The sequence below is a fragment of the Streptomyces sp. NPDC101165 genome (assembly GCF_044768135.1).
GTDB lineage: Bacteria > Actinomycetota > Actinomycetes > Streptomycetales > Streptomycetaceae > Streptomyces.
Window position 1 is genome coordinate 55,101 of sequence record NZ_JBIWPG010000025.1, and the last position, 56,175, is coordinate 111,275.

Genomic DNA, 56,175 nt, shown 5'->3' on the forward strand with positions numbered 1-56,175 from the left:
CGGACCCGACGAACTGCTCGCCGCCTTCCGCGAGATGCACGCCCGGCTGGGTGCTTCCTCCTACTCCGTGGAGGCCATGGCGGATCTGACCGACGGCATCGAGCTGATCGTCGGCGTCAACCGGGACCCGCGCTTCGGCCCGGTCGCCATGGTCGGCCTGGGCGGAGTGCTGGCCGAGGCCCTGCACGACGTCGTCTTCACCCTGGCCCCCGTACCCGCCGACCGCGCCCTGAGCCTGCTGCGCGGACTGCGCACCGCCACCCTGCTCGACGGCGTGCGCGGCCGCCCGCCCGTCGACGTCGCCGCGGCCGCGGCGGCCGTCGAGACGATCACGGCGTTCGCCGCCGCCCACCCGGAGATCGCCGAGATCGAGGTCAACCCCCTGCTCGTCGGCCCCCAAGGAGTCCTCGCCCTGGACTCCCGAGCCGTACTCGCCTGACCGGCACCACCCGACCCGCCCCCGCACGCCGTCCCGCCGACCGAAGAGGCACCCATGGACATGCGCTACACCCCCGAACAGGCAGACCTGAAGCGCCGCGCCGCCGAGTACGCGCGCCTGCTCATGCGCTACGAGGACCAGTCCGAGCAGGCCGGCGGACCCCTGCCGCAGGAGCTCGTCACCGAACTGACCCGCGCCGCCATGGACGCGGGCGTCTACGCCATCAACATGCCCGCCGAGTGGGGCGGCGCCGGCCTCAGCCTCCTCGACCAGGTCATCGTCGAGGAGGAGTTCGGCAAGGTCACCAACTGCCTCTGGGACATCCCCTGGCGGCCCGCCAACGTCCTGGCGTACGGCGACGAGCGGCAGCGCGAGAAGTACCTGCTGCCGGTGATCCGCGCGGAGAAGTTCGACGCGTTCGCCGTCACCGAGCCGGGCGCGGGCTCGGACCCGTCCGCCGGCACCTCCACGGCCACCCGCACCGACGGCGGCTGGCTGCTCAACGGGGAGAAGTGGTTCGTCACCTGCGGCGACATCGCCGACTTCCTGCTGGTGCAGGCGGACGCCGGCCCGGAGCGGCAGCCCACGCTGTTCTTCGTGGACAAGGCCGCGCCCGGAGTCGAGATGACCAGGGTCCCGCGCTTCATGCACTCCGCGGTCAACGGCCACCCCGAGTTCACCTTCACCGACGTCTTCGTGGCCGACGAGGACGTGCTCGGCGGCGTCGGCAACGGCTACGAGCTGACGAAGGAATGGTTCACCGACGAACGCCTGATGATCGCGGCCCGCACGGTCGGTGCGGCCGAGCGCGCCCTGCAACTCGCCCGTGACTGGGCGGTGGAGCGGGAGCAGTTCGGGGCGCCGATCGCGTCGTACCAGCTGATCCAGGGCATGCTCGCCGACTGCGCCGTCGACATCGCCGTCAACCGTGCCTACACGCATCAGGTCGCCTGGGAAGCCGACCAGCCGCACACCGACCGCAAGACGCTGCACGCCAAGGCCTCCACCGCCAAACTCGCCGCCAGCGAGGCCGCCGGCCGGGTCGCCGACCGCTGTCTGCAGATCTTCGGCGGCCGCGGCTACGACCGCTCGTACGCCGTCGAGCGCATGTACCGCGAGCTGCGCGTCGACCGGATCTGGGAGGGCACCTCCGAGATCCAGCGCCTCATCATCGCCAACGAGCTGATCAAGCGCGGCACCCGCGCCCTGGCCCTGCCCACGCACTGAAACCGCCCACCCCCGATCACCCCACAGCGAGGACTTCCATGGACTTCCGCCTCACCCCGCGCCAGGCACAGCTGAAGGCCGACGCGCGCGCCCTCACCGACGTCATCGCCGCCTACGAGCTCCAGTGCGAGGAGGACAACGGCCTCGCCGCGAGCGCCCACGCCAAGATCCGCGACGCGGTCCTCGATGCCGGACTGCAGGCCGTGAACATGCCGGCCGAGTGGGGCGGCGCCGGACTCACCATCGCCGAGCAGGTCACCGTGCAGGAGGAACTGGGCCGGCTCACCGGCGCCCTGTGGGACATGGTGTGGCGCCCCGCCAACGCCCTCAGGTTCTGCACCCCGGAGCAGCGTGAGCGCTTCCTCGTCCCGGTGATCAAGGGGGAGCGGCGCGACTGCTACGCCGTCACCGAGCCCGGCGCGGGTTCGGACCCGCAGAACCTGGCCACCACGGCCACGAAGAACGACCACGGCTGGGTGCTGAACGGCGAGAAGTGGTTCGTGACCGTCGGCGACCACGCCGACTTCATGATCGTGCTCGCCGCGGCGGGCCCGGACCGCGCTCCCACCCTGTTCCTCGTCGACAAGGACACCCCCGGCATCGAGATGACGAGGGTGCCCCGCTTCATGCACACCTTCGTCTACGAGCACCCCGAGTTCACCTTCACCGACGTCCAGGTGGGCGAGGACGCCGTGCTCGGCGGCATCGGCGAGGGCTACGACATCACCCGCTCCTGGTTCACCGAGGAGCGCCTGATGATCGCGGCCCGCACGACGGGCGCCGCCGAGCGGGCCCTGGAGCTGTCCCGTGACTGGGCGGTGGAGCGGGAGCAGTTCGGGGCGCCGATCGCGTCGTACCAGCTGATCCAGGGCATGCTCGCCGACTGCGCCGTCGACATCGCCGTCAACCGCGCCTACACGCACCAGGTCGCCTGGGAGATCGACCAGGCCTCGGCCGAGGACCGCAAGACGCTGCACGCCAAGGCGGCCATCGCCAAGCTCGCGGCGAGCGAGGCCTCGGGCCGTGTGATCGACCGCTGCCTGCAGATCCACGGCGGCCGTGGGTACGACCGCTCGTACGCCGTCGAGCGGCTCTACCGCGAGCTGCGCGTGGACCGGATCTGGGAGGGCACCTCCGAGATCCAGCGCCTGATCATCGCCAACGAACTCGTCAGGCGCGGCACGGGGGTTCTGGACCTGCCCCTCGCCTGACACCCGTACGCCGCAACAGATCGGAGAGGAAGACGGATGACCGAGATCGAGCGAGTGGGAGTCGTCGGCTGCGGCCTGATGGGCGCCGGCATAGCCGAGGTCTGCGCCCGCGCCGACGTGCCGGTGACGATCGTGGAACGCGACACGCAGGCGGCCCGTGCGGGCCTGCTGCGTATCACCCGCTCGCTCGACCGGGCCGTCGCACACGGCAGGCTGGACGCCGAACGACGCGCGGCCGCCGCGGACCTGATCACCGTGGTCGACCAGATCGAAGCCCTGCACGACCACGACCTGGTGATCGAGGCGGTGCCGGAGGACGAGGGCCTCAAACTCGACGTCTTCACCCGCCTCGACTCCGTGATCACCGGCGAGCACACCATCCTCGCCACCAACACCTCCTCCATCCCGGTCATCCGGCTCGCCACCGCGACCACCCGCCCCGACCGCGTCGTCGGTGTGCACTTCTTCAACCCCGTACCGGTCCTGCGTCTCGTCGAGCTCGTCCCGTCGCTGCTGACCTCACCCACCACCACGGCACGGGCCGAGGACTTCGTGACCGGCAGGCTCGGCAAGGAGGTCGTCCGGACCCGGGACAAGGCCGGATTCGTCGTCAACGCGCTGCTCGTCCCCTACCTCCTCGCGGCCGTCCGCATGCTGGAGTCGGGCAGTGCGACGGCCGAGGACATCGACCGCGGGATGGTCCTCGGCTGTGCGCACCCGCTCGGCCCGCTGGCCCTGACGGACCTGATCGGCCTGGACACCACCCGCGCCATCGCCGAATCCCTGTACGCCGAGTTCCGCGAGCCGCAGTACTCACCCCCACCGCTGCTCTCCCGAATGGTGGAGGCCGGCCTGCTGGGACGGAAGTCCGGGCGGGGCTTCCACGTGTACGAAGAACAACATCGTGAGGCTGTGACCCCGGCGAGGCCGCGGTGAGGGAAAATGGTCACGGCGTACGACCACCGAACGAGGGGAGCCGCAGGGTGTCCACGAAGGTGCGCACGGCAGACACACGCGAGCGCATCCTGGCCGCGGCGTGTGAGGTCATCGCCGAGATCGGCTTCGAGAAGATCCGTATGCGCATGGTCGCCGAGCGCGCCGGTGTGTCCACGGCGCTGCTGCACTACCACTTCGACACGCGCGAGAAGCTGTTCACCGAGGCGATGACCCACTCCTTCGCCAACACCGCCCTCGACGTCGACCGCGACGCGGACACGGCGCCGGCGGCCGTCATCCTGGCCCGCATCCTGCGCAACCTGCTGCCGACCGATCCCGAACTGCGCCAGGACTGGCGGCTGTGGCAGGAACTGTGGGCCCGGGCCCTGCGCGACGAGACCACCCGGACCTTCGCCGTCGACCTGTACGCGCAGCTGCACACCTGGGTGGCCGACGCGGTACGACGCGGCATCGAGTCCGGCGAGTTCACACCGACCGACGTGGACGAGCTCAGCACACTCGTCCTGTCCCTGAGCGACGGCTACGGCATCCGCCTGATGCTCCGCGACCCGACGGTCACCCTGGACAGCGCCCTCACGGCCATCTGGCGCCAGGTGTCCACGGCGCTGGGTCTGCCGGACTCGGTGCCGGTGGACTGACCCCCCACAGCTCGGGCACCCGGCCCCCGCCGGTGTGCATCTGGGTCGCCAGCGTCCGCAGCGCGGCGGCGAACGCCACCGGGCCGCGGAGGAACTCCATGTGGATGCCGGGAAATTCGGTCCAGGGCGCCCCGATCCGACGAGCGATCTCGACGGAGGGCCGCGCGTAGTACAGGCCGCGGTCCTCAGCACCGGCGCCGAGCACGATCGGGAAGGGCGCCGCTCTCAGCGCGGCCTCGTCGGGCCGGAACGCGGCGAAGCCCGACCACTCGGATCCGAAGAGATGGTCCTGGTTGGTGAGGAACCGCTGCCACAGGTCGTCCGGCCAGCGATATGTCCCCTCGCCGCGCACCGTCTGCGCGAAACGGCGGCCCGCCGCCGGGCCGCCGCCCTCGGCGTAGAGCGCGGCCAGCTCCGCGAAGAAGCCGCGCGCCGGATCGCCGGCGGGCAGGACGTTCACCGCGGGCGGCTCGTGCGCGATCAGACCCGACACCACCTCGGGACACGACGCGGCCAGCGTGAGCCCGATGATCGCGCCACCGCTGTTGCCGAACACCAGCGCCCGACCGCCGGCCAGACCCTCGACCAGCTCCCGGGCGTCGGCCGCCTGCTGCGCCAGCCGCATCGGCGTGCCGTTCCGTCCGGTGCTGCGGGAGTTGCCGCGCCGGTCGTAGGTGATCACCGTGAACGCGTCCGCCAGCTCGTCGGCGACGGCGCCGTAGTACCCGGCATCGCCGCCTGCCCCGCTGATGAGCAGCAGCGCCGGCCCGCCGCCGCGGATCTCGTAGTACAGCTCGGCGTGGTCGACCTCGAACATGCCGCTGCGCATCCATGCACTCCGTTCTCGACGAGGTGATGCCGCCGGTACCGGTCGGGTGCCGCTGGTACCGGTCAGATGTCAGTGTGTCCGAGACGACCGTTCTCGAGGTGTAGCGGACCGCGAGAACGTCATCGTGCCGCGCCTTGTCGTCCGCGGCACGACGGCTCCGCCCGGCATGGTCTCGGCGAGCGCCCCGCCGGCGCTGCGCTTACTGCAGTGCCGGGTGCGACGTCTCCCGGCGGGTCCAGGGTTCCTGGTCCACACCGACCCCGTCCGTCGTCATCCCCGCGAAGAGCCCCAAGGCCCCCGAGACCACACCCAACAGCAGGCCGGCCCAGTGCGGGACGACATCCAGCAGGAACGGGACGGCGAGGAGGGCACCGACCGCCGCGACGCGCAGGTGCGAGGCGTGCACCTTGGGGAAGTACCGAGAGGGCCGGGGAAGCGGTGCGACAGCGAGCGTGGTGTCGGTCCGGCAGACCGGTGCGGCACCGGCGCGCAGGTAGGGCGCGTGGTCGTCCTCCGGCGTCACGCCCCAGACCACATGGCCGGAGTCGGAGACGAAGGCGGCGGGGACGATGCGCTCCTTGTTCGTGCCCGCGATGTCCCGCCACCGGGTCGGCCAGCACAGCCAGCCGCTGTGGCCTCCGAGTTGAGCGGCGGCATGGGTGAGGTGCTTCTCGCTGACGGTGATGCTGTGGCCTACGTGTGTGGTCTGGAGCCGGACGACTTGTCTCACCCCGGTGTCGTCCTCGGGCACCAGCTCGATGCGGTAGGTGCTTTTGACGCCGATCCGGCCGACACCCTTCCCTGTCGGGTACCGGTAGGTCTCCCGCACGGGGGTACCGAACCGGACCCGGACCGCGTGCACGCTGCCCGCGGCGGCGTCCTCCCTGAGCATGCGCTGTGCGCGATCGAGGTAGCTCTGGAGCAGGGAGAGATTGCACAGGGACAGCACGGCACCGAGGACGAAGGTGAGCAAGCAGTACACGGCAGGGAGAGCTGAGCCCGGCCCGCTGTAGAAGGCGCTGTTGGCTGCCACGAAGGGCGCCCAGACGGTGAGGTAGGCCGTGGCGATGAGCCCCCAGTCCCGGCGCACCGCTCCCAGCTTGCCGGGGATCGTCTCCCGGTGAGGAGCGGCCACCGGCAGCGGCTTCACGAGGGGAGCCGACCGAACGGCCAGCAGCCAGCCCACGACGAACACCGCCGCCAGAGCCAGCGGCACGAGAACGTCCGGGCGTGGGCCGTCGGCGTACTCCTGGATCGAGGCCGTGCCCCATGCGACGGCTGCCGACAGCAGGGCCGCCGCACCCAGAGTCCTGGCGAGCGGCGTCGAACGGTGCTGCATGCGGTCTCCCCCTGACCGTGGCGTGAAGATCTTGTGCGCGGCAAGGAGATTACGCTCTGGTGATCAGCTTCCGGAAGGGTCGTGGCCGGCACGGCGGTTGTCGCCGAGGCCCGCACAACCGATGCCGCAATCGACGACGGCCGAGGGGCAGTTCAGTTCTGACAGGCGCATCCGGCGGCGCTCTTGGCCTCGCTGACGGTGACGGACGGGTCGGTCGCCTGCTCGGCCGGGGTGCAGCAGGAGGTGACGCCGCAGCAGGAGTGGTCCGTCGCAGACGCTGTGGCGGTGTCCGGGCCGGCGGTGGTGGGCTTGGTGGCGCGGACGATGGCGGAGTGCATGCCGTCGGCGACCGGGTGGGTCGGGGTGATCTCGATGTCCGTGAAGCCCGCCGCCTCCAGGCCCGCCCGGTATTCGGTGAGGGACAGGGCTCCGGCGATGCAGCCGACGTGGTCGCCGCGCTCGGCCCGCTGTTCGGCGGTGAGGGTGTCGTCGGCGACGACGTCGGAAACGCCGATCCGGCCGCCGGGCTTGAGCACGCGGAAGGTCTCGGCGAAGACGGCGGGCTTGTCGATCGACAGGTTGATCACGCAGTTGGAGATCACCACGTCGATGGTGTTCGCCGGCAGCGGGATCGCCTCGATCGTGCCCTTGAGGAACTCGACGTTCCGCGCGCCCGCCTTTGCGGCGTTGGCGAGGGCCAGGGCGAGCATCTCCTCGGTCATGTCCAGCCCGTACACCTTGCCGGCCGGGCCGACGCGGCGGGCGGAGAGCAGGACATCGATGCCGCCGCCGGAACCGAGGTCCAGGACGCGTTCTCCTTCGCGCAGCTCGGCCACGGCGGTGGGGTTGCCGCAGCCGAGGGAGGCGGCGACGGCCCCGGCCGGCAGAGCATCGCGCTCGTCCGCCGCGTACAGGGCCGAGCCGAAGTTCTCGTCGACCTCGACCGGATCGGTTCCGCAACAGGCGGTGCCGCCCTCGGTGACCTTCACGGCTGCCGAGGCGTACCGCCGGCGGACGGCTTCACGCAGGTCGGTGGACTGCTCGCTCATGTTCACTCCCAGGTGACGGGCCATGGCACGGGCCCGGAACGGCCTGTATTGACGTTCATTGATCCAACCTTGCGCCTTGAATCGAAAAACGTCAACATAGAGGCATGTCGAAACAAGAGCTTCAGGTGATCGATCAGGACGCTGCCTGCTGCCCGGGGCTGTCCACCGCACCGCTGGACGAGGACCGGGCGGCCGAGCTGGCGAAGGTCTTCAAGGCTCTGGGTGATCCGGTCCGGCTGCGCCTGATGTCGATGATCGCCTCGCGCGGAACGGGGGGCGAGGTCTGTGTGTGTGAACTGACCCCCGCCTTCGACCTGTCACAGCCGACGATCTCTCACCACCTCAAGCTCCTGCGGCAGGCCGGGCTCATCGACTGCGAGCGGCGCGGCACCTGGGTCTACTACTGGGTGCTGCCCGGTGTGCTGGACCGGCTCGCCGAATTCCTGACCACCTCGCAGACCGCTGGAGCCGACGCGTGAACATCTCCCGCCGTCGCCGTGTCGCGGCCGAGGCGATCGGAACCGCTCTGCTGGTTGCGGTGGTGGTCGGCTCCGGCATCCAGGCGACCGAGCTGTCGCGCGACGTCGGCGTACAACTGCTCGCCAACTCCCTGGCCACCGTCTTCGGCCTGGGCGTGCTCGTCCTGCTGCTAGGTCCGGTCTCCGGTGCCCTCTTCAATCCGGCCGTCACCCTCGCCGCCTGGTACACCGGCCGTCGCACCCCGGACGGCCTCACCCTGCGGGACGTTGCCGCGTATGTGCCCGCCCAGATCGCGGGCGCGATCGGCGGGGCGATCCTGGCCGACGCGATGTTCGGCGAGCCACTGGTGAAGTTCTCCACGCATGACCGCTCCGCAGGACACTTGTGGCTGGGCGAGGTGGTCGCCACGACCGGGCTGATCCTGCTGATCTTCGGCCTCGACCGGCTCGGCCGCGCCGCGCTTGCCCCCGCTGCGGTGGCTTCCTACATCGGGGCCGCCTACTGGTTCACCTCCTCCACGTCGTTCGCGAACCCGGCGGTGACCATCGGCCGGGCCTTCACCGACACCTTCGCCGGCATCGCGCCCGCCTCCGTCGCCCCCTTCATCGCCGCTCAAGTGCTCGGAATCCTGCTGGGACTTGGGACCGTGGCGGCGGTCTACGGCCGCCCCGCCCCCGCGGCGGACGAGGTCGTCGTCCCGCACGGCGAGCCCGAACCCGCCGCCTGACCGATCCGTACTCAGAGAAAGATCCTGCTCATGAGCACTGCCGCCCCGCGCCCGTCCGTGCTGTTCGTCTGCGTCCACAATGCAGGCCGCTCCCAGATGGCCGCCGCCTTCCTCACCCACCTCGCCGGCGACCGAGTCGAGGTCCGCTCGGCCGGCTCCGCTCCCGCCGAGACGGTCAATCCTGCGGTCGTGCAGGCGATGAACGAGGTCGGCATCGACATCTCCGCCGAGACCCCGAAGATCCTCACCACGGAGGCGGTCCAGGCCTCGGACGTCGTCATCACCATGGGCTGCGGCGACACCTGCCCCGTCTTCCCCGGCAAGCGCTACCTCGACTGGAAGCTCGACGACCCGGCGGGACAGGGCGTCGAGGCCGTCCGGCCGATCCGGGACGGGATCAGGACCCTGGTCGAAGACCTGATCACCGAAATCGCGCCCGCCTGAACGACGAGGTGGGCGGCGGGGACGCGGGCGAACCCGTCCGCGGGCGACGTGCGGGTCGTTGTGCCGAGGGCGGGTTCCTCGTGGGCATGCACGGCTTGACCTTCGAGTCGGGTTGAAGCTTTACGGTCGGCGCTGTGACGACCTACCGCATCTCGCAGCTTGCCGAACGCTCCGGTGTTCCGGCGACGACGCTGCGCTTCTACGAGAGTTCCGGGCTGCTGCCGGCCGGGCGGACCGCGTCCGGGTACCGGGTCTACGGCGAGGAGGCGGTAGACCGGCTGGCGTTCATCTCCTCGGCGAAGCTGCTGGGGCTGGCGCTGGAGGAGATCCGCGAGCTCCTGGACGTCCGGGAAGAAGGCGCCTGTGCCTCGGTGCGCGCCCGGATGCTGCGGCTGATCGCCGACCGGATCGCGGAGACCGACGGCCGGATCGCAGAGCTGCGCGCCTTCTCCGCTCACCTGGCGGGTGTCCGTACCACGCTGTCGGGTCCGGCGCCCAAGGGTGTGTGCGGGCCCGACTGCGGCTGCACCACGACCGGCACGGGCCCGGTCGGGCCCGTGCCGGTGACGCTCTCCCCGACCCGCCCGACAGCGGGCCCGGCGCCGGAGCATGAGGCGTGGCGGGATGTGCCGGTCGCCTGCACTCTGGAGGACGCCGAGCTCGGCGAGCGCACCGAGCAGTGGCGCACGCTCATCGGGCAGGCCGGCCGACACGAGGAGATCGACGACGGACTGTGGTTGTCCTTCCCGCCGGACGCCGAATTCGCCGGCCGGATCGCGGCGCTCGCCGCCGCCGAGCAGCGCTGCTGCGCCTTCTTCGACTTCACCCTGCACCTGACCCCCGACGCCCTCCAGCTGACCGTTCGCGCGCCGGAGCATGCCGCCGGGATGCTGGCCGAACTCTTCGGAGCGCCCGCATGACCACGACCCCGTCCTCCCGTCCCTCCCGGCCCTGGGGCATGTTCGGGACCGGAGCGGCTGCGCTGGCCGCGTGCGCGGTGTGCTGCGCGGGCCCGCTCCTGGCCGTGCTCGGCGGGGTGGGGGCCGCCTCCGCGATCGGTGCCGTGTGGGTGCCCGCCCTCGCTGTGCCGGCCGTCGCCGCCGTCGCCGGGATCTTCGTCTTGCGCCGCCGTCGTCGTCGGGCAGCCGCCTGCCGCACAGCTCCCGCCCGTGTTGATCTCGGCATGCCGACCCTCGGCTCGGCCACAGCCCCACCGACGTCGCCGCCGTCACCCCGTTCCACGCGGCCTCCCTTGTGGTCACGGCCTGCGCAGGTAAGGGCATGGCGCGCCTGTTGTGCCTGGACACCCGGGTGGGACGGACCATCGTGTCCGCCGGTGCGTCCACAGCCCGCAGCAGCACAGGACCCCTCGTGTCGGCTTGGCTCGGAAATCGAACATGTGGCCTAATTGAAGGCATGGAGCACGTCCCCTTCCCGCCCGACCTCCTGCAGCTCCAGGCGGACTGGCACCGCACTTACGCAGCACTGGCCGCGCCGGACCCGGTGCACCCCACCGCCCTGCGCCGCCGCTTGCTGGCACTGTCCGGGCGGCTGCTGTGGCACCCCTACTGGTCCGGCCCGGCCGGAACCCCGGCGGCACGGGTCGAGCTGCGCCGCCGGGCTCGCGCCCTGGAGCCGCTGCCGTGACGCACCTGGTCCGCCTCCAGTTCGTGACCGGCGGCCCGACGGTCACGGGGGAGTGGGCCGACGGGGCGACCGCCCGCCGCACCTGGCGCGACTGGGTCGGGCTGTACGGCAGCGACGAGAAGGTCGTCATCCGGCTCGCCGAGGACGCGGACGACGGCGAGCGGGTGCTGATGGCGTGGGAGCGGGGGCACGCGGTCGAGGCGAGTTCGGACGAGCCCGCCGCGACGGAGGGATCGGGGTTACCGGGGTGGTGGCGGCCCCAGCAAATGGCTTATGGCGGGGCTGAGTTGCAGTACTCCGCCAGGTGACCGCAGGCCGCCCCGGCCCCCCCCGGTCCATGATCCAGCCCCCTCACCGGAAGGCGGTCCCCATGCCCGTGCCGAGCCTGCTGGCGGTCTTCGCTCATCCGGATGACGAGTCGTTGTCCGCCGGGGGCGTGCTCGCCCGCCACGCGGCCACGGGTGCGCGGGTCGGCGTGGTCACGGCGACCTGGGCGGCCGACACCCCGCGCGCCGCGGAGTTGGCCGATGCGCTGCGCATCCTCGGGGTCGGCGCACCGCGCATGCTCGGGTACGCCGATGCGCGCGTGCCTCAGTCGGCCCCGGGCGGTGCGCGGTTCTGCGATGCGCCGCTGGACGAGGCGGTGGGGCGGTTGGTGGCACACATCCGGGACTTCCGCCCGGACATCATGGTCACCCACGACGCGTACGGCGGTCTGACCGGCCATCCGGACCATGTGCACACGCACCGGGTGGCCATGCTCGCGGCCCAGGCGGCCGGACTTGAGCAGCTCCACCCCGATGCGGGTGCCCCTTGGCAGCCGCGTGCCCTCTATCTGGCCACGCACCCGCACTCCGCCGTGCCCGCGCTGAGGGACGTGGTCGGTGTGCACAAGGCCCTGTACAGCGTTCCGGACGAACGGGTCACCGCGACCGTCGACGTCGGCCCCTGGATGGAACAGAAGATCGCCGCCGTACTGGCCCATCGCACCGAGGTGGAACGGGGAGCCGTTCCCGGCCTGATCGCCGGCCTTCCCCAGGAGGCTCGGGAACGGCTCTTCTCCACCGAGTGGTACATCCGCCACACCCTCGCCTGCGCGTCGGTCGCCCAGACGGAACTGACCGCCTGAGTCATGTACGGGGTGACCCTGGTGATTCGTGTAATCCATAACGATCTTGGCCGAAACCTTGCGTTATTCCTGGCCGCCTCTAGCCTCCCGACATGGCTTTTCTTTCAAGTCGCCGCAAACGGGCACGCCTCGCCCCGGAACTCGACGACCAGGACCTGGGCAGGCTGCTGAAGTCCCTGCTGGCGATCACGAGGACCGGAACGATCGCGACGACGGACCTGTGCGCGGCGCAGATCTCCCGTCTCCTGGACCAGGAGCCGGGAGACTGGGACCGCCAGACGCACCGCCTGGGCACCCTGGCGGACTTCCTGGCCGACTCGCATCTGCCGCGGTCCTGGGCCACGCGCGAGCCACACAACGCGAGCGCGCTCGTGCTGCACGCGTGGACCCTGCTGGCCCGCGCGCGCTCGCAGGGGCGCCCGGAGGACACGGGCGACGCCACGGATGCCTGTCTCCGTGCCGCCGACATCGTCCCTGAGGACCCCACGCCCTGGGTGGTGCTCCTGGGGCTGGGCCGCCTGCAACGCTGGGAGCAGCCCCAGGTGTTCGGCGTGTGGAACGAGGTACTCGCGCGTGATCGCTGGAACCGTGAGGCCTACCTGAGCATGCTCGGCTATCTCACCCCGGAGGAAGCGGGTTCCCGCATCCAGGTCCTGGACTTCGTGGACGCCCTGTGCGCCCGCATGCCGGCCAACGCACCCTGCGCGGTCACGGAACTCACCGCCCAGGTCCTGCAGTACCAGTCCGTCCTCGGTCGGGGCGGATTCGAAGCACTGGTGGCGCGGAACCACTGGTCCCAGGCGATGGCCGCCCAGGCACTCGACCGCGTGGCCCGGACCTGGGTGCAGCCGGGATTCCTGCGCCATGCCAAGTCTCTGGCCGACCTCAACGTCCTGGCCTACGCGCTGATGGCCGCCGACCGGCGCCACGAGGCCCGTCCGGTGTTCGAGGCCATCGGCGGCGCCGTCACCGGGTGGCCCTGGCAGGCCGGCGGCGACGCTCTGACGGAGTTCGACCAGGCACAGCGGAGGGCCACCGCCGGGCAGTGATCCGACGCCCGCCGCACCGCCAAGTCCCCGGCGTTGCAACCCGACCGCCGGTGGGACCGCACCGTGGCACGATGGTGGTGAGCATCACCTACTGAGGGGGTGTGGGGCATGGCCACATCCGAAAGGGCACCTGCCTCAGGAACCCACCACCCGGGGCTGCGGCGCGAGATCGGCTTCATCGGGCTCATCTGGGCCTCGGAGGGGTCCATCATCGGATCCGGGTGGCTGTTCGGTGCTCAGACGGCACTGGCGGCGGCCGGACCCGCGGCGATCATCTCCTGGGGCATCGGCGGCCTCGCCATCCTGATCCTGGCGCTGGTGCACGCCGAACTCGGCGGCATGTATCCGGTCTCCGGCGGTACCGCCCGCTTCCCGCACTACGCCTTCGGCGGGGCCGCCGGCGCCTCCTTCGGCTGGTTCTCCTGGCTGCAGGCGGCCACCGTGGCACCCATCGAGGTGCTGGCGATGATCACGTACGCCCAGCACTATTCCTGGGCGAGCGGCTGGGAGAAGATCCAGGGCGGCGAACACGTCCTGACCCCGACCGGCATCGCCGTCGCCGTCGGTCTGATGGCGGTCATCACGGCCATCAACTTCCTGAGCATCCGTCTGCTGGCCCGCACCAACAGCGCGGCCACCTGGTGGAAAGTCGGCGTCCCGCTCCTGACGATCTTCGTGCTGGCCGTCGCCCAGTTCCACACCAGCAACTTCACCGCGGCCGACGGATTCAACCCCTACGGGGCCAAGGGCATCCTGTCCGCCGTCTCCACCAGCGGCATCATCTTCGCGCTGCTGGGCTTCGAGCAGGCGGACCAGCTCGCCGGCGAGAGCGCCAACCCCAAGCGCGACATCCCGCGGGCCGTGATCGGATCCATCGTCCTCGGCATCATCATCTACATCCTGCTGCAGGTGACCTTCCTCGCCGCTCTGCCCGCGTCCCAGATCGGCAGCCACTGGGCCACCTCCGCGTTCACCGCCCTGAGCGGACCGTTCGCCCAGGTCGCCACGCTCATCGGCCTGGGCTGGCTGGCGACGATCCTCTACCTGGACGCCGTGGTCTCGCCCGCGGGAACCGGTCTGATCTACATCACCGGCTCCTCCCGGGTCTCGTACGGCCTCAGCCGCAACGGCTACGTGCCCACCGTGTTCGAGGCCACCAACCGGCGGGGTGTCCCGTGGGTCGGCCTGATCACCGCGTTCGTGATCGGCTGCATCTGCTTCCTGCCCTTCCCGAGTTGGCGCTCCCTGGTCGGGCTGATCACCAGCGCCAGCGTGCTCATGTACGCCGGTGCCCCGCTGTCCTTCGGCGTGTTCCGCAACCGTCTGCCGGACGCCCACCGCCCCTACCGGCTGCCCGGCGGCGGCTGGATGTCGCCGCTGGCCTTCGTCGTGGCCAACCTGCTGATCCTGTGGTCCGGGTGGGACACCGACTGGAAGCTCGGCGTCGCCATCCTCATCGGCTACGTCATCCTGATCGCCAACCGCGTGTTCAAGATGAACCCGATCACGCCCCAGCTCGACCTGCACGCCGCGCAGTGGCTGCCCGTCTACCTCGTCGGCATGGGCCTCATCGTCTACCTCAGCGACTTCGGGCCCCTCAAGCACCCCTGGTTCCCGCTGTGGTGGGACATCGGCGTCGTCGCCGCGTTCAGCCTCCTCATCTACTACTGGGCCCTGGCGGTCGCCCTGCCGACCGAGAAGATCCAGCACATGGTCGACCAGGTCGTCGTCCCGGAGGAGGAGACCATCCTCTGACCGTCCGCCACAGAAGGCTGCGGCGGTCCGCCGCCGCACGCGTCAAGCCCGTCCGTGTGCCTCCTGCGAGCGGCGCGACAGCGAGTCCATGACCACCGCGGCGAACAGCACCCCGCCCGTGATCACGAGCTGGGCGGCGGTGGGGGTGTCCGTGAGCGCCATGCCCGACGCGATCGACTGGATGACCAGGATGCCGAGCACCGCGGACCACGTCGTACCGCGCCCTCCGAACAGGCTGGTGCCGCCGATCACGGCGGCCGCGATGGCGTTGAGCAGCAGCACCCCCGAGCCCGAACCCTGGCTCACCGAGGTGATGCGCGAGGCCAGGAACAGGCCGCCCAGCGCGGCCATGGTGCCGGAGATCGCGAGCACCGCGGTCTGTACCCGCACCACGCTGAGGCTGGCCCGGCGGGCCGCTTCGACCCCGCCGCCCAGGGCGTAGACCTGCCGTCCGTAGTGCGTGCGCCGGAGCAGGATGTCGAGGCCGGCCACCACCACGAGGAAGATCAGGAGGGCGAGCGGCAGACCCTGGAACTGGTTGAGCACGTAGGCGGCAGCGAAGGCGATCACCGCGAGTACCGCCGTGCGTACCGCGATGCCACGGAGTGAGCGGTACGGCATGCCGACGGCCTTGCGGCGCCGCCGGTCCAGGTGGAACCCGAGGAAGACCATGGCCGTGCCGACGGCCGCCAGGCCGTAGGCGGCGGCGTGGTTGGTGAAGTAGTAGCTGGTCAGCTTGGCGACGAGTCCGTTCTCGTCGAGGTTGACGGTGCCGCTCGTCCCGAGGACGGCGAGCATGACGCCGTTCCAGGTCAGCAGCCCGGCGAGGGTGACGACGAACGCAGGGACCCGGATCTTGGCGAAGGAGAAGCCCTGGATGGTTCCCGCCAGGGTCCCGGAGAGCAGCGCGATGATGAGCGCCAGCCATTCCGGCACGCCCTGGTTCACGTTCAGCACGGCGAAGACCGCCGCCGCGAGTCCGCTGATCGAGCCGACCGACAGGTCGAGTTCACCGAGGAGCAGCACGAAGACGATGCCGACCGCGATCAGCCCCGTACCCACGATGTCCACGCTGAGATTGGACAGGTTCCGGGGGGAGAGGAAGTTCTGGTTGAGGGACTGGAAGATGATCCAGACCACGACGAGGACGAGGATGACGGGGAGCGAGCCCAGTTCGCCGGCGCGCAGCTTGTGGCGGACGACGGCGGTCCCGCGCTCCAGGGCCCGCGTGACCGCCCGCATGGGGTGCGGCCGGGCGGCCTCGGCGGTGGCTGCGGAGGATTCGGCTCGCGTGTGGTCCGCCATGTCGTGCATCCCTTTCACCACCCCGACTCCTGGTGAGCCATCCGGCGGGGCACGTTTTCCGTGGCACCGGTGATGGAGGAGATGATCTGCTCCTGAGACGCGGTGTTCACGTCGTAGAACCCGTTGTTGCGGCCCAGCCGCAGCACGGCGGCCCGGTCCGCGAGGGCCTTGACGTCTCCCAGGTTGTGGCTGATGAGCAGCACACCCAGGCCGCGGTCGCGCAGCCGGTCGACGAGGTCCAGGACCTCGGCGGTCTGCTCGATCCCCAGCGCCGCCGTCGGTTCGTCGAGGAGCAGGACCCGCGGCTCACCGAGGAGGGAGCGCGCGATGGCGACGGTCTGCCGCTGGCCGCTGGACAGGGAGACGACGGGGCCACGCAGATCGGGGATGCCCCGGGTCAGCCGCTCCAGCAGGCGTCTGCTGCGGCGTTCCATCTCCACCTCGTCGAGGAACCCGAACCTGCGGATCTCCCGGCCGAGGAAGAGATTGCCGACGACGTCGAGGTTCCCGCACAGAGCCAGGTCCTGGTAGACGGTGGCGATGCCGAGGGCGCGGGCGTCATGGGGACGCCTGATGTGGACGGGGCGGCCCTCCCACTCGATGGTGCCCTTGTCCGCGGGGGCGACGCCGGAGATCACTTTGACCAGAGTGGACTTGCCGGCCCCGTTGTCGCCCATGAGCGCGAGGACCTGGCCGGCGTGGATCTCCAGCTCGATGTCCGTCAGGACATCGACGACACCGAAGCGCTTGCACACGCCGTGCAGCGCCAGCAGCGGGGGAGCCGGCACGAGAACCATCTCCTTCCCGGGACACGGCCGCGGTCGGGGAACCGCGCTGTCAGGTCAGTCCGGCCTTCTCGCAGGCGGCCGCGAGCCGGGGGGTGCAGATCTGCCGGACCGAGTACACGCCGTCCTTCACCAGGGTGTTCTTGATGTTGGAGGCGATCACGGACACCGGGTTGAGCATGACGGCCGGCACCTCTGTCCCGCCGCGGGTCCTCACCTTGGTCGTGGCGACCCCGTCGAGGCTCTCACCGCGGGCCGCGGCCACGGCCATGGCGGCGGCGGAGGAGGCTTCGGGCCTGAACGACTTGTAGACCGTCTCGTACTGATCACCGCTGACGATGCGCCGCACGGCGGCGAGTTCGGCGTCCTGGCCGGTGACAGGGGGCAGTGGACGGACCTTGTTCGCCTTGAGCGCGGAGATGCTCCCGCCGGCGAGGCCGTCGTTGGCGGCGTAGACCCCCTGGATGTTCTCGGCGCCGAGTGCGGCGATGGCGCCGCTCATGTTCATGTTGGCTGCCTCCGGCCGCCACTGGAGCGTGTCGTACGACTTGCCGATCTTCACCTTCCCTCTGAGCACGGAGAGGGCGCCCTCCTTGAACGCCACCGCGTTGGGGTCGGCGAGATCGCCGTTCATCATGACGATCTGGCCACCGTGCGCCTTGTCGCCCATGGCCTGCAACAGCGCGCGGCCCTGGAGCCTGCCCACCTCCTTCCCGTCGAAGGAGACGTATCCGGATATCGGGCCCTCGGCGAGCCGGTCGTAGGCGATGACCGGGATGCCCGCATCGTGCGCCTTCTGGACCGTGGGCCGCATCGACCTGGCGTCCACGGGCACGAGCAGGATGGCGTCGACTTTCTCGGTGATCATCGAGTCCATCTGTTCCTGCTGGATGGCCACGTCGTTCTTGGCGTTGGCGTGCTCGATCACGCAGTCGTGGCACAGGTCCTTGATCGTCTTCTCGAGCAGGGGCCTGTCCTGGGTCTCCCAACGAGCGGTGGTGGAGTCCGGCAGCAGCACACCGATCCTCGGCGAGTTCCCCCCGGCGGAGGCGTTACCGGCCTCCGTGCCGCAGGCCGCGACGGCGACCATCGCCGAGACAACGGCCATCGCCATGGCCGCGTTCCCCATGAAGGTCTTCATCGGAGAGACCTCTCTGAACGGGCTGGCCGGGAGGACGACCACGTCGTCAGTGTGACACCGGCCGCAGTGATCTGCGAACCAGGCCGCCACACGGCCGATCTGTCCAGTTGGTCCGTATATGCGATTCTGGTCTAAGGCCCTCATCACACCCTGTCGGCACCTCGGCCTGGACGGGAGGTGGGTGCGGACATGCCTCAGGACGGCAGTGCCCGGGCCGGTGTCGCACAGCTGCGGGCATCCGACGCCGACCCTGCCGGTACCGGCCCGCCGCCGGTGCCCGAGGCCGCCGCGACTGTGCGCGTACTGACGTTCGCCGGAGCGGCGCTGGCGGCGGTCTACGTGCTCGGTGCCGGGACGGAAGAGCTGCGACTGGTGGAGACCGCCGGTCGGGCCGCCTCCGAGTACGGGCTGCCCGAGCGCCTGACCCTGTCCGGTGGCTCACCCGCGGCCCAGGCCTTCCGCACCGGCCGACCCCTGTGGCTGAATCCCACGGCACTCGCCTCCTTCACCGAGGGCGGCCCGATACCGTCGCGCGCGCAGACGTCGCTGGGCGCACTGCCGCTGCGCGCGGAGGGCCGGCGTCTGGGCTGCCTCGTCGCCGTGGGCACGTGCGCGGACGGCTTCGAGCCCGAGCAGCAGCGCTTCCTGGAGGGGTACGCCGACGCGGTCGCCGGCCTGCTCCAGGCGACCGGGGGCACCACGCCGTCGCTGCCGCTGGGTCCCGCACTGCGGCAGCTGCGCGTGGGCTCGTTCGCCCTGGTCCCGGACACCGGCCTGGTCGATGCGGACGAGACCCTCCTCGATCTGGTCGGAATCACGCCGGACGAGTTCGACGGCAAGGCGGACACCCTGCTCGCGCACACCCTCCCGGAGGACATGCACGCCCTGATGTCGGTCCTGGAGCCGTCCGCCCATGCGCTCGGCGGCCGCGTGCTGGAGTTCCGGGTCCGCCGCCCCACCGGCGAGATGCGCTGGCTGAGCCTGAGCTGCCGGGTGCTCCCCGGCAGCGACGACCGGCCCGACCAGGTGCTGGGTGTGGTGACGGCGACCTCGGTCCTGCCCCGGAGCACCGACGACGTCTCCAGGATCCAGTGGCTGACCGCCGCACTCGACGACGCCACCACGGTCGCCGACGTCAGCCAGGTGGTGGTCACCGCGCTCCGCGAGCCGCTCGGCGCCGACCGGGTCGCGCTCGCCGAGCTGCAGGACGACCGGCTCATGGTCACCGTGCTCGACCCGCCGGAGCCCGCCGCCTGGCCCGAGGCATGGCGCTCCGAGTGGCGTTCGCAGTGGCCCGACGCACCCGTCAGCGCGCTGCCCACCCTGCGGCTGGCGCTGCGGGACGGACGGATGGACCTGTGGCCCGCCGGCACAGCCCTCGAACCCGGACTCAACGGCATCGGTCCCGGAGGTCTCGCCGTCCTGCCCCTGCCCGCCAAGGGCCGCCCCGCCGGCCTGTGCCTGATCGGCTGGGACCGGCCGCACGAGTTCGCCCCCGAGGAACGCTCCCTGCTGACCGCCACCGCGGCGCTGGTCGGTCAGGCCCTCAAGCGTGCCCACGCACACGACGCCGAGCAGGAACTCGCCACGATGCTGCAGCGCAGCCTGCTGCCCCGGCGCCTGCCCGAACTGTCCGGAGGGGCCGCCGTCGCCCGCTATCTGCCGGCCCGGCGCGGGTTGCAGGTGGGCGGTGACTGGTACGACGTCATCGCCCTCTCCGAGGACCGGGTGGCACTGGTCATCGGAGACGTGCAGGGACACAGCGCCGGCGCGGCGACGATCATGGGGCAGATGCGCACCGCGGTCAGGGCGTACGCGGTGGAGGGCCACCCGCCCGACGTGGTCGTCTCCCACGCCAACCGACTCCTCGTCGGCATGGAGACCGACCTGTTCGCCACCTGCTGCTACGCCGAACTGGACATGGAGCAGGGCAACACCCTGTTCGTCCGCGCCGGACATCTCGCACCGCTGGTACGGCATCCCGACGGCAGCACCGAGGAGGTGCAGGTCGAGGGCGCGCTCCCGCTGGGCATCGCCGCGGAGGCGGAGTTCCCCATGACGTCGGTCGCACTGGCCCCCGGCACGCTGCTCGCCCTGGTCACCGACGGTCTGGTCGAGGCCGCCGACCTGCCCCTGGACGAGGGCATGGAGCGCACACGCGTCGCGCTCGCCGCCGCCGACCCGTCGGACCCGGGCCGGGTGGCCGACGAACTGCTCGGTGACATCGGCCGCCGGGAGGACGACGTGGCGCTGTTGCTGCTGCGCTACGACGGTATGAAGACCCGGCCGATACGGGCCGGTTGGGCGGTGTGGCGGCTCCCGGACGCCGTCATGCACGCCCGTCGGTTCACCTCGCGCACGCTGCGCCGCTGGCACATCGAGCAAGTAGGGGACTCGGTGCTGCTGGTCGTCTCCGAACTCGTCACCAACGCCCTGGTGCACACCCAGGGGTCGGTCCACGTCGATCTGACGCTCCGCGGGGACCGGGTACGGGTCTGCGTGAGCGACTCCTCCCCGCGATCGCCCGCCAAGCCGGTGATCGTGGACTGGGAGTCGACCGGCGGCCGGGGCCTGATGCTGGTGGAGGCGATGTCGGAGTCCTTCGGCTCCATGCCGGTCGCCAGCGGCAAGCAGGTGTGGAGCGAGATCGTCGTACCGCCCGCCGATCCGGATCGCCCGCGCCCGGGGCTCTGGACGGACCAGGAGGGTCTGCCATGAGAGCGCGTACTCGGCATGCCGTGGCGATGCTCGTCGCGGGACTCCTGGCGATGCCTGCGGTCGCCTGCGCGGGCAAGGACAGGGCGGGCGCGGACGGTTTCACCGTCGGTCTGCTGCTCCCGAGCCGGACACTGCCCCGCTGGGAGCACTTCGACAAGCCGCTGATCGAGAAGCGGCTGAAGGCGCTGTGTCCCCGGTGCGACGTGGAGTACGCCAACGCGGACAACGACGTGACGAGACAGCAGCAACAGATGGCCTCCATGGTCCTGAAGGGGGCCAAGGTCCTGATCATCGATGCCACGGACCCCAAGGCGCTCCGCTCCTCGATCCAGCAGGCGCACGCGGCGGGCGTCCCGGTCGTCGCCTACGACCGGCTCGCCGAGGGTCCGATCTCGGGCTACGTCAGTTTCGACGGCGCCCAGGTCGGCAAGCTCCAGGCCGAGGCACTCCTCAAGGCCATGGGTGACAGGGCGAACGGCGGCAACGTCGTCATGATGAACGGCGATCCGACCAACCCGAACGCGGCATGGTTCAGGAACGGGGCGATGTCGGTCCTCGCCGGCAAGGTGAACATCCGCCGGTCGTACGACACGCCGGGCTGGAGCACGGACACCGCCCACAACAACATGTCCGCCGCCATCGCAGCCCTGGGCCCGCAACGGATCGACGGCGTCCTCGCGGCCAACGACTCCCTGGCGGCCGGTGTCATCTCCGCTCTCAAGAGCGCGCAGGTGCGGAAACTTCCTCCCGTCACCGGCCAGGACGCCGACCTCGAGGCCGTACAGCGCATCATCAAGGGCGAACAGCTCATGACGGTCTACAAGCCCTTCCCGGCGGAAGCCGCCGGGGCCGCCGCCATGGCCGTCGCCCTCGGGCGCGGCGAGAGTGTGCGCGACATCGCCACGACGACGATCGACAGCCCCACCACCAAGCACATCCCGACCGTCCTGCTCACTCCCCGGTCGGTGACGGCCGCCGACATCAGGCGAACGCTCCTCAAGGACCGCGTCTACACCGTCGAGCAGCTCTGCACCCGGGCGCTCCGCCGCGCATGCGACAAGCTCGGCCTGGGAGCAGCGGACTGACCACCCCCTCGGCTTCGTCCCGCATCTGACGGTGCTCGGGGTATCGCGCGCATCGGCGAACCGGCGAACTGCCCGACACGCACGTGGTGTTCACTCGCGCCGACTTGGTCAGTTAATTGTAAAGAACCTTGACAGTTAATTGGTCTAGTCCAACTATGGACCCGGTTCGACCTCACGCACGTCTGTCCTCGCGGTCTTCCGCTGTCCCCGCCTGCTCATTTCGCCATGGGAGCGTCAATGCGACGAACCGGTCCTGTTCCTGCGCTGCTGTCCAGCGTGACCGTAACTGCCTTGTCGGCCACGCTGGTTGCCCTCGGGGGAGGCGGCGCACACGCCTCGTCGCAGCTGTCCCCGCGCCCCGCCGGGTCCATGCCCGCACATGTGGCGGCCCCGTACTTCGAGGCGTGGACCGGTGAGAGCCCGGCGGCGCTCGCCGCGGAGTCGGGCAACAAGTACCTCACGATGGCCTTCCTCCAGACGCCCGCCGCGGGCTCGTGCGCGACGTACTGGAACGGCGACACGACCCAGCCGATCTCCCCGTCGGTGTTCGGTAGCGACATCGCCGCGATCCAGGCTCGCGGCGGCAACGTCATCCCTTCCTTCGGCGGCTACGGCGCCGACACGACCGGCACCGAACTCGCCGACAGCTGCACCAGCGTCGACGCCATCGCCGCGGTGTACGAGAGCCTCGTCAAGACCTACGGCGTCACGCGCATCGACCTCGACGTGGAGGCCGACTCCATCACCAACACCGCCGGCGTCGACCGCCGCAACAAGGCCGTCGCCAAGGCCGAACGCTGGGCCGAACACACCGGCCACAGCCTGCAGTTCTCCTACACCCTGCCGACGACGAACACCGGCCTCGCGCCCAGCGGGGTGGCCCTGCTGCAGAACGCCGTCGACAACCATGCCCGGGTGGACGTCGTGAACATCATGACGTTCGACTACTACGACGGCGCCACCCACGACATGGCGGCCGACACCGAGAGCGCCGCCGTCGGCCTGTACAGCCAACTGGCCGCTCTCCACCCGAAGAAGAGCCCGGCGAAGTTGTGGGGCACGGTCGGCGTCACCGAGATGCCCGGCATCGACGACTACGGTCCCGAGGAGACCTTCACCACGCAGAACGCGGCCACGGTCGAGAAGTGGGCCGAGGCCAAGGGGATCGACACCCTCTCCTTCTGGGCCCTCCAGCGCGACAACGGAGGCTGTGTCGGCACTGCCGGCGCCAACTCCTGTTCCGGAATCGCCCAGGACACCTGGCAGTTCAGCCACGCCTTCGAGCCGTTCACACGGGGCCGCCACACCCACTGACGGCTGAGCCGAAAGGTGCCGATCGAGCCGGCCCGACCGGCCCGACCGGCTCGGTGCTCCCGGGTTCAGGGCCTGGGGGCACCGGGCCGGCGCGATCACGCCCTGCGCTGCTGCCGGATCGGCTCTCCCACCCGGTGCATGTGTGTCAGGGCCTCGCGGTAGGACTGGATCAGACCCGTCTCGTGGTACGGCACTCCGATCTCGGCGCAGTACTCCCGCACGATCACCCGGGCCCGCCGCAGGTGGACCGTGGGCATGCTCGGGAACAGATGGTGCTCGATCTGATAGTTGAGCCCACCCAGCATCACGTCGGTGAGCCAGCCACCGCGCACGTTGCGCGACGTCAGCACCTGGCGGCGCAGGAAGTCGAGCCGCTGTGCACCGGTGATCGTGGGCATGCCCTTGTGATTGGGGGCGAAGGTGCAGCCCAGGTAGACGCCGAACAGGCACTGGTTCACGGCGAGGAACGCCACCGCCTTCCCCGGTGAGAGCACCAGGAACAGGGCGGTGAGCAGACCCGCGATGTGCAGCAGAAGCAGAGCGGCCTCGAGCAGCCGGTTCCGCATGGACGGCGAGCGCAGTGCCCGCAGGCTCGCGACGTGCAGATTGAAGCCCTCCAGGGTCAGCAGCGGGAAGAACAGCAGCGCCTGGTGGCCACCGAGGAGACGGGCCACGCCGCTGCTGGCGCGGGCCTGCTCGGTGGACCACACCAGGATGTCCGGGGCGACATCGGGATCCAGCTCCTCATGATTGGGATTGGCGTGGTGGCGGGTGTGCTTGTTCATCCACCAGCCGTAGCTCATCCCTATGCCGAGGTTGCCGAACAGCCGCCCCCAGATCTCGCTGTGCCGGCGCCGCCGGAAGACCTGCCGGTGGGCCAGGTCGTGCGCCACCAGGGCGACCTGCCCGAACATCACGGCCAGGAAGGCGGCCACGGCCAGTTGCCACCAGGTGTCGCCGAGCGCGAAGAAGGCTCCCCAGCCCGCGGCGAACAGTCCGACCACGAGACCGAGCCGTACCGTGTAGTAACCGGGGCGCCGCTTCAGCAGACCGGCTTCGCCTATGCGCTGGGACAGCCTCGCGAAGTCGCTGCCGGCGCCGGGGGCGGGCGTGCCCGCACGCGCGTCGGCGGCCCGGGTCGCCACGGAGGCATCAGGGGAAATCGTCATGCCGAAGATTCTCGGGACGGCCCACCGCCCCGAAGAAGCCTGCCAGCCACCCAGTGGGTACGCGGGCTGCCCCACGTGACCTCCGGGGGGTTTTCCCCCGTGCGCGCCGCCGGCCTGGCTTTTGCGGCTTCGAGCGGCTGATCACCGACCGCGCGTGGGTACCTCTGCATGGCGTGCTGTCCGCATCATCCCGATAGGATGCATTTTGTGATCAGGTCGGGACGGCTCCAGCGTCGCCCTCCACTCGGTGGCCGACGGGACCCCGTGATGCTGTCACCGGTGATCCTGACCGTCCTCATCAGCAGCCTGGCCTTCGCCACCCCGAGGGAGATCGCCTTCAGCCGCCTCCTGCCCGCAGCACCCGCCCTCGCGGCCGCGTTGTGGGCCGTCGTGCCGACGATCCTCCTGGGGGCGTTCTGCCTGCTGGTCATGATCGGACTCAGCCTCGTCTACTCCGACCTGGGGACGCCGTACACGGGTGCCGCGATCGTCGCGGTCACCTTGGCGGCCGCCTACGCCAGCCATCTACGACTCGAGCGCGAGGAGATGCTCTTCCAGGTGCGGCTCGTCGCGGACGCGGCCCAGAAAGTGCTGCTCCGCCCGCTGCCGCGCCGCATCCAGGACGTCGAGATCGAGTCGCTGTATCTGGCCGCCCAGGAGCAGGCCCGGATCGGAGGCGACTTCTACGAGGCGGCCGACACCCCGTACGGGGTCCGGCTCCTCATCGGTGACGTGCGCGGCAAGGGACTCCAGGCGGTGGGAGCGGCCTCGGCGGTGATCAACTGCTTCAGGGAGAACGCGTACGACCAACCCGACCTGAGGAGCATCATCCGTCGCCTGGAAGCCAGCATCGCCCGGCACAGCCTTGCTTCTCCCACCCCGGACCAGCCCGAGCACTTCGCGACCGCACTGATCGCCGAGATCCCGTACGGCGGTGGGCAGGTCAGAATTCTCAACTGCGGGCACCCGCCACCCCTGCTCGTGCAGAACGGGGAGGTCCGCGTCCTCGAGTCCAGCATGCCCTCGCCGCCCCTCAACCTCGCCACGCTCCTCGGGGACCACTACATCGTTGACACCGTCAACTTCTGCGACGGCGACCAGTTGCTCCTCTACACGGACGGCGTAACGGAGACCAGGAACCGCGACGGCACGTTCTTCCCTCTGCCGGAGTGGATGCGGCAGCTCGGCCAGGCGCCGCCCCGTGAGCTGCTGGACCGGCTTCACCGGGACCTGCTCCACTACAGCGGCGGACGGCTCGACGACGACATCGCGGCCCTCGCCATACGCTGCCGGACCCCACCGGGAGAGGAGCGGCCCGCCTAGAGCGGACGCTGCCGCAGTGTTAGAAAAGGGGCATGAGCGGACGCTCCCGCCGGCCATGGGGGAGAGCGGCGCCGCCGCCGGGCCCGGGGCGGTCGTCCGATCTGCCCCGTCGTGGTCGTACAGGCCCCTGGCCGTCACAGGGACGCCGCCTCTGGCCGTCCCTGAGTGTCCGCACGCTCGCCGCACAGGTCTTCCTGCTGCAGGCCCTCATCATGCTGCTGCTGGTCGCGGTGGCGGCGGCCGCACTGGTGGTGCAGGGGCGGTACGACGCCGAGCGCGGCGCCAAGGACCGTTCACTGGCCGCGGCGGAGGCGTTCGCGCACGCACCCGGCACGGTGCTCGCGCTGCAGTCACCGGATCCGACAGCACGGCTGCAGGCGCCGGCGGAGCGGGCGATGCTGGGATCCGGCGTCGACTTCATCGCCGTCTTGGACGAACACGGGGTCCGGCTCACCGACCCCGACCCTGCCCTGATCGGCACCAAGGCACAGGGCGTCGGCCGAGCCGCCGCGGGGGAGACGTTCACGGAGACGTTCCACGGCCGGCCGGCCGACGCCGTACGCGCGGTCGTCCCCGTGACGGACGCGAGCAGACGCGTGATCGGTATGGTCAGCGCCGGGATCCGGTTCGAGACCCTGGGCCACGTACTGAGCCAGCAACTGCCGATACTGCTCGGCGCGGCGGCGGGGGCACTCGTGCTCGCGACCGGCGGTGCGGCTCTCGTCAGCAGGCGGTTGATGCGGCAGACCCACGGACTCGGCCCCGCCGAGATGACCCAGATGTACGAGCACCACGACGCCGTGCTGCACGCGGTGCGCGAAGGAGTCCTGATCGTCGGCGGCGACGGGCGACTGCTGCTCGCCAACGACGAGGCACACCGGCTGCTGGACCTGCCCGAGGACGCCGACCAGCGGCACGTGACGGACCTGGGGCTGGGGCCCGGCCTGAGACGGTTGCTGGCGTCGGGCGAGGCCGTCTCCGACGAGGTGATGCCGGCCGGGGAGCGGCTGCTGGCGGTGAACACGCGGCACATCGCACCGTACGACGGCGCGCAGGGCCTGGTGGCCACCTTCCGGGACACCACGGAGCTGAGAGCCCTGTCCGGCCAGGCCGAGGTGGCACGGGGCCGGCTCGCGTTCCTGTACGAGGCCGGCACGCGGATCGGCACCACGCTCGACGTACGGCGCACGGCCGAGGAGCTCTCGGAGGTGGTGGTCCCGCGCATGGCCGACTTCGTCACCGTGGAACTCCTCGACTCCGTGCTGCGCGGCGAGGAACCCACCGGCGCCGTACTGCGCATGCGGCGCACCGCGCTGAGCGAATCACGAGCCGGGCATCCGTTGCAGCCGGTGGGAGACCTGATCCGGTTCGTGGTGGCGGACACGCCGATGGTGGCGGCGCTGCACCGCGGCAAAGCCGTCCTGGTGCAGGACCTGAACACCGCCCAGGACTGGCGGGCCCAGGACCCGGAAGGAGCAAGACAGGCCCTGGACTACGGCATCCACTCACTGGTCACGGTCCCTCTGCGGGCCCGCGGGGTCGTCCTCGGCATGGTCAACTTCTGGCGCGGCGCCGGCTCCGCCCGGTTCGAGGAGGAGGACGTCGCCGTGGCCGAGGAACTGGTCGCCCGGGCGGCCGTCGCGATCGACAACGCGCGCCGCTACTCCCGCGAGCACGCCATGGCCGTGACACTGCAGCGCAGCCTGCTGCCCCTGGACCTGCCGGACCAGGACGCACTGGAGATCGCCTCCCGCTACCTGCCGGCGCGGTCCGGCGTGGGCGGCGACTGGTTCGACGTCATCCCGCTGCCCGGCTTCCGGGTGGCCCTGACCGTCGGCGACGTCGTCGGGCACGGGCTGCACGCCGCCGTGACCATGGCCCGGCTGCGGACCGCCGTGCTGAACTTCTCCTCCCTGGACCTGGCCCCGGACGAGCTGCTGAGCCGTCTCGACGAGATGGTGACCCGCCTGGACACCCAGACGGCGAATGCCGACGACGACCGTGCACCGCTCACCGGCGCCACCTGCCTCTACGCCATCTACGACCCGGTCGGCGGGCGCTGCACCGTCGCCCGGGCCGGCCACCTCGCACCGGCCGTGGCCGACGAACACGGCACGGTGACCATGCCCGACGTCCCCCTGTCGCCGCCCTTGGGCGTGGGTGGGCACCCCTTCGAAGCCGGCGAGCTGGCCCTGTCGGAGGGCAGCCGACTCGTCCTGTTCACCGACGGCCTGATCGAGAACCGCACCCGGGACGTCGACGAAGGCCTGGACCTGCTCCGCTCGACCATCGCGCACGCGGACCAGACACCGGAGGAGACCTGCCGCGCCCTCATGGAGACGCTGTTGCCCGAGACACCCCGTGACGACGTGGCGCTGCTCGTCGCCCGGACCCGGCTGCTCGACCCGTCCCAGGTCGCCATCTGGGACGTGCCCTCCGATGCGCAGGCCGTGTCCCGGGTGCGTACGGACGTCAGCCGCCGCCTGGACGACTGGGGGCTGCAGGCGTCGGCGTTCAGCACGGAACTGATCCTCAGCGAGCTGCTCACCAACGCGATCCGGTACGGCGCTCCGCCCGTGCGGGTCAGGATCCTGCTGGGCAGCACCCTGGTCTGCGAGGTGTCGGACGGCAGCAACACCTCACCCCGGCTACGGCGCGCGGCCACCACCGACGAAGGGGGCCGCGGCCTGTTCCTGGTCTCCCAGTTCGCGGACCGCTGGGGCACCCGCTATGCGGCGCAGGGCAAGGTGATCTGGGCCGAGCAGACCCTGAACCACGGCCGGGAACCGGACGCGGCCGCTCTGTTCAACGCCGTGGCCTGGTGACACCGTCCGGTGTGCATCCCATGACGGAACGAGGAGGGACCGGGGTGCTACCGGTCCGTCAGCGGCAGCACAGGGATGGAGTGGTCTCGCCAGATGAGGCGGGACGTCTCCTCCGGATACGCGATGACGGTCGATCGCGTGTCGAAGAGCTGTGTGCGGCGTTGTCCGACGTCGTACGGGGCCCAGCCGGGGTCACCGTACGCCGCGAAGGCGGTCCACGCGGTGCGCATACGTGCGGACAGCTCTTCCCCGGCGGGGGAGGGGCTCTCGCCGATCAGCGCCGCAGGCTGGCCGCTGCCCAGGTTGCCGAACACGAGAGGTACGTCGAGGCCGTGGCAGGCGCCCAGGACACCCCCCATTCCCGGGGCGGGCCAGGTCAGTTCGTACACGTGGGCACGTCCGCCGCCGGTGATCTGCGCGGTGGCGAGGTGGAGGCTCGGCATGCGGAACAGCCAGTCCGAGTTGACCAGTTCGTACAGCTCGTCCGGGCCCGCGCCCGGGAAACCGTCGCGGTACCGGCGTGCGCCGTCCGGGCCAGGGGCGAAGACCCGCAGGGCAGTCTCGGCCTGCTCCGCCGTCACCTGCCCCAGCATGCCGTCGAGCGCGGTCAACAGCCGCTGCTCGTCACGCGTGTGCCCGACAAGGAGGTCGATGTCCCGGCCCGCACCGTCGGCCAGGGCCTGCCAGGGAGTGACGGGCAGAACATCACCGTCGACGACGGGCGAGAACGGGATCGACCTGTGTGCGACGGGACCCCAGCGCTCCGCGAACGAGGCGCACTTGGCCGTGATGGCGTCGCCGGCCGCCGGCAGCAGGTTCGGGGCCACGGTCGCCAAGTCGGCCACCGTGGGCCGCAGTCCCAGCTCGGCCGCGCAGGCGGCGGCGATGTCGGCAGCGAGCGCCGCTGAGAAGAACGTACCCGGTACGCTCTGCGCGATGGCCCGGCGGAAGAGCCCCGCCGCGCGCGGCATCGCCAGCAGCGCCGCGACCGACCCCGCGCCCGCCGACTGGCCGAAGACCGTGACCTGGTCCGGGTCGCCCCCGAAGGCCCGGATGTTGTCGCGCACCCACTCCAGCGCGGCCACCTGGTCGAGCAGTCCCCGGTTGGGGGGCGCTCCGTCGATGTACGCGAACCCCTCTATGCCCACACGGTAGTTGAGCGTCACCACGACGACACCGCCCTCCCGTGCGAGGCGGGCCCCGTCGTACTCGGGGAGGCTGGACATGCCGATGCTGTAGGCGCCGCCGGGGATCCACACCATCACCGGTAGTCCGGCTCCCGGGTACGGCTCCGGCGACCAGACGTTGACCGTGAGCCAGCCGGAGCCGACCGACTCCCGTGCCAGCGCGTCCATGCCGAAGTGCCCTGCCTGTGGAGGCGGCGGGCCGTACGACACGGCCATGCGTACGCCGTCCCACGCCGTGACCGGCTGGGGTGCGGCGAAACGGAGCCGGTCCACCGGCGGCTCGGCGAAGGGGATGCCGCGGAAGACCGCCAAGCCTTCATCCGCGCTGCCGCGCAGCACTCCTGCTGCGGTGCGCACCTCGGGCTCGGAACCGGTCGGCTCGGACGCGGCAGTCATCATCACAGTCCCTTCGCGGGCGGGGAGAACGCACAGCGTGCGGCCGCCCCTCTGCCAGGGCGGCGGGCGCACAGCTGCCATCGGGGATCATCCCGCCGAGTCAGGTTGCGGGCCAGCCATTTTCGGAGCAGGCCGCCGCGGTCGCACACGGCAACTCCGCACGGCCGACAGCACGCCCCGGCCCAGGTCATTGCAGGATCATGAACAATCCTCACCTTTCTGTGGACTCCTCGACACAGCGCTCCTATGGTCGCCGTCGGCGCGACCACTGTCGTACGCACCCGAGGAGCCGCATGTCCCGCAGGAGACTCAGCCGTGCCCTGGCCGTCGCCCTCACCCTGGCGGCAGCCACAGCCGTCTCCGGGCCCACACCCGCGCAGGCCGAGCCGATTCCCAAGGCCCCCGGCCACCGGCTGGTCGACGCCTACGACGGCGCCCCCGCCACCGCCCAGCCCCTGCCCGGCACGCAGCCCCCGCAGCACCCGTTCCTCGCGGCCAACGGCCGCAGCGGCATGCACGCCGATGCCTGGGGCAGTGCCACCTACCCGTGGAACGGCCCGCTCGGCAGGCGACCCCAGGTCGGCAGCGAACGAATGGCGCTGCTCGGTGGCGAGTGCGCCAACGTCACCTTCGACCGGGAGGGCCGCATCGTCACCGTCTGCGGGACGTTCAAGGGCTTCCTGGTCAAGCTGCTCGACCCGCACACTCTGGCGACCCTGGCCGAGTACAAGCTGCCGCAACGGCCGTCCACCATCGAGGCGATCACCCGTCTCGACTTCTCCCGGATCTTCAAGGACACGTCCGGCGGCGCCTACTCCTACCTCGACGACCAGGACCGGCTGGTGCTCGCAGACTCCCGCCAGCACCTCCTGCGCCTGGCGCACCGACAGGCCCCGGACGGAACCTGGAGCTTCAGCGTCACCGACGACTGGGACCTCGGCAGTCACGTACCGCATGACTGCGTCACCTGGACCAACCTGCACCCCAGCGGCGACTGCGACCCGGTCACGTCCGTCGTGCCGGACTGGAACGGCCGCATCTGGTGGGTCACCCGGCAGGGCCGTGTCGGCACCGTCGATCCCACCACCGGCACCATCCGGTCCGTCCAGCTCGCCGGCGAGGAGATCCAGAACTCCTTCGCCGTCGCCGAGGACGGCGTCGCCATCGTCTCCGACCACGCTCTCTACGACTTCCGCGCCACGGCCGACGGCACACCCGAGGTGATCTGGCGGCAGACCTACGACCGGGGAACCGGGACCAAACCCGGCTCGGTCAACCAGGGCTCCGGCACCACGCCGGACATTTTCGGCGAGGGCGGCAAGTACGTCGCCATCACCGACAACGCCGACGACCGCATGCACGTCCTGGTCTACCGTCGGGATGCCACCGTCCCTGACGACCGCCGCCCGGTCTGCGAGATCCCCGTCTTCGGGTCCGGGGCCTCCACCACGGACAACTCCTTGATCAGCTGGGGCAACAGCCTCGTGGTCGAGAACAACTACGGCTACGAGAACATCAGCTCGCTCACCTTCGGACGCAGCGTCGTCGGCGGAGTCACCCGCATCGACGTCCGCAAGGACGGCAGCGGTTGCGACACCGTGTGGGAGAGCGGCGAACGCTCACCCTCCACCGTGCCGAAGCTGTCCACCGCCAACGGCCTGCTGTACCTGTACACGAAGGACCCGAACCCGCTGGGCATCGACGCCTGGTACCTGACCGCCGTCGACTTCCGCACGGGCGAAACCCGCTTCAAGCAACTCGTGGGCACGGGCATCAACTACGACAACAACTGGGCTCCGATCACCCTCGGCCCCGACGGCACCGCCTACGTCGGAGTGTTCAACGGCCTCACCGCCGTGCACGACGGCATCTGAGCAGCCGCTGCCCATCTACCAGCCTTCCGCGTCGAGTTGAGCCATCTGAACCCCGATTCGTCGCGACCGGACCATTGACTCCACGAACACATGTTGGTTGAGTGGCTCATCCACTGAGCCACTCGGGAGGACGGCGTGGAGGCACTGCCCCGCGAGACCATCGTCGATGTTCTGGAGAGCCGACTGCGGGAGGACATCCTCACCGGGCGCCACCCGGCGGGCAGTTACCTGCCGCCCGAGCGCACACTCGCCGACGGTTACGGCGTCACCCGTACCACCCTCAAGCACGCCTTCGGCCGCCTGATGCAGGCCGGACTGCTGGAGACCCGGCACGGCGTCGGCACCCGCGTGCGGGACTATCTGCGCCTGGGCGGCGCCGACCTGCTGCCCATGCTCGTACGGCACAGCCCCGACTGGATCGGTGAGGTCTTCGAAGTACGGCGCAGCATCGGCGCGTTGATCGCCGAGCGGGCCGCGGCGCGGGCGACCGACCGGCAGCGAGCCGAGCTGCGCACGCTCCTGGCAGTCGTGGGGGACGCGGCGGACGCCGATGCCGTGCAGCTCGCGGACATCGAGGTCCACCGGGCCCTGGCCCGCGCCACCGGCAATCGCGTCTACGTCCTGCTGACCAACACCCTCTTCAACGCCTATCTGCCGGTGCGTGCCGCACTCAGGGGCCCGTTCACGGACGCCGGGGTGGCCCGCGGGCGCCTGGAGCCGGTGGTCGAGGCGGTGGCGTGCGGGGACGAGGCCGGTGCCCGGCGGGCGGCCGAGCAGTACCTGACGGCGACCGAGCGGATCATGCTGGAGGGCCTCGCATGAGCGGGCGGACGGCCTCACACACGGCCACGAGCACCGGCTCGCCCGCTCGTGGCACCGCCTTTCGCGAGACGATGCTCGGCACGTTGCGGCTCGACGACGAGGACCGTACGCGCCGGGTCCGCCTCGATCTGACGGTCTCGGCCGACCGCCTTCTCCGCCTCCTCGGTACGACCGAGGCCCGCGCCACCGGCCGGATACGGATCGCGGGCTGGGCCGACGACCCCGACGCGGAGGGGGAGTTGGAGATCTCGCCGCTCGCGCGACGCCGCATCCGCTACCGCATCACCTTCACCGCCGAAGGCCGCCGACTCACCCTCGACGGCTGGAAGTCCGTCACCCCGCGCCACCCCGTGGCCTCGATGACCGTGCTGCCGTACACCCTCCACGAGGACGGCGAGCGGATCGGCACCGGCACCCTCCGATTCCCCCTCGGCACGCAACTCCTCCCCTTCCTGGCCAGTTTCCGCTTCCCACGGCAGCAGGATCCCGATGCGTTCCTCCCGCCACGCTGGCGCGGCGAGCCCGGCCGTACCGAGGTCTGGTACACCACCGTCACCGACCCGGCCACCGGCAGCGGACTGTGGCTGCACCACGAACTGACCGCGCCGGCCGACGGATCCGAGCCGTACGCGCACGGGTGGGCCGCGGTCTTCCCCCAGGACGGACCCGTGCGACACTCCCGCTTCGGCCCCGCCAAGTGGACTCCCGAGGAGTCCGGCTTCAGCGCCGACGGGGTCGCGGTCCGACCCGGACGCCTGTCCGGAGCGGCCGAGGGCGGTGGCCTGCGCTGGGACCTGACCGAACGCCCCACGGACGAACCGCTGTTCACCTTCCCCCGCTGGTCCTGGCGCCGGCCCCTGCTTCCCGCCGCCCAGATGCTCCCCGCGGCCAGAGCCACCTACGACGGCACGTTCACCCACGACGACACCAGGCTGACCCTCACCGCCGCCCCGGGCGCCTCCGCCCGCATCTACGGCCACGGCAACGCCCGCCGCTGGGCGTGGCTGCACGCCGACCTCGGCGGCGGAGACGTCCTGGAGATCGTCGCCGCCGTCTCCATGCGCCCGGGCCTGCGCCGACTTCCCCCTCTCGTCTTCCTCCGACTGCGCCGGCAGGGTCGCACCTGGCCGCGCCGCCCCGAGCGTTCCGCGACCGGTTGGGCGGGAGTGGGTCGCTTCCGCGCCGGCATCGCCCTGCCCACCTGGACGGTCACCGGCCGCGCCGGCCTGCGCCGGATCCGGGTCGAGGTCACCCAGCGAGCGGACCGTACCCTCGCCCTCGACTACACCGACCCCGACGGTCGACACGCGACGTGCCACAACAGCGAGCGCGCCGACGCGCACGTCCTGCTGGAACGGTGGTGGTTCGGCGGTTGGCGGACCGAGGCCGAGTGGACGCTGGACGGCACGGCCCACGCGGAGGTGGGCACACGATGACTCTCACCGGCCTCGTGTCCGCCCTGATCGCCGACGACGGCACAGCAGACTGGCCCCGTCGCGTCCCCGCCAGACTGGAGACGGTCCTCACCACGATGCCACTCGCCGCGCGGGCCGGCCTACGGGCAGCAGCGCGCGGCGTGGACGCCTACGCCATGACACGCACAGGACGCACGCTCGCCGCACTCACCACGCCCGAACGGGAATCCGTACTGGCTGAACTGGCCGCACGGCCCGCCCTTCTCCCCCTCCTCGACGTGCTGAAGGTGCCCGTCCTGCTGGCCGCCGGAACGGAGCGGATGCTCCAGGACGGACCCGCACCGCGCGGCCTCGCCCGCCAGGATCCGCCGCTCGACCTGACGCCCGCGCCCGCCTGGCCCGCGCGCTCCACCGCCGACGCCGTCGTCATCGGCTCGGGCGCGGGCGGTGCGACGGCCGCGCGGACCCTGGCCCGAGCCGGGCTGGACGTGGTCGTCGTGGAGGAGGGGCAGCACCACTCCACCGAGTCGTTCGGCCGGCGCACACCCCTGGACCGCTTCGCCGACCTCTACCGGGACGGCGGAGCGACCGTCGCCGTCGGCAACCCACCGCTGCTGCTGCCCACGGGCCGAGCCGTCGGCGGCACCACGGTCGTCAACTCCGGTACCTGCTACCGCACTCCGGACCACGTCCTGGCCCGCTGGAGCAAGGACTTCGGATTCACGCCCGCCGACGGCTTCGATCGGTACCTGGACGAGGCCGAGCGCACCCTGCGGGTGGCCACCCAACCGGTCGACGTCCTCGGCAACAACGGCCGCATCGCACTCAACGGCGCGCGCGAGCTCGGCTGGCAGGCCGCGCCCCTGCGCCGCAACGCGCCCGGCTGCCAAGGCTCCTGCCAGTGCGTGGTGGGCTGTCCGACCGGCGCCAAACAGAGCGTGCAGGTGTCCGTGCTGCCCGAGGCCTGCGCCGCGGGGGCCCGTATCGTCACCGGAGCCCGAGTCGAGCGCATCCTTATCGACACGGACCGGCCCGGAGGCCCGCGCGCGGCAGGAGTACGCGCCCGCTGCGGGGAGAGCGGCGGCTTCGAGATCCTCGCGCCCCTGATCGTCGTCGCCGCGGGCGCGCTGCAGTCCCCACCGCTCCTACGCCGCTCCGGCCTCGGCCGGCACCCCCGCCTCGGCCGCAATCTCAGCGTCCACCCGGCCACGAGTGTCGCCGGACGCTTTGCCGAACCGGTCACCGCCTGGGAAGGAGTGCTGCAGAGCGTCGGCGTCGAGGAGCACCACTCGCAAGGCATCCTCGTCGAGGCCACCGCCACCCCGCCCGGCATGGGCTCCTTCATCCTCCCCGGACTGGGTACCGAGCTGCGCCGCGAACTGGAGACCGCCGACCGGCTCGCCACACTCGGCGCGATGATCGCCGACCGTCCCTCCGGTCGCGTCCTCGGCCGCGACCGCACACTGATCCGTTACGACCTGGACGGCCGCGACGCAGGCCGCTTGCTACGTGCCGTGCGTGCCATGGGAGAGCTGCTGTTCGCCGCAGGAGCCGAGGAAGTGCTCACCGGCATCCCCCGTACACCCCGCGTACGCAGCCTCACGGAACTGGACTCCGTCCTGGCGGGCACGAGCGCACGCCACCTCCACCTCTCGGCCTACCACCCCACCGGCACGGTCGCCGCAGGCGCAGACCCGCACCGCTTCCCGGCCGACCCGTGGGGCAGGCTCCGCGGAGTACACGGAGTACTGCTCGCCGACGCCTCCGTGCTCCCCAGCTGCCCTCAGGTGAATCCCCAACTGAGCATCATGGCAACGGCGTTGGCGATCGCCGAGGTGGCTGTCCGTGCATGAGAACCAGGATTGCCTGCCGGCAAGTCCGCCGACCACCCGCTGTACGGCGGGCCGGCCCGAGAGCGGGCTCCGCCGGCGACTGGGAGACGTTGTCGGGCCAGCCCGCAGCTCGGCCACGACATACGATCGGGACGTGACGATCACGTACGACTGGCGGGCCGACGTCGACAACGCCTCCCTCAACGCGCTGCACGCCGACGGCTTCGGCCACCCGGTTGCTCGGACCGACTGGCGGGCACGACTTGAACGCCACAGCCTCGGCTGGGTCTGTGCGTGGGAAGACGGCATCCTGGTCGGCTTCGTCAACGTTGTCTGGGACGGCGGTGCTCATGCCTTCATCCTGGACACGGTGGTCGCCCAGCACTGCCGGGCAAGAGGAGTTGGCGCCAGGCTCGTCGCGATCGCGGCCGAAGAAGCCCGTGCCGCGAAGTGCGCGTGGCTTCACGTCGACTTCGAGGACCACCTGCGTCCGTTCTATTTCGCTGCCTGCGGCTTCCAGGAGACGACGGCCGGGCTGATCGCCCTGTAGCCCTGTGCTTGGCCCACGCACGTCGTGACACTCTCCGGAGTGCGACTTGACCTTGCCCTTGAGGGCAGGGTTTAGCGTTCGTGGAGATGAACGGCATGAAGATCGGCGAGCTGGCCAGACGCGCCGGCGTGACAATCAAAGCGGTGCGTTACTACGAATCGCTCGGGTTGATCACGCCGCGCCGGCTCGCCAACGGGTACCGGGACTACGACGAGGACGACGTGCGGATGGTGCGAGAGATCCGGGCTCTCGGCAGCCTCGGCATCCCGGTCGAGCGCACACGGCCGTTCCTGGAGTGTCTGGCGTCCGGACAGCAGCACGCCGACGACTGTCCGGCGTCGCTGGCCGGCTATCGCGAGGCCATCGACGAGCTGACCGAGCGGATCGAGGCCCTGACCAGCCGCCGAGCGACCCTGATACGGCATCTGAGACAGGCCGCCTATCGCAACAGCAGCAGTCCAGCGCCCGACGACGGAGAGCACATCATGAGCGACTTCCACCGCCTGCCCGCGCACCTGCCCGTCCCGGAAGACGACGGCGCGGCCGACCACCTCCCCGGCTTGAAGGCACCCCACCTCGAACTGGCCGACACCACAGGCGAGGTGGTCCGTATCGATGCCCTCGGCTCGGGCCGCACGATCGTCTACATCTACCCGCTCACGGGCCGCCCGGATGCCGACCTCCCCGACGGCTGGGACTCCATCCCCGGAGCACGGGGCTGCACCACCGAAGCCTGCGATTTCCGCGACCATCACCAAGAGCTTCTTGCGGCCGGGGCGCAGAGGGTCTTCGGTCTCTCCAGCCAGGACACCGCCTATCAACGCGAGGTCGTCGAGCGGCTCCGCCTGCCGTTCGCCATGCTCTCCGATCCTCGGCTGAACCTGGCCGCGGCCCTGGGCCTGCCCACGTTCGACGTCGACGGGGTGACGCTCTTCAAGCGGCTGACCCTCGTCATCCGAGATGGGGTGATCGAGCAAGTCTTCTACCCGATCTTCCCGCCCAACGTGCATGCCCAGCAGGTCCTGGCGTGGCTGCGCGACAACCCCGTGGCGTGAACTTCCGTGTGCTCAGCGGGTGGTGAAGCCCCCGTTGACGAAGAAGACCTGGCCGTTGGCCCACCAGCCGTCGGTGAGCAGGAACTTCACCCAGGGGACGATGTACTCGATCTTGGTGAGGTCGCCGTTCATGGCCTGCGCCTTCAGATAGGTGACGGAGTCGTCGGTCTCGGCCGGATAGAAGAATCCGGTGTCCATCGGCCCGGGCGCAATGGTGTTGACGGAGATGTTCCGGCCGAAGAGTTCCTTGGACAGGGCGCGGGTGAAGTCCTCGACCGGTGCCTTGCTGCCGGCGTAGAGGGAGTACAGGCCGGTGTAGCCGGCCAGCAGCGAGGTGACGACGGTGAGGATCTTGCCGCCGTCCTCGATCCGCTTGGCGGCCTCCTTCATCACGAAGAACGCGGCCTTGGAGTTGACCGCGAACATGCGGTCGTACTCCTCGGGCGTGACGTCGACAAGGGGCTTCTTGACGACCATCCCTGCCGTGTTGACGCTTGCGTGCAGCGAGCCGAAGCGGTTCACCACCTCGTCGAAGACCCGCTCGACCTGATCGGGCTGTGTCAGATCGCCCTGCAGCGAGAACGCCTCGCCGCCCTTGGCCGTGATCTCGTCGACGACCGACTGCGCCTTGGCCGCGGACGATTCACTGTTGTAGTGCACGGCCACGCGTGCGCCGGCGTCGGACAGGGTACGGCTGATCAGCGCACCGAGGTTGCGGGATGCGCCGCCGACGAAGACGGGCTTGCCTTCCAGGGTGTTGGAGATGGCGGTGACCATGAGTCGTGACTCCTTGCGGGACGGGGGTGTCGGGGGCCGGTTGTGGGGGTGAGGGCCCCGGCCCGCAACAGCAGGACTCCGGGCACCCCTGAGCGCCTCTGCTGGCTAGGTGGCATCCAGACCCTCCGCCCCGAGGCGCTGCCGCTGCGGAGTCACCACGTACCCCGGGTCCTGAGCGGACGCGATACCCGCCGCGAAGATGCCGAACCGGGTGCACAGTCCCGCTGCCAGGTACGCCCCTCCGGCCGGCAGCGGAGCCGCCCGACGCCCGGCGAGGAGCGACAGGCCGGCTCCGGCCACGACCAGCGCCTTGCTCACCGTCAGCAGCCGCCCGGGCCGCCCCGTGACGTAGGGCTCACCGACCAGCCCGAGCCGTCGCTCGATACGGCGCATCGCAGCGAGTTCCATGCTCGCGCCGAGCAGGCCCATCCGGATCGGCGGACCGTGGTCCGCGCCCGGTGTGAAGAGCAGTGCCGCACCCGCGGCGCTGGTCAGTGCGCTGCCCGCGAAGACGTACGGCAGCTCCGGATACGCCTCGTGCCATGCCGGAATCGCGGTGTCGGAGAGCAGGACCGCGGTGTACGTGCACATCGCCGGCCCCAGCACGGCGGATCCGAGTCCGGCGACGCGGCCGAGCCTGGGCAGCCGTCCGGTGGCCTGCGAGGCGGCCGCGGCAGTGGCGAGCGTGGAGAACGGCGCGAGGATCCAGGAGCCCACCGACAGCGGCGAGGTGGGCTTGAGGACGCGCAGCATGTGCGTGAAGCGCTCGGGACGGCCGAGATCATGGACCAGGGCGGCGACGCTCGCCACCGATGCGACAGCAGCGACCTTACGACCCGCCCCGGCCAGCTCCCGGCGCCCGGTCAGCTCGGCCACCGCGGCCATCGTCGCCGAGGCGCCGGCGGTGCCGCCGAGGAAGAGATACCCCGGCACGTCCGGCACCTTCCAGGTGGGGCGCTTGAGGATCGGCCGGCCGTAGTACGACCGGAACTCCGCGCGCGGAACCATGGGCCGTTCCCGCTCACCGCGCCCCGTCACGGCCGCGTCCTCTCCGACATCCCCCGCCCCAGAAAGGACAGCGCCACACTCACTGCCACACCGACCGCGGCCGTCGCCGCGTGCCGCCACATCGACGGCAGGTCACGGGTGGTGACCACCGGGTCCGGTGGCAGTCCGTACACCTCGGGCTCGTCGAGGAGAAGGAAGAACGCGCCGTCACCACCGACGCCGTCCTCCGGCTCCCGGCCGTACAGCCTCGCCTGGTCCACCCCGCGCTCGTGCAGCTCGGTCACCCGCCGGTCGGCCCGCTCGCGCAGTTCCTCCAGTGGGCCGAACTGGATGGAGTCCGTCGGACACGCCTGCGCGCAGGCCGGTTCCCGGCCCGCCCCCAAACGGTCGTAGCACAGCGTGCACTTGAAGGCCCGGCCGTCGCCCGGGCGGATGTCGATCACGCCGTACGGGCACGCCGGCACGCAGTATCCGCAGCCGTTGCAGATGTCCTCCTGCACCACCACGGTCCCGAACTCGGTGCGGAACAACGACCCGGTCGGGCAGACGTCCAGGCAGGCGGCGTGGGTGCAGTGCTTGCACACGTCACTGGACATCAGCCAGCGCACCTGGCCGTCCCCGGGACCGGCGTCGTGCTCGGGCGGTGGTCCGACGGCCGGCATGCCCAGGTCGACCGGCGGCCGGTCCGGTGCCACCTTCTGCTCGACGAACGCCACGTGCCGCCAGTTGTCGGCGCTCAGTGTGCCCGTGTTGTCGAACGACTGCCCCAGCAGGTCGAGTTCCTCGGTCTCGGCCGGAACGAGGTTCCACTCCTTGCACGCCACCTGACACGCCTTGCAGCCGATGCAGACGGAGGTGTCCGTGAAGAAGCCCATCCGGGGCGGGTGGGTGCCCGGGTAACCGGCGTCCGCGGCGGGGTCGGCAAGCGGCCCGGACAGCCTGTTGCGGTCGGAACTCATTGGTACCCCTCTCCTGCGCCCGGCGGGGTGTCCTCGGGGAGGCCGGCGCGCCGTCGGTAGGCCGCGACGTGAGCCGGCAGCGCGGGGCCCCGTGGACGTCTGCCGGGCCGGATGTCACAGGTCGCCGCCTTGGACTCCTGGATGCGTACGTTCGGGTCGAGGACGACGGACAGCAGCTCGTTCGCCGCGTCCCCCGTCGACAGACCGTTCGGACCCCAGTGGTACGGCAGTCCCACCTGGTGGATGGTGCGGCCCCGCACCCGCAGCGGTTTGATGCGGTCGGTCACCAGCACTCTCGCCTCGACCGCCGTACGGGCCGTGGTGATGGTCGCCCAGCCCAGGTGTGCCAGGCCGCGCTCCGCGGCGAGTTCGGGGGAGACCTCGCAGAAGAACTCCGGTTGCAGCTCGGACAGATAGGGCAGCGTACGGCTCATGCCGCCGGCCGTGTGGTGCTCGGTGAGCCGGTAGGTGGTGAACGCGTACGGGTACACCTCGCTGCCGGCCCGGTGGTACCGGTTGGCCGGGTGGTCGTAGGCCTCCAGCGCCGGGTTCGTCTGCTGTCCGTACAGCGGGTTGTCCACCGGCGACTCGTACGGCTCGTAGTGCGCGGGCAGTGGGCCGTCGGTCAGTCCGGCCGGCGCGAACAGCCAGGCGCGGCCGTCGCTCTGCATGATGAACGGGTCGGTGCCGGCCAGGGCGTCCTGTGCCGTCGCATCCGACGGCGGCCGGTAGTCGGGCGGCTTGTCCGCCTCGAAGTCCGGGACGTCGTCGCCGGTCCACCGGCCCTGCTCGGCGTCCCACCACACGTACCGCTTGCGCTCGCTCCACGGCCTTCCCTCGGGGTCGGCCGACGCCCGGTTGTAGAGGATGCGGCGGTTGGCAGGCCAAGCCCAGCCCCAGTCGGGGGCGACCCGGCTCTGTTCCTCGTGCGGCCGGCGGTTCGCCGCGTGGTTGTGTCCGTCGGCGTGGACCCCGCAGTAGATCCAGACGCCGCAGGCGGTGGAGCCGTCGTCCCGCAGCTGGGTGTACGACGACAGGGGCTGCCCGCTCTGCCCGTACCCGTTGATCTCGGCGAGTACGGCGTCGGCGCTCGGCTCGGCCAGCGGGCCCGACGTCGGGTAGTCCCAGGTGAGGTCGAGCAGCGGGCGGTCGCGCGGCTCGGTGGAGCCGGCGAGCTTCTCCCTGATGATCCGCCCGAGGTGGTGGTAGAACCACAGGTCGCTACGGGCGTCCCCGGGCGGGGCGACCGCCGTGTGGTGCCACTGCAGCAGCCGCTGGGTGTTGGTGAAGCTGCCGTCCTTCTCCGTGTGCGCCGCGGCCGGCAGGAAGAACACCTCCGTCGGGATCTCGTCGGTGCGCAGCTCACCGGTCTCGATCTCCGGCCCGTCCTGCCAGAAGGTCGCGCTCTCGATCAGACGCAGGTCCCGCACCACCAGCCAGTCCAGGTTCGCCAGGCCGAGGCGCTGCAGCTTGCTGTTGGCCGAACCGACCGCCGGGTTCTCGCCGACGAGGAAGTACCCCTTGCACTCGCCCGAGAGCTGGTTCAGCACCGTCCGGTAGGTGCCGTGGTCGCCGGTCAGCCGGGGCAGCCAGTCGAAGCGGTAGTCGTTCTCCTCGGTGGCCGCGTCCCCCCACCAAGCCTTCAGCAGACTCACCACGTACGCACGCATGTTGCCCCAGAAGCCGGTCGTGCCGGCGTCCGCGGCCACGAACGCGTCCAGGTTCTGGTGCTGGTGGGCGTGCGGCATGGGGATGTAGCCGGGCAGCAGGTCGAACAGGGTGGGGACGTCCGTGGAGCCCTGGATGCTGGCGTGCCCGCGCAGAGCCAGGATGCCGCCTCCCGGCCGTCCGATGTTGCCCAGCAGCGCCTGCAGGATGGCCGCGGTACGGATGTACTGCACCCCGACCGTGTGCTGGGTCCAGCCGACGGAGTAGCACAGCGCCGTGGTGCGCTCGCGCCCGGAGTTGGCGGTGATCGCGTCGGCCACCCGGGCGAACAGCTCGCGGGGGACACCGCACACGTCCTCGACCAACTCCGGCGTGTAGCGGGCGAAGTGCCGCTTGAGCACCTGGTACACGCAGCGCGGGTGTTGCAGCGTCGGGTCCATGGCCGGCTCCCCGCCCAGGGCGGGACCGCCCGAGCCGTACGAATGCGCGCGGCCGCTCTCGCGCAGCTTCCTGCCTCCGTGCTGCCGGGCAGCCGCGCCCTGTTCGCCCTCGTCGCCCGATGCCGGCCACCGGTCCCGATCACCGGCCGCGGCCGAGGCCTGCGCTCCCTCGTACATCCAGCTGGTCGTCTCGTAGTGCCCGCTCTCCGGGTCGAAGCCGGAGAACAGCCCGTCCAGGTCCTCGGTGTCGGCGAAGTCCTCGCGCAGGATCGCCGGCGCGTTGGTGTAGGCGACCACGTACTCGCGGAAGTCCTTGTCGTTGCTGAGCACATGGTTGATCAGGGCGCCGAGGAAGGCGATGTCCGTCCCGGCCCGCAGCGGCACGTGGACGTCCGCGAGCGCGCTGGTGCGGGTGAAGCGGGGGTCGACATGGATGATCGTGGCACCCCGTTCCCTGGCCTCCACCACCCACTGGAAGCCGACCGGATGGCACTCGGCCATGTTCGAGCCCTGGATGACGATGCAGTCGGCCTCGGCCAGATCCTGCTGGAACGTCGTGGCTCCGCCACGGCCGAACGAGGTCCCCAGACCGGGAACCGTGGCGGAGTGTCAAATCCGCGCCTGGTTCTCGATCTGGATCGCGCCCAGAGCCGTGTAGAGCTTCTTCATCAGGTAGTTCTCTTCGTTGTCCAGCGTCGCTCCGCCGAGCGAGGCGATGCCGAGCGTGCGCCGGACCGGAACTCCGTGATGCGTGTCCTGCCAGGTCTGCCGTCGCGTTTCGACGACCCGGTCGGCGATCATGTCCATCGCCCGGTCGAGCGGGATCCGCTCCCACCCCGTGCCGTACGGCGCCCGGTGCAGGACGGCGCTGATCCGGCCGGGACCGGTCACCAACTGCTTGCTCGCCGAGCCCTTCGGGCACAGCCTGCCGCGTGAGATGGGGGAGTCCGGGTCGCCCTCGATCTGGATGACCTTCTCGTCCTTGACGTAGACCTTCTGCCCGCAGCCCACGGCGCAGTACGGGCACACGGACCGTACGACCCTGTCGGCCCGCTCGGTACGGGCGGACAGCCGCTCGGTGCCGCGCGAGCGCGCCGCGCTTCCCCGGCCCAGCGCATCGTCACCGGTGAGCTGCCGGTACACCGGCCAGCCGTCGATCCACTGCCACAGGCCCATGGCGATCTCCCGCCTCGTGCCCTTGCGCCGTCGCAGCCAACGTAACGCCGGGACCCGCGAGGGGCATGTCGAACACCGATCAGGCCGACCCGGTGCGCACACGATGAGTGCTGTCCGGCAGCCGCTCGGTGACACCCCGGCGATCCAGCAGCTCCAGCAGGGGCACCGCGACCCGCCGCGTGGTGCGCAACGCCTGCCGCGCCTGACTGAGGGTGAACGGCTGGGGCAGTCCCGCGAGCACTTCGACTGCCCGCACGTCGCAGTCGGGAAGCAGGAAGACACCGTCGGCCACCTTCAGCAGCCGTCCGACGCGCACCGCAGCAGCCAACTCCCGTGCCCCTAGCCGCAGTTCGGCCATCCTGGCGGCGTCCGGCGCCGCGAACGGGTCAGCGCGCAACTCGGCGGTCAGCGCGGCCACCGCCGCCTCGACAGATTCGGGAAGCACGGCAAGGCTGCCCGGCGCGCACACCCGCCCCTCCACCACCGGCAGCGACGCCGCAGCGGCAAGCCGTTCCACGACACCGGCGCTGGGCAGCCGCAGCCGCCGTCGTACCGCGTCCACGGGCATGCCGGACTCCAGCGGATGCTCGTCGCGCCACTCGTCGACCAGGGCGCGCAGGGAGACGACCGACTCGCGCCACACGGCCGGATGCACCCACAGGCCGTCACCCACCGGCTCGCCCACCACGGGCAGCCCCACGGCGTGCAGCTCGCCCGCGGTCGCGAAGCGCTGCCGACGCAGCATCGCCTCGGCCACCGTCCGCGGTGGAGCATCGGCCAGAGCGGTCAGCTCCACGGCTCGCAACCGTGCGGCACCGCGCCGGCTCAGCTCGGGCGGCGTCACGTCGAGTACGTCGACAGCGGCGGCGATACGGTGCCGGCCGGGATCGCGCAGCAGGGCGCGGTCTCCGACGCGCAGCGGCAGGGGCCGGGCCAGCCGCAGCCGGGCGCTGCCAGCCCCCAGCGGCCGGACCCGGGCGGTGACGGAGGCGGATCCCACGTGCAGCACGAGCTCGCGAGGGAGGTCACGGCGCTCGCCGGCGTCACCCCCGCTGCCGTCGGCGCCGCGCAGCGCGACGTCGACCTCGGCGGTCGTCAGCCACCGGTCCGGAGTGAGGAGCGCGTCGCCGCGCCCGATCGCCCGGTGCTCGACGCCGCGCAGATTGACTGCCACGCGGGCCACGGCGGGGACCTCGGGCGTGTCCCGGCCCAGCGTCTGCAGGCCGCGTACCCGCACCACCGCCCCGGTGGCCGCCAGCTGAAGCTCCGCATCCCTGCGCAGGGTGCCGGCCGTCAGCGTTCCGGTGACCACCGTGCCGGCGCCGACGACGCTGAACGAGCGGTCCACCCACAACCGCACGTCGGCGTCCGGATCGGCGGGTGGCAGGGCTCCCACCAGCCGCTTCAGCCCGTCGTGCAGCCGGTCCAGGCCCTCGCCGGTGCGCCCGCTCACCGCCACCGAGTCGACGGGTCCCAGGCCGGTCGCCGCCAGGCGGGCCAGCGCCTGTCGCCGGGCCGGTTCCGGGTCGGCCAGGTCGCAGCGCGTGACGGCGAGCAGCGCATGCCGTACGCCCAGCGCGTCCAGTGCCTGCAGATGCTCGGCCGACTGCGGCATCCAGCCCTCGTCGGCGGCCACCACGAACAGCACGGCGGGGACCGGGCCGATACCGGCGAGCATGTTGGGCACGAACCGCTCGTGGCCCGGCACGTCGACGAACGCCACCTCCGGACCGCCGGGGAGGGTCGTCCAGGCGAAGCCCAGGTCGATGGTCAGCCCGCGCCGGCGCTCCTGCTCCCAGCGGTCCGGCTCCATCCCGGTGAGCAGCCTCACCAGCGTCGACTTGCCGTGATCGACATGACCGGCGGTTGCGATCACGTGCACGGCCGCTCACTTCCGTGGTCGTCTCCGTCCGGGCGTCCACCGCTCGTGTGCGACCGCCGTGCGGCGAGTACGGCCTCCAGCACCGCCTGCTCCTCCTCGGCCCCGACCGTGCGCAGATCCAGCAGGCACCGTCCACGCTCCACCCGGCCGATCACGGGGACCACGCCGGTGCGCAGCAACGGGCCGTACGGTGAGGGGAGGCCGACGGCCACGCTCGGCAGGGTCACCCCGGGCGCGCCACCACCGCCCACGGCCGCCTCCGTACGCAGCACTTCCGCCGGTACTCCCTCGGCCCGCAGCCGTTCGACCAGCCGGTCGGCGCGCTCGCGCAGGGCGGTCTCGTCCGCGGCCAGCGCGGCCCGTACGGGCGGCTCCGGACCGCGCAGGGTCGCTTCCAGCGCGGCCAGGGTCAGCTTGTCCACCCGCAGGGCGCGGGCCGCGGGGTGCCGGCGCAGGCGTTCGACCAGCACCGCTTCACCGAGCAGCAGCCCGGCCTGCGGCCCGCCGAGCAGCTTGTCCCCGCTGGCCGTGACCAGTGCTGCCCCGGCACGCAGCGTGGTGGTGGCGTCCGGCTCCCGGGGGAGCAGCGGGTGCGGGCCGAGCAGACCGGATCCGATGTCCACCACCACCGGCGGTCCCAGCGCCGCCAGCTCGGCCACCTCCGCCGCCGCGGTGAAACCGCTGATGTGGAAGTTGGACGCGTGCACCTTGAGCAGGAAGCCGGTTTCGGGGCCGATGGCCTCGGCGTAGTCCCGCGCATGGGTGCGGTTGGTGGTGCCGACCTCGCGCAGCCGCGCACCGGTGGAGGCGAGCAGCTCCGGAATGCGGAACCCGTCGCCGATCTCGACCAGCTCGCCCCGGCTGATGACGATCTCCCGTCCCTGAGCCATCACCAGGGCGCACAGCAGCAGCGCGGCCGCGTTGTTGTTCACCACGTGCACCGCTCCGGCATCGGGTACGGCCTCCGCCAGCGCGGCGAGCGCCCCGCGTCCGCGGCGAGCCCGGCGGCCTTCGGCAAGGTCGAACTCGACGTCCGTGCATCCCGATGCGGCCATCACGGCGTCCCGGGCGGCAACCGACAGCGGCGCGCGGCCGAGATTGGTGTGCACCAGCACCCCGGTGGCGTTGATCACCGGCCGCAGGCCGCAGGCCCGCTCGGGCAGCTGACCGACCGCCGCGTCCACGACGTCCTCGGGAGCGATCTCGCCGGCCCGCGCGCGTCGCTGGGCCTCCGCGACAGCCGCCTTCACCAGAGGGCGTCCCAGCGTCCGGACGGCGGTCGCGATGCGCGGCTCGGCCAGCACGGCGTCGGTGCCGGGGATGCGACGGCGCGGATCGCTCATGGCACCCCTTCCGCTCACCTTGGCCCTCCTGCGTGGCGGAGGCGGACGGGAATCGAACCCGCCAACGGCAGCTCCTGCCGTTCAACGGTTTTGAAGACCGGGCCGGTCACCAGGCCGGACACGCCTCCCCGCGCCACGCGGCCATCTTCGCAAAGGCCGTATACGGGCGCTAACGGAACGCATCCGGAATCATGATCCGCATGACCTCACCGACGGCGCCCAGCGCATCCGTCCGCCTCACCCAGTACGCGCACGGCGGCGGATGTGCCTGCAAGATCCCTCCGGGCGAGCTGGAGGAAGTACTGCGGGGCCTGGGGGCCGCCGTACCGGTCCGTGACCCCGAGGGCGAACTGCTCGTAGGGCTGGACGACGGCGACGACGCCTCCGTCGTGCGGCTGCCGGACGGCACGGCGGTGCTGGCCACCACCGACTTCTTCACGCCCGTGGTCGACGATCCCTACGACTGGGGCCGCATCGCGGCCGCGAACGCGCTGTCGGACGTGTACGCCACGGGCGGCCGACCCCTCCTCGCGGTGAACCTGCTGGCCTGGCCACGAGGTGTCCTCCCGCTCGACCTGGCTCGCGAGGTGCTGCGCGGCGGCCTGGACATGGCCGCGGCCGCCGGCTGCCACGTCGCCGGCGGCCACAGCGTGGACGACCCCGAGCCCAAGTACGGCATGGCGGTCACCGGCCTGGTCGACCCGGACCGCCTGCTGCGCAGCGACGCGGGCAAGCCGGGTGTGCCGCTGTCCCTGACCAAGCCGCTCGGCATCGGCGTGCTGAACAGCAGGCACAAGGCCACCGGCGAGGTGTTCCCGCACGCGATCGAGGCCATGACGCGGCTCAACCGCGAGGCGGCCGAAGCGGCACTGGCCGCCGGGCTCACCTGCGCGACGGACGTCACCGGGTTCGGGCTGCTCGGCCACGCCTACAAGCTCGCCCGGGCGAGCGGGGTCACGGCACTGATCGACGCGAACGCCGTGCCCTACCTCGACGGCGCCCGGCAGGCGCTGCGCGAGGGACACGTCAGCGGCGGCACCAGACGCAATCTCGCATGGGTACGCCCGCACACCGACCTGTCGGCGGTGAGCGAGGACGAGGCGCTGCTCCTGGCCGACGCACAGACCTCCGGCGGCCTGCTGGTGGCCGGCGAAATCCCCGGCGCGCCCGTCGTGGGCGAGCTGCTGCCGCGCGGCGATCACGTCCTGGTGATCCGCTGAACCCGGCCGTATCGACGACGGCCGTGTCGATGCGTTCGCGCAGGCGTGGCACAGCGGCGCCCGCCGACCCGGGCCTTGCCCCGGCCGGCGGACGCCGCCACGGAAGAGCTACTGCCCTGGGTGCAGAACCACCTTGGTGTAGCCCTCTATGCGCTTGTCGAACTTCTCGTACGCCGTGGGCGCCTCGGCCAGAGGCAGCTCATGGGAGACGACGAAGCTCGGCCGGGCGCGCCCCGAGATGATGAGGTCGCGCAGTTGCCGGTTGTAGCGCTTCACGTTGCACTGCCCGGTGCCCAGACGCAGCCCCTTCTCGAAGAGCTTGCCGATCGAGACCATGAGCCGGCCCTTCTTGGCCTGCTCGTCCGGTCCTCCCGGGTCGGCCGGCACGTAGAGGCCCGGTATGCCCAGCGCTCCGGTCGGCCGGACGGTCTCGATGATCGAGTTCAGCACGGCTGCGGGCTCCTCGCGGTTCTCGCCCCTGGCCATGGCCTGGTAGCCGACCGCGTCTATGCCCTTGTCCGTGCCTTCGCCGTTCGTCTGCTCCTTGATCTGCTCGACCGGGTTGCCTTCGGCGAAGTTGATCGGGATCGCGCCGATCTCCTCGGCCTTCTGCAGTCGCTCGAGCACCCGGTCGACGACGAACACCCTCGACGCACCGCGGATCATGGCCGAGTAGGCGGCCATGAGTCCGACGGGCCCGCCGCCGTACACCACGACACTCTCACCCGGGGAGACCTGGGCGAGTTCGTTGCCGTGATAGCCGGTCGGGAAGATGTCGGCGAGCAGAATGAAATCGCTCTCGTTCTCGGCGCCTTCCGGCAACTTCAGGCAGTTGAAGTCGGCGTACGGTACGCGCAGGTATTCGGCCTGGCCCCCGGTCCACGGCCCCATGGCCACATAGCCGTATGCGCCACCGGCGAAGCCCGGATTCACGGTGAGACAGAATCCGGTGTAGTCGGCCACACAGTTCTTGCAGAAACCGCAGGCGACATTGAAGGGCATGACCACGCGGTCGCCCTTCTTCAGAGAGGTGATCCCCTCACCGAGCTCCTCGACGATGCCCATGTTCTCGTGGCCGAAGACGATGCCCGGTTCGGCGGCGGTGCGGCCCTCATACATGTGCAGGTCAGAGCCGCATATGGCGGTGGACGTCACCCGCACGATCACCTCGTTCGGGTGCTGGAGTCGAGGCTTCTGGACCTCTTCCACCGCTACCTCGAACGGTCCCTTGTAGACGACAGCCTTCATATGACACCTCCACTGAGCGGTGCTTGATCGCTGCCGGAGGTCAAACGGCCGTCAACCGAACGTAGCCTGGTGCGAACGGGCAGTAGGAAGGTCGCGGCCGTTCGCCTCACGTGACCCAACTCTCATGGTCCCCCTGTAGAGGAACATGAAACAGGCCAGCTATTGTCAATTAAATTCCGATTTCAACCTTGCGCCGAATGGGAGGACGAGGAAAGTGAATCAGCGTTTCGGGACCTTGATCGTCCCTGTGCCTGGCATCTCCGGCACCATGTACCCGCCGGGAACGCCCGTGGCCATCACCGGCCGAGGTTCGTCCGTCGACGCCTTCGTGGACGGCGACTGGCTCCCCCTCGCCTGGTGGGAGTTCGCCGAGGGACTCTCCGAGGGCGTCCCCGACAGCTGACCGGTCGCAGGCTCGGTCGTGGAGCCCTGAGACCGAACCCCTGGCCGAGGCGTGCTCGCGGACAGGGCCGTCTAACGCAGGTGGGGTGGGCCCACCCGGAGTGTGTCGCTGCACACCTGGGTCGGCAGCCGGCGTCCCTCCGCATCGGTCACGTGCACGAAGGAGCCGTAGTCGTGCTCGGCCGGGTGGGGCGCCGCCACGTCGCTGGAGGCGTTGTAGTTCCCCGCGATCCAGCAGCTCCCGCGCGGGACGTCGTGCGCTTGGTAGAAGAGCGGGAAGTCGACCGACTGGCCCGGGTTCAGCACCAGCCGGACCGGTATGGCTTCGTTCCTGGGCTCCGACTCCACGTCCTGCGCCTTGCCGACCCAGACGTGTATCTGCGGGTAGCCGTCGAAAGCGCAGGGCTTTGCACTTCTGTTCCTGGCGCTGAGCATGGCCGCCGGCGCGCCGGCCGACTTGTCGGCCGGGCGTGTCCATTTCCAGCGCAGCTGCGGTGATCCGCAGGCGGCGGGGCGGGGGTGAACCCAAAGGTAGGCGGTCAACCCCAGCAGCGCCGCCAGGCTGAGTATCAGGACCGTTGCTTTTTGCTGCGCTCTCAAAACATCCCCCGTGAAGAGGCCCCCTGCCTCTGCGGACAGGTAGATGCAGCTTCTCTCCCGGAGGTTCCGGCGGACCGGGCGGCGCCGACCGTGCTCGGTCGTCGTGCGGGCGCCGCGTCAAAGAGGCAGGCTTCAGGGCTTGTTCACGGAATCCTGGTAGGCGCTGGTCCGGTAACGGCTGCGGAACTCGGCCAGCAGCTCATCGGTCGCTTCGGCCCCGGCGCTCACGGCGGTGTGGACGTCACGGAAGTAGTTTTCGTAGCCGGCAGGGGTGTAGAGGCACAGGGCGCGAGCGAGGACCGACCCTGCATTGCGGAAGCCGTGCGGGGTGCCGCGGGTCGCGGCCAGTAGATGTCCAGGACCGGCGGTCACCTCGCCGTCCCCGGTGTGGAGCGTCAACTCGCCCTCGAGGACGTAGAAGTACTCGTCGTGGCCTTCATGTACGTGCGGCCTGGCACCGATCGTGCCAGGGGCGAGGCTGAACTCCTCGAAGGCGAAGTGCCCGCCCGTGTGCTCGCCGGTGAGCCGGAAGAAGTGTGCGACACCGGCGACGTCTATGAGTTCACCGTCCTCGGGGCTACGCAGCAGCGGACGGGCGGGAATCCGGGACTGATCATCGGTCATGGGGGCATTGTGGCCCAGGGGTCACTGCTCCCGAATCACGCTCTGGTACGACAACAGCCGCCCCGAGGGGGTCATGCGCGACGTCCTGGCACACCGTGCCCGCTGAGGTACCTGATCTGCCTCCGCGTCAGGAGCGGTAGGGGGCCGGCTGCTCCCGGGGAGACGGCCGGCCCCCTACGGGGCGCGACGGCTCAGCCCAGGCCGAGGCTGGAGAGCGCGGTCGTCCAGTCGGTCATGATGGCGTTCTGCGCGTCGTCGAGGTTGACCTCACCGGCGCAGACGGCCTTCTTCAGCTTGTTCTCGACGCTGTCCTTCTGGGCGGAGGTGGCGTCGCCGGAGTGCGGCTCGGGCCAGAGGTTTTCCTCGCTCTTGGGCGCGCCGCCGAGTTCGAGCGGGACGAAGTGGTCCTCCTCGTAGTCCGAGAGGCTGGTGTCGGCGTAGCCGTACTCGGCGATCTGCTTCTTCTTGAGCGCGTTGGTGTACGAGGTGGAGGGCCGTACGGTCGCGGTCCAGCCGGAGACACAGATGGTCGAGTCGATGGTGTCCTGGGTGACGTCCGGGTTGAGGTCGCCGGGCGTACAGGCCGGGTCGGGCAGGGGGAGGTAGGCCTGGCTGCAGCCCGCGGCGTGGGCGGAGCCGGTGGTGACGGTGAGGCCCGCGGCGGCGAGGCCGAGGGTGGAGAGGGTGGTCACCAGGGCGCGCGGTATTCGGGACATGTGGGGGTCTCCCGGTGTGGTGCCCGGCAGGATTCCGGGCGATCGTGAGCATGACAGCACCGGGATCATCTATGCGAGTAGACCTCTTTGCCCGACCGAGGGCTCCCTTGAATGAACGTTTATCCGGCCGAGGGCGGTAAGGGGTGAAGTCTTGACGCGGCCTTGATGGCGAGCGCGGGGAGGAGACTTCGGCGCCCGTCCGCTCGGCGTGACGGCTCGTCAACTACACGCTGTGACCTGCGTAAACGCCCGCTGAACGCGCAGTGTCCCGATCAGGACAGCTTGGCCGGCTCGTTCGCCAGCGGCTCCACCCCGCGCCGACACCGAGTTCCAGGCGGCCGTCGGAGATGACGTCGAGTGTGGCGGCCATGTTGGCGCGCACCGCGGGGTGCCGGTAGTGGATGTCCGTGACCAGTGTGCCCAGCCGCAACCGTCGTGTTGCTTGCGCGAGTGCCGCCAAGGTGATCCAACCCTCCGGACGCGGAGTGGCCGGCTACCGCGAGCGCCACGCCGCGGCGACCCGCTACGACCAACCCACCGTCCGTTACGAGGCGACGGTGCTGGTCGCGGTCATCACCGAGTGACTGCGACCGGCACCGCCTGACGGGCTTCTAGACGACGCAGAATTCGTTGCCCTCGGGGTCCTGCAGAAGGACGGCGTAGTGCTCCATGTCCGGCTCATCCGTGATCCGCAGCACGGTGGCACCGGCCTTGGTGAGCCGCTCCACCGTGACGGTGACCCGCTGAGCGCGGACCGCCAACGGGACCTCGCGGCCTCCGCCCACCTTCAAGTCGAGGTGCAGCCGGTTCTTGGTGACCTTCGGCTCGGGGACCTGCTGGAACCACACCCGCGGCCCCTGCCCCGCAGGATCGATGATCGACTCCGACGTCTCCCCGGCACCGGCGGGCAACTCCTCCTCAGGGACCCCCGTGCTCGCCCAATACTCCCGCCACGTGGAGTGCCCGCCCGGCGGAGGCTCCGGCACGTACCCCAGAGCCTCGGCCCAGAAGCTCACCAGCCTCTGCGGGTCAGCACAGTCGATCACCAGCTGCAGTGTCATCTCCATGCCCGGAGGATGGCATGCAGGTCTGACAACATCGGCCACGGCACTTGCCCGGAGTCAGGCGCGGCAGCGCAGCATCTCCAGCGGTGGGTGCGCGAGGAGGTCCGCCCAGAAGTCCTCGCCGAACTCGCGGATGCCGGCTTCGGACAGCTGCAGCGGAACCCACTTCATGTCACTGAACCCGGCCGCCCGCAGACACTCCTCGTAGACCTCGCGGCGCGGGACCGCGGAGACGATGCTGATCGGCTGCGGATCGAGGAGAGCCGTGACCCGCACCCGCGGACCCGTCTCGATCTCCTCGCCGGTCGGCTCGCAGAGGAACCCGTACTTGTCCAGGGACGGGCAGTCGAACCGGTAGTCGGGCTTCTGGGCGAACACGAAGAACTCTCCACCCGGCACCAGACTCCGGTGGATGTTGCGGCACATGCGCTCCATCTCCGCCATGTCCGCTGCATAGTTGAGGCACTGCACACCCACGGCGATGTCGAAGCGCCGTTCGAGAGGCCGCAGTTCGGCCACGTCACCGATCTCGTAGCGCACACCCAGCGGTTCACGCTGCTCGCTCTCCCGCGCGGCGGCGATCATCTCTACGGAGATGTCGACACCGAAGACATCCGTGGCGCCGCGTCGTTTGAACTCCCTGCTGTAGAAGCCGGTGCCGCACGCCAGGTCGAGAACCGACTTGCCGCTCACGTCCCCGACCATGCCCAGGAAGCTCGGCACTTCCCCGTAACGCATCAGCGGCAGGGACTTGAACCCCTCGAAAGCCTCGCCGATCTCGTCGTACTGCTGCACGCTCACGTGCCGCCCCCTCCAGTGACTCGTCCTGTACGTGGCCACGCCGGCCCTCCGGATACGGAGGCTCGCCGGGCCGCGGTCGTGGCAGAGAGTCTGCTCCGCCCTTGTCCGGCCGCCGTACTGGCAGATGGCACAAAGAAGTTGGTCGCGTGACCCTCCGATCACCCAACATCACGTCGCACCGATGGGCAGTGGACGCAGCCGATGTGGGTGCTGCTGGAGCGGGTCTGACCGCACCGTCAAACGCACTCGCACGAGTGCTCGGTGTCAGCTGCCGCCGATGCCCAGGGCAGTGAGCAGGACCAGGACGAGCGTGGTCACGGCGAACAGGCCGTGGGCCAACACGACCGGCAGCGGGAAGTGCCCTTCGGCGGGAACGGCTCCTTCCGCTCCCTGAGCCGCTGCGGTAGCTGGTGTCGGCCCGGCGGCGGCGCGGTCCCGGTAGACGGGGATCCAGCGGGCCAGCATCACGAATCCCAGCAGGGCGACCGGCAGCAGCAGAGCGAACGCAGTCCAGGCCAGGGCGGTCTGGTCGGCCACGACATAGATGATCCACACCACCAGCCCGATCGCGGCCAGGGCGAAGTGCCCGAAGACGGCCGGTGCCGGCAGATGACTGGTACCGGATTGCTGCTGCTGGATTCCGCCCCGTTGGATCCAGGTGCCGAGCATGAAGAACCCGCCGAGGGCGGTGACCACCCAGGCGATCAGTGCGGCGATGTCCATGGGGAACTCCCTGGTGTTGACCGTGTCGAAGGCAGCCGGACGACACCGGCGGCCGTGGACGGTGCGTGGGCCGGTCACATGCCGGAGCCTGCGTTTCGCGCGTTGTGGTCAGGCATGAATCCCTCGGCCTGGGTGCTCTCGTCGGCGACCCGTACGCCATAGCGGTAGGCGAGCTTGCCGCCCAGGAAACCCGAGACGCCCAGGGCCGCCATGCTGAGTGCGGACAGGATGAGCTTGCCGACGCCGACACTCCCGCCGTCGGCGTAGGTGCTGTAGCGCCACAGGAAGTTGACGGCGTAGGCGGCGGTCACCGCCAGGTTCAGCGTCATGTGGACCAGGGCGGTGCGATGGGCCGGAGTGCCGGTCGGAATCGCGAACAGGTCGAGGAATCCGACCATGGCCGCCAGCAGGGCTCCGATCACGCCGACGGCGATCAACCACTCCGAGCCCTGGGTCAGGAATCCGGGACGGTGCACGACATGGGAAGCGATGTCGAACACCAGGCTGGTCACCCAGGCGCCGATCGGCACCGTCACCAGGATCGGGTGGAACGGGTGGCCGTACGGACCGGCGAGCGAGGCGCTGACCGGACGCTTCGCCTGAAGCCGCGTCTCAGTGACCATCGCAACCTCCCACTGGTTTCACCAACAATTGTTGGTCTTACCTCAGCGAGACGTCAAGATGCGCAGTACAGGGCGTCAAAACAGCTCTTGTGCCCACCCATGTGGGCGTTACTGTGGTCAGGTGGCTCCTGACCCGACTCCGCAGGCCGACACGGCCGAGACCGCCGACGCGCATGCGGCCGGCACCGCGATCGACTCCGTCAGCGTCCTGAGCGAGGACTCACGGCGGCGCATGTTCACCTTCATCCGGCGTGCCCGCCGCGCCGTCACCCGCGACGAGGCCGCCGCCAGCGTCGGCATCTCCCGCAAACTCGCCGCCTTCCACCTCGACAAACTCGTCGACGCCGGCCTGCTGCGCGCCCGCTACGAAACGCCCGGCGGGATCCGCAAGGTCGGGCGACAGCCGAAGGTGTACGAGCCCACCGATGCACAGATCACCGTGAGCATCCCCGACCGGCGCCACGAGTTCCTGGCGGACCTGCTCCTGGACGCCGTCCTGACCGAGAAGGCGGGCGAGAACGCCGCGCAGGCGGCCGTACGGACCGCCGGGCAGCGCGGTCGGCAGATGGGCGAGGCCGCCCGCGACGAGACCCGCCCGGGCCGCCTGGGCCCTGAGCGCGGGGTGACCGCCTGCGAGCGCCTGCTGGAGCGGTACGGCTACGAGCCCGTCCGGGAAACCCCCACCCGGCTCCGGTTGCGCAACTGCCCCTTCCACCCGCTGGCCGCGAAGGCCACTGACCTGGTGTGCGGCATGAACCAGGCCTTCCTCAGCGGCTACCTCGACGGCCTGCAGGTCAACGGGGTCCAGGCCGTCCTGGCCCCCGAGTCCGGGGAATGCTGCGTCCGACTGGGGCCGAGCGACACCGATCCCGATGATCGGCCGGCTCAGGGCTGATGACGTGGCGCCGGCCGCCTGCCCCGCCGGCCGCCGCCCAGCTGCACGACATTGCCCGCGCCGGCGCCGGGAACACGGTCTTTGTCGCTCACTGCTCCCCGGTACAGCAGCTGTCCCCGGATGCCGAACCCGCGGTGGTTTCCAGACGGCAGAAGCAGGACGCGTCGATCGGCACGTCCGCCATCGCCGCGGCGATCTTCAGCTGCTGGGCCACGAGCAGCGCTTCTCCCTCCTTGCCGAGCCGGACGAGGCATTCGTGGAGGCCGTGCAGGGCCCAGACGTTGCCCGGG

General features: G+C 70.7%; 53 protein-coding genes and 1 tRNA gene (2 of these 54 running past the window's edge). 29 read left to right on the plus strand and 25 right to left on the minus strand.

Annotated features, from left to right (window positions below; all coding sequences use genetic code 11):
* The 5 genes in view from ACIRVH_RS38895 to ACIRVH_RS38915 are tightly spaced (at most 54 nt apart) and all read left to right on the plus strand, a layout consistent with a single transcriptional unit that may run on beyond the window.
* Positions 1 to 439, plus strand: the final stretch of a protein-coding gene (locus ACIRVH_RS38895; protein WP_403963966.1) for an acetate--CoA ligase family protein. It extends 1,616 nt beyond the left edge of the window; the window shows 439 of its 2,055 coding nt (coding positions 1,617-2,055); the start codon falls outside the window, past its left edge; its stop codon occupies positions 437 to 439.
* A 54-nt stretch (positions 440 to 493) separates the two neighbouring features.
* Positions 494 to 1,666, plus strand: coding sequence for an acyl-CoA dehydrogenase family protein (locus tag ACIRVH_RS38900; protein WP_403963969.1), 1,173 nt, complete (start codon positions 494 to 496; stop codon positions 1,664 to 1,666).
* 38 nt (positions 1,667 to 1,704) lie between these two features.
* On the plus strand, positions 1,705 to 2,877 hold the full coding sequence (locus ACIRVH_RS38905) for an acyl-CoA dehydrogenase family protein (protein WP_403963972.1): 1,173 nt from the start codon (positions 1,705 to 1,707) through the stop codon (positions 2,875 to 2,877).
* Between the two features lie 36 nt (positions 2,878 to 2,913).
* Positions 2,914 to 3,813 carry a 3-hydroxybutyryl-CoA dehydrogenase gene (locus tag ACIRVH_RS38910; RefSeq protein WP_403963974.1) on the plus strand — a complete coding sequence of 300 codons (900 nt, stop codon included), beginning with the start codon at positions 2,914 to 2,916 and terminating at the stop codon, positions 3,811 to 3,813.
* A 47-nt stretch (positions 3,814 to 3,860) separates the two neighbouring features.
* On the plus strand, positions 3,861 to 4,472 hold the full coding sequence (locus ACIRVH_RS38915) for a TetR/AcrR family transcriptional regulator (RefSeq protein WP_403963977.1): 612 nt from the start codon (positions 3,861 to 3,863) through the stop codon (positions 4,470 to 4,472).
* Here ACIRVH_RS38915 and ACIRVH_RS38920 read toward each other — a convergent pair.
* The 3 genes from ACIRVH_RS38920 to arsM all read right to left on the minus strand — a co-directional run bounded on the left by ACIRVH_RS38920 (position 4,408) and on the right by arsM (position 7,689).
* A complete protein-coding gene (locus ACIRVH_RS38920; RefSeq protein ID WP_403963980.1) occupies positions 4,408 to 5,301 on the minus strand; it encodes an alpha/beta fold hydrolase in 894 nt (297 codons plus the stop codon). The genes ACIRVH_RS38915 and ACIRVH_RS38920 overlap by 65 nt on opposite strands.
* Positions 5,302 to 5,500: 199 nt before the next feature.
* Positions 5,501 to 6,640 carry a hypothetical protein gene (locus tag ACIRVH_RS38925; protein ID WP_403963983.1) on the minus strand — a complete coding sequence of 380 codons (1,140 nt, stop codon included), beginning with the start codon at positions 6,638 to 6,640 and terminating at the stop codon, positions 5,501 to 5,503.
* Between the two features lie 152 nt (positions 6,641 to 6,792).
* Positions 6,793 to 7,689: an arsenite methyltransferase gene (arsM, locus tag ACIRVH_RS38930; RefSeq protein ID WP_403963986.1), complete on the minus strand. Its 897-nt coding sequence runs from the start codon at positions 7,687 to 7,689 to the stop codon at positions 6,793 to 6,795.
* A 104-nt stretch (positions 7,690 to 7,793) separates the two neighbouring features.
* On the opposite strand from arsM, the gene ACIRVH_RS38935 reads away from it, so the two are divergent.
* From ACIRVH_RS38935 to ACIRVH_RS38975, 9 genes are all read left to right on the plus strand, one after another.
* Positions 7,794 to 8,168 carry an ArsR/SmtB family transcription factor gene (locus ACIRVH_RS38935; protein ID WP_403963989.1) on the plus strand — a complete coding sequence of 125 codons (375 nt, stop codon included), beginning with the start codon at positions 7,794 to 7,796 and terminating at the stop codon, positions 8,166 to 8,168.
* Entirely contained in the window at positions 8,165 to 8,896 is a 732-nt protein-coding gene (locus ACIRVH_RS38940) for an aquaporin (RefSeq protein ID WP_403963992.1), read from the plus strand. The genes ACIRVH_RS38935 and ACIRVH_RS38940 overlap by 4 nt, the downstream gene beginning before the upstream one ends.
* Before the next feature lie 30 nt (positions 8,897 to 8,926).
* On the plus strand, positions 8,927 to 9,340 hold the full coding sequence (locus ACIRVH_RS38945; protein ID WP_403963995.1) for an arsenate reductase ArsC: 414 nt from the start codon (positions 8,927 to 8,929) through the stop codon (positions 9,338 to 9,340).
* A 134-nt stretch (positions 9,341 to 9,474) separates the two neighbouring features.
* Positions 9,475 to 10,260, plus strand: coding sequence for a heavy metal-responsive transcriptional regulator (locus tag ACIRVH_RS38950; protein ID WP_403963998.1), 786 nt, complete (start codon positions 9,475 to 9,477; stop codon positions 10,258 to 10,260).
* Between the two features lie 496 nt (positions 10,261 to 10,756).
* Positions 10,757 to 10,987: a hypothetical protein gene (locus tag ACIRVH_RS38955; RefSeq protein WP_403964001.1), complete on the plus strand. Its 231-nt coding sequence runs from the start codon at positions 10,757 to 10,759 to the stop codon at positions 10,985 to 10,987.
* Positions 10,984 to 11,295 carry a hypothetical protein gene (locus tag ACIRVH_RS38960; protein WP_403964004.1) on the plus strand — a complete coding sequence of 104 codons (312 nt, stop codon included), beginning with the start codon at positions 10,984 to 10,986 and terminating at the stop codon, positions 11,293 to 11,295. The genes ACIRVH_RS38955 and ACIRVH_RS38960 overlap by 4 nt, the downstream gene beginning before the upstream one ends.
* 62 nt (positions 11,296 to 11,357) lie before the next feature.
* Positions 11,358 to 12,116, plus strand: a complete 759-nt coding sequence (locus ACIRVH_RS38965) for a PIG-L family deacetylase (RefSeq protein ID WP_403964007.1) — start codon at positions 11,358 to 11,360, stop codon at positions 12,114 to 12,116.
* A 92-nt stretch (positions 12,117 to 12,208) separates the two neighbouring features.
* A complete protein-coding gene (locus tag ACIRVH_RS38970; protein ID WP_403964009.1) occupies positions 12,209 to 13,165 on the plus strand; it encodes a hypothetical protein in 957 nt (318 codons plus the stop codon).
* Positions 13,166 to 13,273: 108 nt separating this feature from the next.
* A complete protein-coding gene (locus ACIRVH_RS38975) occupies positions 13,274 to 14,920 on the plus strand; it encodes an APC family permease (protein ID WP_403964014.1) in 1,647 nt (548 codons plus the stop codon).
* Positions 14,921 to 14,962: 42 nt separating this feature from the next.
* Here the strand turns inward: ACIRVH_RS38975 and ACIRVH_RS38980 are convergent, their stop codons facing one another.
* Genes ACIRVH_RS38980 through ACIRVH_RS38990 form a run of 3 tightly spaced genes read right to left on the minus strand, consistent with a single transcriptional unit; the run spans position 14,963 to position 18,151 of the window.
* Positions 14,963 to 16,234 carry a sugar ABC transporter permease gene (locus ACIRVH_RS38980; protein WP_403964017.1) on the minus strand — a complete coding sequence of 424 codons (1,272 nt, stop codon included), beginning with the start codon at positions 16,232 to 16,234 and terminating at the stop codon, positions 14,963 to 14,965.
* A gap of 5 nt (positions 16,235 to 16,239) precedes the next feature.
* Positions 16,240 to 17,022, minus strand: a complete 783-nt coding sequence (locus ACIRVH_RS38985) for an ATP-binding cassette domain-containing protein (protein ID WP_403964020.1) — start codon at positions 17,020 to 17,022, stop codon at positions 16,240 to 16,242.
* A 40-nt stretch (positions 17,023 to 17,062) separates the two neighbouring features.
* Positions 17,063 to 18,151 (minus strand): substrate-binding domain-containing protein, encoded by a 1,089-nt coding sequence (locus tag ACIRVH_RS38990; protein ID WP_403964023.1) that lies wholly within the window; start codon positions 18,149 to 18,151, stop codon positions 17,063 to 17,065.
* 189 nt (positions 18,152 to 18,340) lie between these two features.
* On the opposite strand from ACIRVH_RS38990, the gene ACIRVH_RS38995 reads away from it, so the two are divergent.
* From ACIRVH_RS38995 to ACIRVH_RS39005, 3 genes are all read left to right on the plus strand, one after another.
* A complete protein-coding gene (locus ACIRVH_RS38995) occupies positions 18,341 to 20,869 on the plus strand; it encodes a SpoIIE family protein phosphatase (protein ID WP_403964026.1) in 2,529 nt (842 codons plus the stop codon).
* Positions 20,866 to 21,954 (plus strand): sugar ABC transporter substrate-binding protein, encoded by a 1,089-nt coding sequence (locus ACIRVH_RS39000; protein ID WP_403964030.1) that lies wholly within the window; start codon positions 20,866 to 20,868, stop codon positions 21,952 to 21,954. The genes ACIRVH_RS38995 and ACIRVH_RS39000 overlap by 4 nt, the downstream gene beginning before the upstream one ends.
* 291 nt (positions 21,955 to 22,245) lie before the next feature.
* The gene (locus ACIRVH_RS39005; RefSeq protein ID WP_403964033.1) at positions 22,246 to 23,268 is read left to right on the plus strand and encodes a chitinase; all 1,023 of its coding nucleotides are present in this window, start codon (positions 22,246 to 22,248) and stop codon (positions 23,266 to 23,268) included.
* A gap of 95 nt (positions 23,269 to 23,363) precedes the next feature.
* On the opposite strand, the gene ACIRVH_RS39010 is transcribed toward ACIRVH_RS39005, so the two are convergent.
* Entirely contained in the window at positions 23,364 to 24,437 is a 1,074-nt protein-coding gene (locus ACIRVH_RS39010; protein ID WP_403964036.1) for a fatty acid desaturase family protein, read from the minus strand.
* A 207-nt stretch (positions 24,438 to 24,644) separates the two neighbouring features.
* Between ACIRVH_RS39010 and ACIRVH_RS39015 the strand changes: the two genes are divergently transcribed.
* The gene (locus ACIRVH_RS39015) at positions 24,645 to 25,760 is read left to right on the plus strand and encodes a PP2C family protein-serine/threonine phosphatase (protein WP_403964039.1); all 1,116 of its coding nucleotides are present in this window, start codon (positions 24,645 to 24,647) and stop codon (positions 25,758 to 25,760) included.
* Between the two features lie 32 nt (positions 25,761 to 25,792).
* Complete coding sequence (locus ACIRVH_RS39020) at positions 25,793 to 28,585, plus strand: SpoIIE family protein phosphatase (protein ID WP_403964042.1); 2,793 nt, start codon at positions 25,793 to 25,795, stop codon at positions 28,583 to 28,585.
* 47 nt (positions 28,586 to 28,632) lie between these two features.
* Here ACIRVH_RS39020 and ACIRVH_RS39025 read toward each other — a convergent pair whose 3' ends face one another.
* Positions 28,633 to 30,168, minus strand: coding sequence for a carboxylesterase/lipase family protein (locus tag ACIRVH_RS39025; protein ID WP_403964200.1), 1,536 nt, complete (start codon positions 30,166 to 30,168; stop codon positions 28,633 to 28,635).
* Positions 30,169 to 30,461: 293 nt separating this feature from the next.
* Here ACIRVH_RS39025 and ACIRVH_RS39030 point away from each other — a divergent pair, with 293 nt between their 5' ends.
* From ACIRVH_RS39030 to ACIRVH_RS39055, 6 genes are all read left to right on the plus strand, one after another.
* Positions 30,462 to 32,042 (plus strand): hypothetical protein, encoded by a 1,581-nt coding sequence (locus tag ACIRVH_RS39030; RefSeq protein ID WP_403964045.1) that lies wholly within the window; start codon positions 30,462 to 30,464, stop codon positions 32,040 to 32,042.
* A 135-nt stretch (positions 32,043 to 32,177) separates the two neighbouring features.
* Positions 32,178 to 32,864: a FadR/GntR family transcriptional regulator gene (locus ACIRVH_RS39035; protein ID WP_403964047.1), complete on the plus strand. Its 687-nt coding sequence runs from the start codon at positions 32,178 to 32,180 to the stop codon at positions 32,862 to 32,864.
* Entirely contained in the window at positions 32,861 to 34,300 is a 1,440-nt protein-coding gene (locus ACIRVH_RS39040; RefSeq protein ID WP_403964050.1) for a hypothetical protein, read from the plus strand. The genes ACIRVH_RS39035 and ACIRVH_RS39040 overlap by 4 nt, the downstream gene beginning before the upstream one ends.
* On the plus strand, positions 34,297 to 36,132 hold the full coding sequence (locus tag ACIRVH_RS39045; protein ID WP_403964053.1) for a GMC family oxidoreductase N-terminal domain-containing protein: 1,836 nt from the start codon (positions 34,297 to 34,299) through the stop codon (positions 36,130 to 36,132). The genes ACIRVH_RS39040 and ACIRVH_RS39045 overlap by 4 nt, the downstream gene beginning before the upstream one ends.
* Positions 36,133 to 36,265: 133 nt before the next feature.
* The gene (locus ACIRVH_RS39050; protein ID WP_403964056.1) at positions 36,266 to 36,661 is read left to right on the plus strand and encodes a GNAT family N-acetyltransferase; all 396 of its coding nucleotides are present in this window, start codon (positions 36,266 to 36,268) and stop codon (positions 36,659 to 36,661) included.
* A gap of 95 nt (positions 36,662 to 36,756) precedes the next feature.
* Positions 36,757 to 37,716 (plus strand): MerR family transcriptional regulator, encoded by a 960-nt coding sequence (locus ACIRVH_RS39055; protein WP_403964202.1) that lies wholly within the window; start codon positions 36,757 to 36,759, stop codon positions 37,714 to 37,716.
* A 12-nt stretch (positions 37,717 to 37,728) separates the two neighbouring features.
* Here ACIRVH_RS39055 and ACIRVH_RS39060 read toward each other — a convergent pair whose 3' ends face one another.
* The 7 genes from ACIRVH_RS39060 to ACIRVH_RS39090 all read right to left on the minus strand — a co-directional run bounded on the left by ACIRVH_RS39060 (position 37,729) and on the right by ACIRVH_RS39090 (position 47,097).
* Positions 37,729 to 38,493 (minus strand): SDR family oxidoreductase, encoded by a 765-nt coding sequence (locus ACIRVH_RS39060; RefSeq protein WP_403964059.1) that lies wholly within the window; start codon positions 38,491 to 38,493, stop codon positions 37,729 to 37,731.
* 105 nt (positions 38,494 to 38,598) lie between these two features.
* Positions 38,599 to 39,531, minus strand: a complete 933-nt coding sequence (gene nrfD, locus ACIRVH_RS39065; RefSeq protein ID WP_403964062.1) for an NrfD/PsrC family molybdoenzyme membrane anchor subunit — start codon at positions 39,529 to 39,531, stop codon at positions 38,599 to 38,601.
* The gene (locus tag ACIRVH_RS39070; RefSeq protein ID WP_403964065.1) at positions 39,528 to 40,460 is read right to left on the minus strand and encodes a 4Fe-4S dicluster domain-containing protein; all 933 of its coding nucleotides are present in this window, start codon (positions 40,458 to 40,460) and stop codon (positions 39,528 to 39,530) included. The genes nrfD and ACIRVH_RS39070 overlap by 4 nt, the downstream gene beginning before the upstream one ends.
* On the minus strand, positions 40,457 to 43,744 hold the full coding sequence (gene fdh, locus ACIRVH_RS39075; protein ID WP_403964068.1) for a formate dehydrogenase: 3,288 nt from the start codon (positions 43,742 to 43,744) through the stop codon (positions 40,457 to 40,459). The genes ACIRVH_RS39070 and fdh overlap by 4 nt, the downstream gene beginning before the upstream one ends.
* 79 nt (positions 43,745 to 43,823) lie before the next feature.
* Complete coding sequence (locus tag ACIRVH_RS39080) at positions 43,824 to 45,626, minus strand: SelB C-terminal domain-containing protein (protein WP_403964071.1); 1,803 nt, start codon at positions 45,624 to 45,626, stop codon at positions 43,824 to 43,826.
* On the minus strand, positions 45,617 to 46,969 hold the full coding sequence (selA, locus tag ACIRVH_RS39085; RefSeq protein WP_403964074.1) for an L-seryl-tRNA(Sec) selenium transferase: 1,353 nt from the start codon (positions 46,967 to 46,969) through the stop codon (positions 45,617 to 45,619). Before selA ends, ACIRVH_RS39080 begins: the two co-directional genes overlap by 10 nt.
* A 33-nt stretch (positions 46,970 to 47,002) precedes the next feature.
* Positions 47,003 to 47,097 (minus strand) — tRNA-Sec (locus ACIRVH_RS39090).
* A 72-nt stretch (positions 47,098 to 47,169) separates the two neighbouring features.
* Here ACIRVH_RS39090 and selD point away from each other — a divergent pair.
* Positions 47,170 to 48,189 (plus strand): selenide, water dikinase SelD, encoded by a 1,020-nt coding sequence (gene selD / locus ACIRVH_RS39095; protein ID WP_403964077.1) that lies wholly within the window; start codon positions 47,170 to 47,172, stop codon positions 48,187 to 48,189.
* Between the two features lie 108 nt (positions 48,190 to 48,297).
* On the opposite strand, the gene ACIRVH_RS39100 is transcribed toward selD, so the two are convergent.
* Complete coding sequence (locus ACIRVH_RS39100; RefSeq protein WP_403964080.1) at positions 48,298 to 49,437, minus strand: glutathione-independent formaldehyde dehydrogenase; 1,140 nt, start codon at positions 49,435 to 49,437, stop codon at positions 48,298 to 48,300.
* Positions 49,438 to 49,684: 247 nt separating this feature from the next.
* Between ACIRVH_RS39100 and ACIRVH_RS39105 the strand changes: the two genes are divergently transcribed.
* Positions 49,685 to 49,840 carry a hypothetical protein gene (locus tag ACIRVH_RS39105; protein WP_403964208.1) on the plus strand — a complete coding sequence of 52 codons (156 nt, stop codon included), beginning with the start codon at positions 49,685 to 49,687 and terminating at the stop codon, positions 49,838 to 49,840.
* 71 nt (positions 49,841 to 49,911) lie between these two features.
* Here the strand turns inward: ACIRVH_RS39105 and ACIRVH_RS39110 are convergent, their stop codons facing one another.
* The 4 genes from ACIRVH_RS39110 to ACIRVH_RS39125 all read right to left on the minus strand — a co-directional run bounded on the left by ACIRVH_RS39110 (position 49,912) and on the right by ACIRVH_RS39125 (position 52,239).
* Positions 49,912 to 50,382, minus strand: coding sequence for a DUF4232 domain-containing protein (locus ACIRVH_RS39110; protein WP_403964083.1), 471 nt, complete (start codon positions 50,380 to 50,382; stop codon positions 49,912 to 49,914).
* A 189-nt stretch (positions 50,383 to 50,571) separates the two neighbouring features.
* A complete protein-coding gene (locus ACIRVH_RS39115; RefSeq protein WP_403964086.1) occupies positions 50,572 to 51,063 on the minus strand; it encodes a cupin domain-containing protein in 492 nt (163 codons plus the stop codon).
* 191 nt (positions 51,064 to 51,254) lie between these two features.
* Positions 51,255 to 51,779 (minus strand): hypothetical protein, encoded by a 525-nt coding sequence (locus ACIRVH_RS39120; protein ID WP_403964088.1) that lies wholly within the window; start codon positions 51,777 to 51,779, stop codon positions 51,255 to 51,257.
* A 223-nt stretch (positions 51,780 to 52,002) separates the two neighbouring features.
* Positions 52,003 to 52,239: an LLM class flavin-dependent oxidoreductase gene (locus ACIRVH_RS39125; protein ID WP_403964091.1), complete on the minus strand. Its 237-nt coding sequence runs from the start codon at positions 52,237 to 52,239 to the stop codon at positions 52,003 to 52,005.
* Here ACIRVH_RS39125 and ACIRVH_RS39130 point away from each other — a divergent pair.
* The gene (locus ACIRVH_RS39130; protein WP_403964210.1) at positions 52,181 to 52,363 is read left to right on the plus strand and encodes a hypothetical protein; all 183 of its coding nucleotides are present in this window, start codon (positions 52,181 to 52,183) and stop codon (positions 52,361 to 52,363) included. The genes ACIRVH_RS39125 and ACIRVH_RS39130 overlap by 59 nt on opposite strands.
* Positions 52,364 to 52,390: 27 nt before the next feature.
* Here the strand turns inward: ACIRVH_RS39130 and ACIRVH_RS39135 are convergent, their stop codons facing one another.
* The 4 genes from ACIRVH_RS39135 to ACIRVH_RS39150 all read right to left on the minus strand — a co-directional run bounded on the left by ACIRVH_RS39135 (position 52,391) and on the right by ACIRVH_RS39150 (position 54,990).
* Positions 52,391 to 52,846, minus strand: a complete 456-nt coding sequence (locus ACIRVH_RS39135; RefSeq protein WP_403964094.1) for a VOC family protein — start codon at positions 52,844 to 52,846, stop codon at positions 52,391 to 52,393.
* A 54-nt stretch (positions 52,847 to 52,900) separates the two neighbouring features.
* Positions 52,901 to 53,644 (minus strand): class I SAM-dependent methyltransferase, encoded by a 744-nt coding sequence (locus ACIRVH_RS39140; RefSeq protein ID WP_403964097.1) that lies wholly within the window; start codon positions 53,642 to 53,644, stop codon positions 52,901 to 52,903.
* 264 nt (positions 53,645 to 53,908) lie between these two features.
* Complete coding sequence (locus ACIRVH_RS39145) at positions 53,909 to 54,367, minus strand: hypothetical protein (RefSeq protein WP_403964100.1); 459 nt, start codon at positions 54,365 to 54,367, stop codon at positions 53,909 to 53,911.
* A gap of 74 nt (positions 54,368 to 54,441) precedes the next feature.
* A complete protein-coding gene (locus tag ACIRVH_RS39150; protein ID WP_403964102.1) occupies positions 54,442 to 54,990 on the minus strand; it encodes a DUF2231 domain-containing protein in 549 nt (182 codons plus the stop codon).
* Positions 54,991 to 55,111: 121 nt separating this feature from the next.
* Here ACIRVH_RS39150 and ACIRVH_RS39155 point away from each other — a divergent pair, with 121 nt between their 5' ends.
* Entirely contained in the window at positions 55,112 to 55,885 is a 774-nt protein-coding gene (locus ACIRVH_RS39155) for a helix-turn-helix transcriptional regulator (protein ID WP_403964104.1), read from the plus strand.
* An 88-nt stretch (positions 55,886 to 55,973) separates the two neighbouring features.
* Here the strand turns inward: ACIRVH_RS39155 and ACIRVH_RS39160 are convergent, their stop codons facing one another.
* A protein-coding gene (locus ACIRVH_RS39160; protein ID WP_403964106.1) for a tetratricopeptide repeat protein crosses the window boundary here: on the minus strand, positions 55,974 to 56,175 show its 3' end. It continues 1,493 nt past the right edge of the window; the window shows 202 of its 1,695 coding nt (coding positions 1,494-1,695); its start codon lies beyond the right edge, outside the window; it ends in the stop codon at positions 55,974 to 55,976.

Bases quoted from the DNA above. Each gene is read 5' to 3' on its own strand.
- ACIRVH_RS38970 (WP_403964009.1), top strand. From the start codon at position 12,209: ATGGCTTTTCTTTCAAGTCGCCGCAAACGGGCACGCCTCGCCCCGGAA.
- selA (WP_403964074.1), bottom strand. From the start codon at position 46,969: ATGAGCGATCCGCGCCGTCGCATCCCCGGCACCGACGCCGTGCTGGCC.
- ACIRVH_RS39025 (WP_403964200.1), bottom strand. From the start codon at position 30,168: ATGACTGCCGCGTCCGAGCCGACCGGTTCCGAGCCCGAGGTGCGCACC.
- ACIRVH_RS39145 (WP_403964100.1), bottom strand. From the start codon at position 54,367: ATGGACATCGCCGCACTGATCGCCTGGGTGGTCACCGCCCTCGGCGGG.
- ACIRVH_RS39030 (WP_403964045.1), top strand. From the start codon at position 30,462: ATGTCCCGCAGGAGACTCAGCCGTGCCCTGGCCGTCGCCCTCACCCTG.
- ACIRVH_RS39100 (WP_403964080.1), bottom strand. From the start codon at position 49,437: ATGAAGGCTGTCGTCTACAAGGGACCGTTCGAGGTAGCGGTGGAAGAG.
- ACIRVH_RS39010 (WP_403964036.1), bottom strand. From the start codon at position 24,437: ATGACGATTTCCCCTGATGCCTCCGTGGCGACCCGGGCCGCCGACGCG.
- ACIRVH_RS38925 (WP_403963983.1), bottom strand. From the start codon at position 6,640: ATGCAGCACCGTTCGACGCCGCTCGCCAGGACTCTGGGTGCGGCGGCC.
- ACIRVH_RS39115 (WP_403964086.1), bottom strand. From the start codon at position 51,063: ATGACCGATGATCAGTCCCGGATTCCCGCCCGTCCGCTGCTGCGTAGC.
- ACIRVH_RS38920 (WP_403963980.1), bottom strand. From the start codon at position 5,301: ATGCGCAGCGGCATGTTCGAGGTCGACCACGCCGAGCTGTACTACGAG.
- ACIRVH_RS39045 (WP_403964053.1), top strand. From the start codon at position 34,297: ATGACTCTCACCGGCCTCGTGTCCGCCCTGATCGCCGACGACGGCACA.
- ACIRVH_RS38955 (WP_403964001.1), top strand. From the start codon at position 10,757: ATGGAGCACGTCCCCTTCCCGCCCGACCTCCTGCAGCTCCAGGCGGAC.
- ACIRVH_RS38975 (WP_403964014.1), top strand. From the start codon at position 13,274: ATGGCCACATCCGAAAGGGCACCTGCCTCAGGAACCCACCACCCGGGG.
- arsM (WP_403963986.1), bottom strand. From the start codon at position 7,689: ATGAGCGAGCAGTCCACCGACCTGCGTGAAGCCGTCCGCCGGCGGTAC.
- ACIRVH_RS38985 (WP_403964020.1), bottom strand. From the start codon at position 17,022: ATGGTTCTCGTGCCGGCTCCCCCGCTGCTGGCGCTGCACGGCGTGTGC.
- ACIRVH_RS39135 (WP_403964094.1), bottom strand. From the start codon at position 52,846: ATGGAGATGACACTGCAGCTGGTGATCGACTGTGCTGACCCGCAGAGG.
- ACIRVH_RS39040 (WP_403964050.1), top strand. From the start codon at position 32,861: ATGAGCGGGCGGACGGCCTCACACACGGCCACGAGCACCGGCTCGCCC.
- ACIRVH_RS39020 (WP_403964042.1), top strand. From the start codon at position 25,793: ATGAGCGGACGCTCCCGCCGGCCATGGGGGAGAGCGGCGCCGCCGCCG.
- ACIRVH_RS39055 (WP_403964202.1), top strand. From the start codon at position 36,757: ATGAAGATCGGCGAGCTGGCCAGACGCGCCGGCGTGACAATCAAAGCG.
- ACIRVH_RS39060 (WP_403964059.1), bottom strand. From the start codon at position 38,493: ATGGTCACCGCCATCTCCAACACCCTGGAAGGCAAGCCCGTCTTCGTC.
- ACIRVH_RS38910 (WP_403963974.1), top strand. From the start codon at position 2,914: ATGACCGAGATCGAGCGAGTGGGAGTCGTCGGCTGCGGCCTGATGGGC.
- ACIRVH_RS38905 (WP_403963972.1), top strand. From the start codon at position 1,705: ATGGACTTCCGCCTCACCCCGCGCCAGGCACAGCTGAAGGCCGACGCG.
- ACIRVH_RS38980 (WP_403964017.1), bottom strand. From the start codon at position 16,234: ATGCACGACATGGCGGACCACACGCGAGCCGAATCCTCCGCAGCCACC.
- selD (WP_403964077.1), top strand. From the start codon at position 47,170: ATGACCTCACCGACGGCGCCCAGCGCATCCGTCCGCCTCACCCAGTAC.
- ACIRVH_RS38935 (WP_403963989.1), top strand. From the start codon at position 7,794: ATGTCGAAACAAGAGCTTCAGGTGATCGATCAGGACGCTGCCTGCTGC.
- ACIRVH_RS38900 (WP_403963969.1), top strand. From the start codon at position 494: ATGGACATGCGCTACACCCCCGAACAGGCAGACCTGAAGCGCCGCGCC.
- ACIRVH_RS39120 (WP_403964088.1), bottom strand. From the start codon at position 51,779: ATGTCCCGAATACCGCGCGCCCTGGTGACCACCCTCTCCACCCTCGGC.
- ACIRVH_RS38995 (WP_403964026.1), top strand. From the start codon at position 18,341: ATGCCTCAGGACGGCAGTGCCCGGGCCGGTGTCGCACAGCTGCGGGCA.
- ACIRVH_RS39150 (WP_403964102.1), bottom strand. From the start codon at position 54,990: ATGGTCACTGAGACGCGGCTTCAGGCGAAGCGTCCGGTCAGCGCCTCG.
- ACIRVH_RS39000 (WP_403964030.1), top strand. From the start codon at position 20,866: ATGAGAGCGCGTACTCGGCATGCCGTGGCGATGCTCGTCGCGGGACTC.
- ACIRVH_RS38945 (WP_403963995.1), top strand. From the start codon at position 8,927: ATGAGCACTGCCGCCCCGCGCCCGTCCGTGCTGTTCGTCTGCGTCCAC.
- ACIRVH_RS39130 (WP_403964210.1), top strand. From the start codon at position 52,181: ATGTCCGTGACCAGTGTGCCCAGCCGCAACCGTCGTGTTGCTTGCGCG.
- ACIRVH_RS38965 (WP_403964007.1), top strand. From the start codon at position 11,358: ATGCCCGTGCCGAGCCTGCTGGCGGTCTTCGCTCATCCGGATGACGAG.
- ACIRVH_RS39070 (WP_403964065.1), bottom strand. From the start codon at position 40,460: ATGAGTTCCGACCGCAACAGGCTGTCCGGGCCGCTTGCCGACCCCGCC.
- ACIRVH_RS38990 (WP_403964023.1), bottom strand. From the start codon at position 18,151: ATGAAGACCTTCATGGGGAACGCGGCCATGGCGATGGCCGTTGTCTCG.